At 63.2% G+C, this 56650-nt stretch carries 51 protein-coding genes and 2 tRNA genes (2 of these 53 cut by a window edge); 28 read left to right on the forward strand and 25 right to left on the reverse strand.

Annotated features, from left to right (window positions below; all coding sequences use genetic code 11):
• Positions 1-216: the end of a GNAT family N-acetyltransferase gene (locus BLS48_RS02560; protein WP_091575345.1), read on the forward strand. 282 nt of this gene lie to the left of the window's left edge; only the last 216 of its 498 coding nucleotides appear in the window; the start codon falls outside the window, past its left edge; its stop codon occupies positions 214-216.
• Between the two features lie 69 nt (positions 217-285).
• Positions 286-774 (forward strand): SRPBCC family protein, encoded by a 489-nt coding sequence (locus BLS48_RS02565; RefSeq protein ID WP_091575347.1) that lies wholly within the window; start codon positions 286-288, stop codon positions 772-774.
• 15 nt (positions 775-789) lie between these two features.
• Here BLS48_RS02565 and BLS48_RS02570 read toward each other — a convergent pair whose 3' ends face one another.
• The 4 genes from BLS48_RS02570 to BLS48_RS02585 form a co-directional block, all read right to left on the reverse strand.
• The gene (locus BLS48_RS02570; protein ID WP_091575349.1) at positions 790-1812 is read right to left on the reverse strand and encodes an acyltransferase family protein; all 1023 of its coding nucleotides are present in this window, start codon (positions 1810-1812) and stop codon (positions 790-792) included.
• 277 nt (positions 1813-2089) lie between these two features.
• Positions 2090-2887: an FAD binding domain-containing protein gene (locus BLS48_RS02575; protein WP_091575350.1), complete on the reverse strand. Its 798-nt coding sequence runs from the start codon at positions 2885-2887 to the stop codon at positions 2090-2092.
• Between the two features lie 12 nt (positions 2888-2899).
• Positions 2900-5251 carry a xanthine dehydrogenase family protein molybdopterin-binding subunit gene (locus tag BLS48_RS02580; protein ID WP_091575352.1) on the reverse strand — a complete coding sequence of 784 codons (2352 nt, stop codon included), beginning with the start codon at positions 5249-5251 and terminating at the stop codon, positions 2900-2902.
• Between the two features lie 135 nt (positions 5252-5386).
• Complete coding sequence (locus BLS48_RS02585) at positions 5387-5887, reverse strand: (2Fe-2S)-binding protein (protein ID WP_091575353.1); 501 nt, start codon at positions 5885-5887, stop codon at positions 5387-5389.
• Between the two features lie 246 nt (positions 5888-6133).
• Between BLS48_RS02585 and BLS48_RS02590 the strand changes: the two genes are divergently transcribed.
• On the forward strand, positions 6134-7318 hold the full coding sequence (locus tag BLS48_RS02590; RefSeq protein ID WP_091575355.1) for an FIST signal transduction protein: 1185 nt from the start codon (positions 6134-6136) through the stop codon (positions 7316-7318).
• 1 nt (position 7319) lies between these two features.
• Positions 7320-8660 carry a hybrid sensor histidine kinase/response regulator gene (locus tag BLS48_RS02595; RefSeq protein ID WP_091575356.1) on the forward strand — a complete coding sequence of 447 codons (1341 nt, stop codon included), beginning with the start codon at positions 7320-7322 and terminating at the stop codon, positions 8658-8660.
• A gap of 53 nt (positions 8661-8713) precedes the next feature.
• Here the strand turns inward: BLS48_RS02595 and BLS48_RS02600 are convergent, their stop codons facing one another.
• Positions 8714-9397 (reverse strand): response regulator, encoded by a 684-nt coding sequence (locus tag BLS48_RS02600; protein ID WP_167364913.1) that lies wholly within the window; start codon positions 9395-9397, stop codon positions 8714-8716.
• 175 nt (positions 9398-9572) lie between these two features.
• Between BLS48_RS02600 and BLS48_RS02605 the strand changes: the two genes are divergently transcribed.
• The 3 genes from BLS48_RS02605 to BLS48_RS02615 all read left to right on the forward strand — a co-directional run bounded on the left by BLS48_RS02605 (position 9573) and on the right by BLS48_RS02615 (position 12087).
• Positions 9573-10268 (forward strand): fumarylacetoacetate hydrolase family protein, encoded by a 696-nt coding sequence (locus BLS48_RS02605; protein ID WP_091575642.1) that lies wholly within the window; start codon positions 9573-9575, stop codon positions 10266-10268.
• Positions 10269-10272: 4 nt separating this feature from the next.
• Entirely contained in the window at positions 10273-10923 is a 651-nt protein-coding gene (gene maiA / locus BLS48_RS02610) for a maleylacetoacetate isomerase (protein WP_091575359.1), read from the forward strand.
• Between the two features lie 123 nt (positions 10924-11046).
• Entirely contained in the window at positions 11047-12087 is a 1041-nt protein-coding gene (locus BLS48_RS02615; protein ID WP_091575361.1) for a zinc-dependent alcohol dehydrogenase family protein, read from the forward strand.
• Positions 12088-12116: 29 nt separating this feature from the next.
• On the opposite strand, the gene BLS48_RS02620 is transcribed toward BLS48_RS02615, so the two are convergent.
• Positions 12117-12980, reverse strand: a complete 864-nt coding sequence (locus tag BLS48_RS02620) for a DMT family transporter (RefSeq protein WP_091575362.1) — start codon at positions 12978-12980, stop codon at positions 12117-12119.
• Between the two features lie 106 nt (positions 12981-13086).
• Here BLS48_RS02620 and BLS48_RS02625 point away from each other — a divergent pair, with 106 nt between their 5' ends.
• On the forward strand, positions 13087-14490 hold the full coding sequence (locus tag BLS48_RS02625) for an aminotransferase-like domain-containing protein (protein WP_091575364.1): 1404 nt from the start codon (positions 13087-13089) through the stop codon (positions 14488-14490).
• A gap of 17 nt (positions 14491-14507) precedes the next feature.
• On the opposite strand, the gene BLS48_RS02630 is transcribed toward BLS48_RS02625, so the two are convergent.
• On the reverse strand, positions 14508-15401 hold the full coding sequence (locus tag BLS48_RS02630; protein ID WP_091575643.1) for a LysR family transcriptional regulator: 894 nt from the start codon (positions 15399-15401) through the stop codon (positions 14508-14510).
• A gap of 140 nt (positions 15402-15541) precedes the next feature.
• Between BLS48_RS02630 and BLS48_RS02635 the strand changes: the two genes are divergently transcribed.
• Positions 15542-17002 carry an MFS transporter gene (locus BLS48_RS02635; protein ID WP_091575366.1) on the forward strand — a complete coding sequence of 487 codons (1461 nt, stop codon included), beginning with the start codon at positions 15542-15544 and terminating at the stop codon, positions 17000-17002.
• Positions 17003-17051: 49 nt separating this feature from the next.
• Here BLS48_RS02635 and BLS48_RS02640 read toward each other — a convergent pair whose 3' ends face one another.
• A complete protein-coding gene (locus BLS48_RS02640) occupies positions 17052-17549 on the reverse strand; it encodes a MaoC family dehydratase (RefSeq protein WP_091575367.1) in 498 nt (165 codons plus the stop codon).
• A gap of 192 nt (positions 17550-17741) precedes the next feature.
• Entirely contained in the window at positions 17742-18170 is a 429-nt protein-coding gene (locus BLS48_RS02645) for a phasin family protein (protein ID WP_091575369.1), read from the reverse strand.
• A 168-nt stretch (positions 18171-18338) separates the two neighbouring features.
• Between BLS48_RS02645 and BLS48_RS02650 the strand changes: the two genes are divergently transcribed.
• Positions 18339-18779 (forward strand): DUF4826 family protein, encoded by a 441-nt coding sequence (locus tag BLS48_RS02650; RefSeq protein ID WP_091575371.1) that lies wholly within the window; start codon positions 18339-18341, stop codon positions 18777-18779.
• Positions 18780-18838: 59 nt separating this feature from the next.
• On the opposite strand, the gene BLS48_RS02655 is transcribed toward BLS48_RS02650, so the two are convergent.
• Positions 18839-20134: a DUF445 domain-containing protein gene (locus BLS48_RS02655; RefSeq protein ID WP_091575372.1), complete on the reverse strand. Its 1296-nt coding sequence runs from the start codon at positions 20132-20134 to the stop codon at positions 18839-18841.
• A gap of 277 nt (positions 20135-20411) precedes the next feature.
• On the opposite strand from BLS48_RS02655, the gene rirA reads away from it, so the two are divergent.
• Positions 20412-20876, forward strand: coding sequence for an iron-responsive transcriptional regulator RirA (rirA, locus tag BLS48_RS02660; protein ID WP_091575374.1), 465 nt, complete (start codon positions 20412-20414; stop codon positions 20874-20876).
• A 33-nt stretch (positions 20877-20909) separates the two neighbouring features.
• On the opposite strand, the gene BLS48_RS02665 is transcribed toward rirA, so the two are convergent.
• Genes BLS48_RS02665 through hemP form a run of 5 tightly spaced genes read right to left on the reverse strand, consistent with a single transcriptional unit; the run spans position 20910 to position 25022 of the window.
• Entirely contained in the window at positions 20910-21698 is a 789-nt protein-coding gene (locus BLS48_RS02665; protein ID WP_091575376.1) for a heme ABC transporter ATP-binding protein, read from the reverse strand.
• Positions 21699-21714: 16 nt separating this feature from the next.
• On the reverse strand, positions 21715-22818 hold the full coding sequence (locus tag BLS48_RS02670) for a FecCD family ABC transporter permease (protein WP_091575377.1): 1104 nt from the start codon (positions 22816-22818) through the stop codon (positions 21715-21717).
• Positions 22819-22829: 11 nt separating this feature from the next.
• A complete protein-coding gene (locus BLS48_RS02675; RefSeq protein ID WP_167364914.1) occupies positions 22830-23720 on the reverse strand; it encodes a heme/hemin ABC transporter substrate-binding protein in 891 nt (296 codons plus the stop codon).
• 11 nt (positions 23721-23731) lie between these two features.
• Positions 23732-24793, reverse strand: a complete 1062-nt coding sequence (locus BLS48_RS02680; protein ID WP_091575381.1) for a hemin-degrading factor — start codon at positions 24791-24793, stop codon at positions 23732-23734.
• Between the two features lie 22 nt (positions 24794-24815).
• On the reverse strand, positions 24816-25022 hold the full coding sequence (gene hemP / locus BLS48_RS02685; protein WP_091575644.1) for a hemin uptake protein HemP: 207 nt from the start codon (positions 25020-25022) through the stop codon (positions 24816-24818).
• Positions 25023-25221: 199 nt separating this feature from the next.
• Here hemP and BLS48_RS02690 point away from each other — a divergent pair, with 199 nt between their 5' ends.
• The 4 genes from BLS48_RS02690 to hmuQ all read left to right on the forward strand — a co-directional run bounded on the left by BLS48_RS02690 (position 25222) and on the right by hmuQ (position 29374).
• Positions 25222-27441 (forward strand): TonB-dependent hemoglobin/transferrin/lactoferrin family receptor, encoded by a 2220-nt coding sequence (locus tag BLS48_RS02690; RefSeq protein ID WP_091575382.1) that lies wholly within the window; start codon positions 25222-25224, stop codon positions 27439-27441.
• 5 nt (positions 27442-27446) lie between these two features.
• Positions 27447-27890 carry a hypothetical protein gene (locus BLS48_RS02695; protein WP_091575384.1) on the forward strand — a complete coding sequence of 148 codons (444 nt, stop codon included), beginning with the start codon at positions 27447-27449 and terminating at the stop codon, positions 27888-27890.
• Positions 27891-28215: 325 nt separating this feature from the next.
• The gene (locus BLS48_RS02700) at positions 28216-28992 is read left to right on the forward strand and encodes an energy transducer TonB family protein (RefSeq protein ID WP_244529492.1); all 777 of its coding nucleotides are present in this window, start codon (positions 28216-28218) and stop codon (positions 28990-28992) included.
• Positions 28993-29059: 67 nt separating this feature from the next.
• Complete coding sequence (hmuQ, locus tag BLS48_RS02705) at positions 29060-29374, forward strand: heme-degrading protein HmuQ (RefSeq protein ID WP_091575385.1); 315 nt, start codon at positions 29060-29062, stop codon at positions 29372-29374.
• Positions 29375-29381: 7 nt separating this feature from the next.
• Here the strand turns inward: hmuQ and putA are convergent, their stop codons facing one another.
• On the reverse strand, positions 29382-32993 hold the full coding sequence (putA, locus tag BLS48_RS02710; protein WP_091575387.1) for a bifunctional proline dehydrogenase/L-glutamate gamma-semialdehyde dehydrogenase PutA: 3612 nt from the start codon (positions 32991-32993) through the stop codon (positions 29382-29384).
• A gap of 163 nt (positions 32994-33156) precedes the next feature.
• Between putA and BLS48_RS02715 the strand changes: the two genes are divergently transcribed.
• A complete protein-coding gene (locus BLS48_RS02715; protein ID WP_091575388.1) occupies positions 33157-33609 on the forward strand; it encodes an Lrp/AsnC family transcriptional regulator in 453 nt (150 codons plus the stop codon).
• A gap of 105 nt (positions 33610-33714) precedes the next feature.
• On the opposite strand, the gene BLS48_RS02720 is transcribed toward BLS48_RS02715, so the two are convergent.
• Positions 33715-34914 carry a cytochrome-c peroxidase gene (locus BLS48_RS02720; protein ID WP_091575390.1) on the reverse strand — a complete coding sequence of 400 codons (1200 nt, stop codon included), beginning with the start codon at positions 34912-34914 and terminating at the stop codon, positions 33715-33717.
• A gap of 7 nt (positions 34915-34921) precedes the next feature.
• On the reverse strand, positions 34922-35371 hold the full coding sequence (locus tag BLS48_RS02725; RefSeq protein WP_091575392.1) for a FixH family protein: 450 nt from the start codon (positions 35369-35371) through the stop codon (positions 34922-34924).
• A gap of 151 nt (positions 35372-35522) precedes the next feature.
• Here BLS48_RS02725 and BLS48_RS02730 point away from each other — a divergent pair, with 151 nt between their 5' ends.
• Positions 35523-36443, forward strand: coding sequence for a sugar kinase (locus tag BLS48_RS02730; RefSeq protein ID WP_091575646.1), 921 nt, complete (start codon positions 35523-35525; stop codon positions 36441-36443).
• Between the two features lie 2 nt (positions 36444-36445).
• Here the strand turns inward: BLS48_RS02730 and BLS48_RS02735 are convergent, their stop codons facing one another.
• The 3 genes from BLS48_RS02735 to BLS48_RS02745 all read right to left on the reverse strand — a co-directional run bounded on the left by BLS48_RS02735 (position 36446) and on the right by BLS48_RS02745 (position 40296).
• Positions 36446-37468: an aldose epimerase family protein gene (locus BLS48_RS02735; protein WP_091575393.1), complete on the reverse strand. Its 1023-nt coding sequence runs from the start codon at positions 37466-37468 to the stop codon at positions 36446-36448.
• A gap of 91 nt (positions 37469-37559) precedes the next feature.
• Positions 37560-39017 carry an NAD-dependent succinate-semialdehyde dehydrogenase gene (locus BLS48_RS02740; protein ID WP_091575395.1) on the reverse strand — a complete coding sequence of 486 codons (1458 nt, stop codon included), beginning with the start codon at positions 39015-39017 and terminating at the stop codon, positions 37560-37562.
• A gap of 328 nt (positions 39018-39345) precedes the next feature.
• Complete coding sequence (locus BLS48_RS02745) at positions 39346-40296, reverse strand: AEC family transporter (RefSeq protein WP_091575396.1); 951 nt, start codon at positions 40294-40296, stop codon at positions 39346-39348.
• Between the two features lie 146 nt (positions 40297-40442).
• Between BLS48_RS02745 and BLS48_RS02750 the strand changes: the two genes are divergently transcribed.
• From BLS48_RS02750 to BLS48_RS02805, 11 genes are all read left to right on the forward strand, one after another.
• Positions 40443-43463 (forward strand): caspase family protein, encoded by a 3021-nt coding sequence (locus BLS48_RS02750; protein WP_091575398.1) that lies wholly within the window; start codon positions 40443-40445, stop codon positions 43461-43463.
• 96 nt (positions 43464-43559) lie between these two features.
• Complete coding sequence (locus tag BLS48_RS02755; RefSeq protein WP_091575399.1) at positions 43560-44108, forward strand: histidine phosphatase family protein; 549 nt, start codon at positions 43560-43562, stop codon at positions 44106-44108.
• A 211-nt stretch (positions 44109-44319) separates the two neighbouring features.
• Positions 44320-44393, forward strand: a tRNA-Lys gene (locus BLS48_RS02760).
• 2 nt (positions 44394-44395) lie between these two features.
• Positions 44396-44463, forward strand: a tRNA-Asn gene (locus tag BLS48_RS02765).
• Between the two features lie 360 nt (positions 44464-44823).
• Entirely contained in the window at positions 44824-45966 is a 1143-nt protein-coding gene (locus tag BLS48_RS02770) for a slipin family protein (RefSeq protein ID WP_167364915.1), read from the forward strand.
• Positions 45967-46198: 232 nt separating this feature from the next.
• Positions 46199-46480 carry an acyl carrier protein gene (locus BLS48_RS02780; protein ID WP_006335407.1) on the forward strand — a complete coding sequence of 94 codons (282 nt, stop codon included), beginning with the start codon at positions 46199-46201 and terminating at the stop codon, positions 46478-46480.
• Positions 46481-46534: 54 nt separating this feature from the next.
• Positions 46535-47725, forward strand: coding sequence for a beta-ketoacyl-ACP synthase (locus BLS48_RS02785; RefSeq protein ID WP_091575402.1), 1191 nt, complete (start codon positions 46535-46537; stop codon positions 47723-47725).
• Positions 47726-47775: 50 nt separating this feature from the next.
• Complete coding sequence (locus BLS48_RS02790) at positions 47776-49053, forward strand: beta-ketoacyl-ACP synthase (RefSeq protein WP_091575404.1); 1278 nt, start codon at positions 47776-47778, stop codon at positions 49051-49053.
• A 36-nt stretch (positions 49054-49089) separates the two neighbouring features.
• Positions 49090-50118, forward strand: a complete 1029-nt coding sequence (locus tag BLS48_RS02795) for a zinc-binding dehydrogenase (RefSeq protein ID WP_091575405.1) — start codon at positions 49090-49092, stop codon at positions 50116-50118.
• Positions 50119-50131: 13 nt separating this feature from the next.
• Positions 50132-51118: a lipid A biosynthesis lauroyl acyltransferase gene (locus BLS48_RS02800; protein ID WP_167364929.1), complete on the forward strand. Its 987-nt coding sequence runs from the start codon at positions 50132-50134 to the stop codon at positions 51116-51118.
• Positions 51119-51273: 155 nt separating this feature from the next.
• Positions 51274-52107 (forward strand): class I SAM-dependent methyltransferase, encoded by an 834-nt coding sequence (locus BLS48_RS02805; RefSeq protein ID WP_244529493.1) that lies wholly within the window; start codon positions 51274-51276, stop codon positions 52105-52107.
• Here the strand turns inward: BLS48_RS02805 and BLS48_RS02810 are convergent.
• The 4 genes from BLS48_RS02810 to BLS48_RS02825 all read right to left on the reverse strand — a co-directional run.
• Entirely contained in the window at positions 52086-53309 is a 1224-nt protein-coding gene (locus tag BLS48_RS02810) for an NAD(P)-binding domain-containing protein (protein ID WP_091575408.1), read from the reverse strand. The genes BLS48_RS02805 and BLS48_RS02810 overlap by 22 nt on opposite strands.
• A gap of 160 nt (positions 53310-53469) precedes the next feature.
• A complete protein-coding gene (locus BLS48_RS02815; protein ID WP_244529494.1) occupies positions 53470-54843 on the reverse strand; it encodes a carboxylate--amine ligase in 1374 nt (457 codons plus the stop codon).
• A gap of 371 nt (positions 54844-55214) precedes the next feature.
• A complete protein-coding gene (locus BLS48_RS02820) occupies positions 55215-56054 on the reverse strand; it encodes a hypothetical protein (RefSeq protein WP_091575411.1) in 840 nt (279 codons plus the stop codon).
• A gap of 188 nt (positions 56055-56242) precedes the next feature.
• Positions 56243-56650: the 3' portion of a L,D-transpeptidase gene (locus BLS48_RS02825; protein ID WP_091575413.1), read on the reverse strand. Its footprint extends 21 nt past the window's final position; only the last 408 of its 429 coding nucleotides appear in the window; its start codon lies beyond the right edge, outside the window — the gene reads right to left on this strand; it ends in the stop codon at positions 56243-56245.

The following is a 56650-nucleotide window of genomic DNA, read 5'->3' on the forward strand; positions in this document are numbered from 1 at the left end:
CGCGGCCGTGGCCACGCCCGCCGGCTCTATCAGGATCTGTTTGACCATGTCGCAGCCGCCGGCCACACGCTGGTCACCTGCGAGGTCAATATCGATCCGCCCAACCCGGCTTCCGATGCCTTTCACGCCGCCCTCGGCTTCACCGAGGTCGGCGATGCCGTCATCCATGGCGGCAAGAAGGCGGTGCGCTACTATGTCAGGCAGATCCCCGCCTGATCCGCTGGCGCTGGCCACATAAAAAAGCCGCAGCTAATATGGGTGTTTCCGCCAACCGGAGGAACCCCGATGGCAAGCAATGTCTTCCGTTTCGACGAAAGCTGGCACATCCCCGAGGGCACGCCCCTGGAAGTGTGGGAGGTGCTCTCGGATGCCGAACTGCTGCCGCTCTGGTGGGGTGACGTCTACAAGGAAGTGGTGCCGCTGGACAGGAGAGGCAAGGCGTCCATCGGTTCGCGCGCAAGAGCACGGGCTCGCGGCGCCCTGCCCTATGAACTGAATTTCATCATCGAGGCAGCGGAACTTGAGCCCGGCCGGCTGGTGGTGGTGAAAACCCTTGGCGACTTCGACGGAGTGTGGCGGGCCGAATTGTCGCCGTCGGGCACCGGCACCCATGTCCAGCTGACCTGGCAGGTCACGGTGCTGAGACCAATCCTCAAATTCCTCGCACCGCTGCTGCGGCCGGCCTTCGCCTGGAACCACCGCTGGACGACGCCGCGCGGCGAAGCCGGCCTGCGGCGGTATCTTAAGGCGCGGAAAAACAGCGCCTCGGCCTGACGATGACGGCGGTATTCACCAATTGCGGTTGAGCCATTCGCGTGCCGGCCGCTCGATGACGTAGTAGCTGCAGAGCGCGCAGGCAAAGACCCCGGCCAGCATCAGCCATGGGTTGCTGCCATGCTCATAGACGAATTTGTAGAACGGCTGCTGCCACAGATACAGCGAATACGACCACAGCCCCAGCATCGTCATCGGCGATGAGGACAGCAATCCGGTCAGATAGCCGGTGTTGAAATCGAGCGCGTTGACGGCGAGCGCCAGCAGCGGCACCGCCAGGAGATAGTGGATCGGCGTCGGCACCGGATCGAGGAACAACACAATCGCGCCGACCGTTGCCGCCAGCGCCACGTGCGTGCCCCTGAACACCGCCGGCAGCCTGCCCTCGGCCTTGAGCAGGCAGATCGATGCCGACAGCAGGATCGACGCGATGTGCACGTCGGTGCGCCAGTAGGTGGTCTCGTAGTCCAGATCGAACACCCAGTACGAGATCGCGCCGTTCCCCATGGCAAACAGGGCCAGTGTCACCAGCAGTGGGATCACGCGGTTGCGGCTGAAGACGAGCGCGCTGATCAGCGCCAGGATGATATAGGCGTGCTCCTCGACGCAGAGCGACCAGATATGGTCCAGCGCCCCGGCCCGGGTAACGAGAATGCCGGCATAATTGTAGGTGAATGTCAGCGCCGTCAGCGCCGCCTTCCATTTGAAGGCGATGAATGTGCCGGAGAGCGCAATCATGGCAACGATGACGAACACCAGCAGAGCCGGATAGATGCGCGAGAAGCGGCGCTTGAAGAATTTCTTCAGCGGGTAGCGTTCGATGAAAAGGATCTCGGCCATCAGCCGGCCGCTGAGCACGAAGAAGAATTCGACACCCAGAACCCCGAGATTGATTCCGGGAACAGGGAAAAAATGGCCGATCAGCACCAGGGCTATCGACAGGCCGCGCCAGCCGTCGAGATAGGCCAATCTTGTCCTGGCCGATCTGTCGGTGGCGGTTAGGGACCGAACCATATGGGTTGCGGAAATGTCGGACATTCCGATCCTTTCGCATTGGTCATGCGAAAGGGTACGGCGGTACGCTGTCCAAACCCGGCTCGCATTCCCGCCCCAAATCATATTGCAGTGCAATATCAGTTTGTGCAAGTGCGAGATTGCTGCCGGGGCAGTTTCAGGGGCAGTAAGCGGCCGGAACTGCTTGAAGCAAAGGAGGCTGGCGCGGCAGCGATTCCTTCAGAAACTGGACGACTACAGCCCGCCACATATGAAAAAAGGGCCGTGAAGGCCCTTTTTCATTGCAGTGTTCTCGCACGTTTCAGGCGTTCGCGGCAGCCACCGCGCGCTTGGCCATCACCGCGATCAGATTTGCGCGGTAGTCGGCCGAGGCGTGGATGTCGGTCATCAAATTCTTCGCCGGCACCTTGACGCCGTCGAGCGCGGCGGCCGCGAAATTCTTGGCGAGCGCTGCCTCGATCTCTTTCGAGCGGAAGACGCCGTCGTCGCCGGCGCCGGTGACGGCAACGCTGACGCCGTCCTTGCCCTTGGCCACGAACACGCCGACGATCGCGTAGCGCGATGCCGGGTTGCGGAATTTTTCATAGGCAGCCTTGGCCGGCGCCGAGAAGGTGATGGCGGTGACGATTTCGCCATCCTTCAACGACGTCTCGAACAGGCCCTTGAAGAACTTGTCGGCCGCGATCTGGCGCTTGTTGGTGACGATGGTGGCGCCGAGCGCCAGCAGCGCCGCCGGATAGTCGGCCGCCGGATCGTTGTTGGCGATCGAGCCGCCGATTGTCCCCCGGTGGCGCACCGCCGGATCGCCGATCAGCGACGCGAGATGGGCAAGCGCCGGACAGGCCTTCTTCAGCTTCTCGTCCCGGGCGACGTCGTAATGCGTGGTGGCGGCGCCGATGGTGACGGTCTTGCCCGACACCTTGACGCCTTGCAGTTCCTTGATCCGCGACAGGTCGACAAGATCGGAAGGGGCTGCAAGCCGCGTCTTCATGGCCGGGATCAGCGTCATGCCGCCCGACAGCAGCTTGGCGTCGCCGGTCTTGACGAGTTTGGCGGCATCCGTGACCGAGGCGGCGCGGTGATAGTTGACCGAATACATGCTTCTTCCTCCTCAGTGTTTCGTCGTCGCGCGGATCGCTGCCCACACGGTGGACGGCGAAGCCGGCATGGCGAGATCGTTGCTGCCGATGGCGTCGGTGATGGCGTTGATCACCGCCGGCGGCGAGCCGATGGCGCCGGCCTCGCCACAGCCCTTGATGCCGAGCGGATTGCCCGGGCACGGCGTGTTCGAGGTCGAGACCTTGAACGACGGCAGGTCGCCGGCGCGCGGCATGGTGTAGTCCATGTAGCTCGCGGTCAAAAGCTGGCCACTATTGTCATAGTGGGCACCCTCGAGCAGAGCCTGGCCGATGCCTTGCGCCAGTCCGCCATGCACCTGGCCTTCGACGATCATAGGGTTGATGATGTTGCCGAAATCGTCGGCGGCGACGAACTGGATGATCTCGGTGGTGCCGGTTTCCGGGTCGACCTCGACCTCGCAAATGTAGCAGCCGGCCGGGAAGGTGAAGTTCGACGGATCGTAGAACGCCGTCTCCTTCAACCCGGGCTCCATGCCGCCCGGCAGATTGTGGGCGGTATAGGCGGCGAGCGCCATCTGGAACCACGGCACGTTCTTGTCGGTGCCGGCCACCTTCAGCGCGCCGTTCTCGATGACGATGTCGCCCTCGTCGGCCTCGAGCAGGTGGGCGGCAATCTTCTTGGCCTTGGCCTCGACCTTGTCGAGCGCCTTGACGATCGCCGACATGCCGACCGCGCCCGAGCGTGAACCATAGGTGCCCATGCCCATCTGCACCTTGTCGGTGTCGCCGTGAATGATCGAGACCGAATCGAGCGGCACGCCAAAGCGCTCGTTGACCAGTTGCGCGAAGGTCGTTTCATGGCCCTGGCCGTGGCTGTGCGAGCCGGTCAGAACCTCGATCGTGCCGACCGCGTTGACGCGAACCTCGGCACTTTCCCAAAGGCCGACACCGGCCCCGAGGCTGCCGACCGCCGCCGACGGCGCGATACCGCAGGCCTCGATGTAGCAGCTCATGCCGATACCGCGCAGCAGCCCCTTCTTGGCGGCGGCGGCCTTGCGCTTGGCAAAGCCGGCATAGTCCGACGCCTTCATCGCGGCATCGAGAGAGGCTGCGTAGTCGCCGGCGTCATAGCACATGATGACCGGCGTCTGGTGCGGGAACGAGGTGATGAAGTTCTTGCGCCGCAGCTCCGCCGGCGAGACGCCGAACTGGCGCGCCGCGGTCTCCATCATGCGTTCCATGACGAAGGTCGCTTCCGGCCGCCCCGCCCCGCGATAGGCGTCGACCGGCGCTGTGTTGGTGTAGATCGCCTTCACATTGGCGTGGATCGCCGGGATGTTGTACTGGCCCGACAGCAGCGTCGCGTAGAGATAGGTCGGCGTCGCCGACGAGAACAGCGACATGTAGGCGCCGAGATTGGCTTTGGTCTCGACCTTCAGGCCAAGAATCTTGTGGTCTTTGTCGAAAGCCATTTCAGCATGGGTGTGATGGTCGCGGCCATGCGCGTCGGTGAGGAAGCTCTCGGTGCGGTCGGCCACCCATTTGACCGGCACGCCGGTCTTCTTCGACGCCCAAAGGCAGACGATCTCTTCGGGATAGATGTAGATCTTCGAGCCGAAGCCGCCACCGACGTCCGGCGCTATGACGCGCAGCTTGTTTTCCGGCGCGACATTGTAGAAGGCGCTCATTACCAGCCGCGCGACATGCGGGTTCTGCGACGTCGTCCAGCAGGTGTAGTGGTCCTCCGCCTTGTCGTAATGACCAAGGGCGGCACGCGGCTCCATGGCATTGGGAACCAGGCGATTGTTGATGATGTCCATCTTGACGACATGGGCCGCCTTCTGGAAGGCCGCCGCCGTGTCGTCGGCGTTGCCGATGTCCCAATCAAAGATCAGATTGTTGTCGGCCTCGGGATGGATCTGCGGCGCGCCCTTGTCCATCGCCTTCGAGGCGTCAACGACGGCCTTCAGCTCCTTGTAGGTGATCTCGACCGCCTCGGCCGCGTCACGCGCCTGGCCCTTGGTTTCGGCGACCACGATGACGACGGCGTCGCCGACATAGCGCACCTTGTCGAAGGCCAGCGGCGACCACGCCCCCATCTTCATCGGCGAGCCATCCTTGGAGTGGATCATCCAGCCGCATATGAGATTGCCGATACCGTCGGCCTTGAGCTCCTTGCCGGTCAGCACGCCAATGACGCCGGGCATGGCTTGAGCCTTTTTGACGTCGATCTTCTTGATCTGCGCATGCGCGTGCGGGCTGCGCACAAAGGCAGCATGCTTCATGCCGGGAACCACCATGTCGTCGACATAGCGGCCGGCACCGGTGATGAACCTTTTGTCTTCCTTGCGCGCCACACGAGCGCCAACACCTTCAATACCCATCAGAAATTCCTCCCGAATTGCCGAAATAGCGAATAGTGAGTAGCGAATAGCAAGGGGCGGTTGGGATGGGTTGGCGCCTGGTCAGAGGAACTGACCGCGCTGATCCCTGTTCGCCATTCCCTATTCGCGTTTTCCCTAGGCAGCCTGCCTGGCTTTGCCCTTCGACGCCTTGGACATCGTCTTCGATGCGGCGAGGATCGCCTTCACGATGTTGTGGTAGCCGGTGCAGCGGCAGATGTTGCCTTCGAGTTCGGCGCGCACCGTCGCCTCGTCGAGGCCTTCGGGGTGGCGGTTGATCATGTCGGTCGCCGTCATGATCATTCCCGGCGTGCAGAAGCCGCACTGGAGCCCATGATGCTCCTTGAACGCGGCCTGCACCGGATGCAGATCGGCGCCATTGGCCAGGCCTTCGATCGTCACGATGGTCGAGCCGGAGGCCTGTACCGCGAGCATCGTGCAGGACTTGACCGCCTTGCCGTCGACATGCACGACGCAGGTCCCGCACTGCGAAGTGTCACAACCAACATGCGTGCCGGTAAGGCCGAGATTCTCCCGCAAGAAATGAACCAGCAGCGTTCGGTCCTCGGCAGTGCCATTGACCCGCTTTCCGTTCACCATCAACGAAACGTCCGACATGAATCCTCCCTGGGTATAACCTTGGTCATCACGCTGCCGACGCGGTGTTGGCGCTTCGGCCATGCGTTATTCGTACACCGCATAACGTACAAAAAACAGCACGTCGAAAACTCGGCTCATTGTACTTTCGATCATGGCCGGGCAAAACGTGCAATCCGGTCGCCCCATTGCCAAAACGCCGATTGAAGACAACAATGCCATGCGACGCCCGCGCGCCCGACGCGCATAAAAACAGCGTCGGAGGAAATGCGGAGGACGCCGCTGGCCAGTTCACGGACCCGCTATGCATGCGGTCTGTCGGTGCTCACCTCGGACGAGCCCGACCCGAATGCGTTTGCACGCGCGGTGGCCACTGAGGCTGCCGCCATCGATGCCGGCTTTGCCCTGCTGTTCTTTTCCCAGAGCCTGGTCGAGGCCAGCGCCCTTTCCAAGGCACTCAGGACCCATGCGCCGACGCTCCATCACGCCGGCTGCTCGACCGCCGGCGAGATCACGCCGCAAGGCCTCGAGGACGGCCACGTGCTCGCCATGCTGCTTCCGTCGGCGTCATTCACCGCGGTCAGCACGATGGTCGACGATCTGTCCTCCTCGGGCATGGACAGGATCACCGGCGAAGTCGAGGCGCTTAGGCGCTCGTTGCGTGGGCGCGTCGGCCACGAGCAGACCAGGAACACCTTCGCGCTTTGTTTCATCGATGGGCTCTCCTATGCCGAGGAGGCGGTGAGTTCGGCCATCCACTGGGGTCTCGACGACATACCGCTGCTCGGCGGCTCGGCTGGCGATGACCTGAAATTCGAGACGACACGGCTGATCTCGAATGGCAGGGTCACCTCCGACAGCGCCATCATCGTGCTGATCGCCACGGAAATTCCCTTCCATGTCTTCAAGACCGACAATTTCGTTCCCACCGACGAAAAGCTGGTGGTGACGTCATCCGATCCCGATCACCGCATCGTGCGCGAGTTCAACGCCACCAACGCGGCGGAGGAATACGCCGCCTCTGTCGGTATCCTCCCGCAGACATTGACGCCGCTGAGCTTTGCCTCGCATCCAGTGGTGGTGAAGGTGGGCGGCGAATACTATTGCCGCTCGATCCAGAAGATGCACCCTGACGGCTCGCTGTCGTTCTTCTGCGCCATCGACGACGGCGTCGTGCTGTCGATCGCCCAGCCGATGGACATGGTCGAATCGACGCGCGCCGCGCTGCGGGATGTCGAGGAGAGGCTTGGCGGCATCGACATGATCCTCGGCTTCGACTGCGTGCTGCGCAGGCTGGACGCGCGCAACCGTCAGGTCTTCCGAGACATTTCGGAGCTCTACCGGGTCAACAATGTCATCGGCTTCGGCACCTATGGCGAACAGTACCGGTCCATGCATTTGAACCAGACTTTCACCGGCATCGCCTTTGGCGAACGCCAGGCGGCGGAATAAGATGCCGCTCAGGGACATCAACGACCTCGAAAGGCTGAAGAAGATCAACGCGGCGCTGGTCAGCCGCGTCGAGCGATCGATGGACCAGCAGGGCAACGCCTTCTCACTGTTCCAGACCGCGATCTCGCTGGAAAATCGAGTGCGCACGCGCACCGAGGAATTGCACTCGACGCTGCGTAGGCTGGAACAATCCAACATCGATCTCAGCGCCGCCAAGGAAAACGCCGAACTGGCGAACCTGTCCAAGACCCGCTTCCTCGCCGCCGCCAGCCACGACGTGCTGCAGCCGCTGAACGCCGCCCACCTCTCCGTCTCGGCGCTTGCCGAAGTGCAGACCAGCGACGAGGGCAGGAAGCTGGTGCGGCAGGTCGAGCGCTCGCTGGAGACGATGGAGGACCTGCTGCGCACGCTTCTCGACATCTCCAAGCTCGATGCCGGCGTGGTGCAACCCGACATCGGCGACGTCAGCCTCGAGGCGCTGTTCTCGTCGCTGCGCTCGGATTTCCAGCCAGTGGCGGAACTGAAGGGGCTGTCGCTGAAGTTCCGGCCGGTCAATGCCGTGGTCCGCTCCGACCGGACGCTGCTGCGCCGCATCCTGCAGAACATTCTTTCCAATGCGCTGGGCTATACCCGCTCGGGAGGCGTGCTTGTCGGCACCAGGCATCGCGGCGACACCATCCGCATTGACGTCGCCGATACCGGTTGCGGCATTCCCGACGACCAGCGCGAGGCGGTGTTCGAGGAGTTCCACCGCGGCACCTCGTCGGCCAATGCCGAACTGGACGGCGGCGGTCTTGGGCTCGGGCTCGCCATCGTGCGCCGCATGGCCAGCGCACTCGGCCATCCCGTGACGTTTTCATCGAAGGTCGGGCGCGGCACCATCTTCCACATCGATGTTCCGGTCGGCATCGGCGCCCCCGCCGACGCCATCGCCAGCCTCGCCGACATGGAGCGGCCGCGCGGCTACGGCCTGTTCGGCACCAAGGTGCTGCTGGTCGAGAACGATGCCGAGGTGCTGCAGGCCATGACCTTCCTGCTCGAACGCTGGCAATGCCTGGTGCGGGCCGCGACCTCGACCGACGATGCCCTGGACCTGCTTGGCGACACCGACTGGGTGCCCGACATCGTCATTGCCGACCAGCATCTCGACGGCGGCGATCTCGGCACTGCCACCATCGCAGAGGTCCGCGACTATCTCGGCCGCGCCGTGCCGGCGCTGATCGTCACCGCCGACAGCTCCGAAGCCGTCGCCAAGGCAGCGCGTGCGGGTGGCATCGAACTGATGCGCAAGCCGGTGAAGCCGGCGCAACTGCGCGCGCTGCTGGCGCATCTGCTGGCTTAGACCCTCAACCCTTCCCCTGTTGGAGCGCGCGTAGCGTCGGGCAAGGTGAAAGATCAAAATCCCCCCTGGTCCCGAAACAGCTCCGCATTGTCCAGCTTCGAAACCTCGATGACAGCCTGCGTGCGGCTATAGACATTGAGCTTGCGCAGGATTTCGGAGACATGCGCCTTGACGGTGGTTTCCCCGACCTGCAGCTCATAGGCGATCTGCTTGTTGAGCAGGCCCTGGCGCAGCATCTGCAGCACGCGTAGCTGCTGCGGTGTCAGCGTGGACAGGCGCTGCACCATGTCGGCACGGTCGACGCTATCGGCGTCCGGTGTGCGGCCTTCATAGGTTTCCGGCACGTAGATCGCGCCTTCCATCACCGAGCGGATGGCGGCGGCCAGGTCGCTCTTGCGCGCCGATTTCGGAATGAAGCCGGCAGCACCATAAGACAGCGCCTCGGAAATGATCTTCGGCTCCTCATAGCCCGAGACGATGACAACGGGCAGGCGCGGATAGCGGGTCCTGAGCTGCAGCAGGCCATCGAAGCCGTGCACGTCGGGCATGCTGAGGTCGAGCAGCGCAAGATCGAACGGCTTGGCGCCGGCCAGAAGCTCGAGCGCCTCGGTGATCGAGCGCGCCTCCACCGTGTCGACTTCCGGATAGGCCATCTGCACCGCGCTGTGCAACGCCTCGCGAAACAGCGGGTGGTCGTCGATGATCAGGAACCGGGCGCGATCGTGGACTGCGGTCATGGGGTTCATTTCAGTTCAGAGGCGATTAGAATAATCTCGCCAGCATGGCCAGATTATTGCCAAATAGTATATCGCCATCTCTTGGAAAGAGCCCGGGCCGGCGTTTCCGATGACAATCGCCTTGCCCGGCCATCCAAATCGGTCGAATGTTCCGGCAACCAAGCAGAGACCTTACATGACAGAGTTCGTCCTTCCCCCGCCAGCAATCGCATCGGTGGCCGTTGCCGGGTCGCCAGAGCGTTTCGCGGTGCGGCGCATCTTCTGCGTCGGCCGCAATTATGCGGCGCATGCCCGCGAGTTCGGCAATGACGAGCGCGATCCGCCCTTCTTCTTCACCAAGCCGGCCGACGCCGTGGTCGATTCCGGCGCGACGATCCCCTACCCGCCCTTGACTGGCAATTTGCACCACGAGATCGAACTCGTTGCCGCGATCGGCAAGCCGGGCTTCCGCATCGCCCGCGAGCAGGCGCTGGATCATGTCTGGGGTTACGGCGTCGGCATCGACCTCACCCGCCGCGATCTGCAGGACGAAGCCAAGAAGATGGCGCGACCCTGGGACTGGTCGAAAGCCTTCGACCGTTCCGCTCCCTGCGGCCCGCTGATCCCCGCGGCAAAATCCGGCCACCCGCAAAAGGGCCGTATCTGGCTCGCCGTCGACGGCAAGGTCAGGCAGGACGCCGACCTCGCCGAGCTGATCTGGCCGATCGCCGATATCGTGTCGATCTGCAGCGAGGCGGTGGAACTGGAGCCCGGCGACCTGATCTTCACTGGCACGCCGGCCGGCGTCGGCGCGGTTCGTGCCGGCGACAAAATGACTGGTGGCGTCGACGGCATCGGCACGATCGAAATCACCATCGGCCAGCCGAAGTGAACGCATGAGCGATATCGTCCTGCACAACTACTATCGCTCCTCCACCTCCTATCGGGTGCGGATCGCTCTGGAGATGAAGGGGTTGACCTACGACTACATCCCGCATCATCTGCGCCATGGCGAGCATCTGGAGCCGGCCTATCTCGCGGTCAATCCGCAAGGTCTGGTGCCAGCGCTGATCTGGAACGACGGCACGCTGCTGACGCAATCGCTGGCGATCATCGAATTCCTCGAAGAGATCCGACCCGAACCACCGCTGTTGCCGAAGGACCCGCTTGGCCGGGCTCATGTCAGGATGCTGGCGCAGATGATCGCCTGCGACATCCATCCCGTGAACAATCTGCGCGTGCTGACCTCGCTGCGCACCCTGTTCGGCGCCGGCGACCAGGACATCACCAACTGGTTCCGTCACTGGGTCAACGAGGGCTTTCAGCCGCTGGAGACGATCCTGGCGTCCTCGCCCGAGACCGGAGAATTCTGCCATGGCGACACGCCGGGGTTGGCGGATATCTGCCTGGCCGCGCAAGTCACCAGCAATGCCCGCTTCGGCGTCGACATGACCCCCTACCCGACGATCGCGCGCATCAATGCCGCCTGCATGACGCTGCCGGCCTTCCAGAAGGCCGCCCCCCAGAACCAGATCGATGCCGAATAGGGCTTCATTGGTCCACGCGGCATCGGTATCCAGAGCAGCAGCCTGGCGGAATCGATTTCCGCTTGACCGGACAGGGAATCGGCTATCGTTTCCTGCAGGGCCGCGTGAAGGGTGGAGTAACCAATGAGAGCCGTCGTCTTCGAGAAATTCGGCGAAGCGCCGACGATCCAGACCGTCCCCGATCCAAAACCGGCGCCCGATGGCGTCGTCATCAAGGTCGAGGCGACCGGGCTGTGCCGCAGTGACTGGCATGGCTGGATGGGTCATGACGCCGATATCACGCTGCCGCATGTGCCGGGTCACGAACTGGCCGGTGTTGTGGTCGCCGCCGGCAAGCAGGTGACCCGCTGGAAGGCCGGCGAGCGTGTCACGGTGCCGTTCGCCGTCGGCTGCGGCCGCTGCTTCGAATGCACCTCGGGCAACCATCAGGTCTGCGAACACCAATCGCAGCCCGGCTTCAACGCCTGGGGCTCCTTCGCCGAATATGTCGCCATCGACCATGCCGACACCAATCTCGTGCGCTTGCCTGATGAAATGGAATTCGCCACCGCCGCCAGCCTCGGCTGCCGCTTCGTCACCTCGTTCCGCGCCATCGTCGACCAGGGCCGGGTGACGCCCGGCGAATGGGTGGCGGTACATGGCTGCGGCGGCGTCGGCCTGTCGGCGATCATGATTGCCAGCGCCATGGGCGCCAATGTCATCGCCATCGATCTCACCGACGAGAAGCTGGATTTCGCCAAGAAGATCGGTGCCGTGGCGACCATCAATGCGTCCACGACGCCGAATGTGGTCAAGGCCGTCAAGCAGATCACCAATGGAGGCGCCCATATGTCGATGGACGCGCTCGGCCACCCCACCACATCGTTCAACTCGATTGCGAACTTGCGCCGACGCGGTCGCCATGTGCAGGTCGGCCTGATGCTGGGTGAACACGCCCGCCCGCAGGTGCCGATGGACAAGGTGATCGCCTTCGAGCTCGAAATCCTCGGTAGCCACGGCATGCAGGCCTACCGCTACCAGGCGATGATGGACATGATCCGCCACGGCAAGCTCAAGCCCGAACTGCTGGTCGGCAAGAAGATCAGCCTCGACGAAGCACCCGCCGCGCTGATGGCGATGGGCGGCTTCGAGGGGATAGGGATTGGGGTGATAACGAAGTTCTAGTCGCGGGAGCCGCCCTTCCGCGAAGCCACTTATCTCGCAAATTTTTTCGCGCCGAACACGCACAGCACCACGCCGAGCGTGACGATGACCATCAACGGACTGACCTGCTCGTGCAGCAGCGTCGCCGCCAGCGCGAGACCGAAGAAGGGCTGCAGCAGCTGCAATTGGCCCACCGCGGCGATGCCGCCCTGTGCCAAGCCACGATACCAGAACACGAAGCCGATCAGCATGCTGAACAGAGAGACATAGGCCAGCCCGATCCAGGCGTTGGAACCGACGGCTGCGAAGGACGGTGGCAGCGTCGCAAAAGTCAGCAGCAGCATGACCGGCAGCGACAGCGTCAGCGCCCAGCAGATCACCTGCCAGCCGCCGAGCTTGCGTGACAGCGCCGCCCCCTCGGCATAGCCCAGACCGCAGGCGACGATGGCGGCCAGCATCAGACCATCGCCCACCGGCGAAGCGGTGACGCCCTGCGTCAGGGCAAAGCCCGCGACGAGCGCGCTGCCGACGCACGAAAACAGCCAGAACGCCGGGCGAGGACGATCGCCGCCACGCAGCACGCCGAAAATCGCGGTCGCCAGCGGCAGCAGACCGACGAAGATGATGGAATGGGCCGTGGTGACGTGCTTCAGCGCCAGGGCGGTCAACAAGGGAAAGCCGACAACCACGCCAAGGGCGACGATCGCCAGCGACAGCAGATCGCCGCGCTCCGGACGCTTCTGTCGGAACAAGAGCAGCATGGCCAGACCAAGCAATCCGGCAATTGCCGCCCGGGCCGATGTCAGGAATGTCGGATCGAAATCCACCACCGCCACACGCGTCGCCGGCAGCGAACCGCTGAAGATCAGCACGCCGATAAATCCGTTCACCCAACCGCTCGCGGTCTTGTCCATTGCGGGCTCCATTTCTTTCGCCCTCTATCGGGCCGGCGCATATGGTGTAGCCAGAGACAATGGGGTACAATTTCGCAAAACTGTGATGGCATATCGAGCAGTACGGATGACGGACTTCGCTTTGGAAACCGACGGCGTGCGAACCCTTGTCGAGGGTGTGATGGCGACTATCCGTCAGCGGATCGCCGCGCGCAGCCTGACGCCCGGAGCCCGATTGCCCTCGATCCGTGCCTTCGCCAAATCCATGCAGGTGTCCAAGTCCACCGTGGTCGAAGCCTACGAGCGGCTCGCCGCTGAGGGCGCGATCCGCTCCCGGCCGGGCTCGGGTTTTTATGCCGCCGGATCGCTGGCGCCGCTATCGCTGGCCGAGATCGGCCCCCGGCTCGACCGCGCCGTCGATCCGCTCTGGATCTCGCGACAGTCACTGGACGCCGGCGACGATATGTTGAAGCCCGGCTGCGGCTGGCTGCCGGGTTCCTGGATGCCGCAGACAGGACTCCGCCGGGCGCTGCGCACTGTGGCGCGTGCCAACGACGTCGCGCTTGCCGATTACGGTACGCCGCTCGGGCTGCCGCCGCTGCGCCAACTTCTGGCACGGCGCATGGCGCAGCATGGCATCGAAGCCTCGCCTGAACAGATCATGCTGACGGAATCGGGCACGCAGGCCATCGACCTCCTGTGCCGGTTCCTGATCGAACCCGGCGATACGGTGCTGGTCGACGACCCCTGCTATTTCAATTTCCACGCCCTCTTGCGCGCGCACCGGGCCAACGTCGTCAGCGTTCCCTATACGCCGTCGGGGCCGGATATCGAGCTGTTCGCGCAGGCGCTAGCCGAGCACCGGCCGCGCCTCTACATCACCAACTCGGCCATCCACAATCCGACCGGCGCGATCCTGTCACCGGTCACCGCGCATCGGCTGCTGAAACTCGCCGACCAATCGGACCTGACCATCATCGAGGACGACATCTTCGCCGACTTCGAACATGCGCCCGCCCCCAGGCTGGCGGCGTTCGATGGCCTGAGCCGCGTTGTTCACATCGGCAGCTTCTCCAAGACGTTGTCGGCTTCGGTTCGCTGCGGCTTCATCGCAGCACCGCGCGATTGGATCGAGCCCCTGACCGATCTCAAGATCGCCACGACCTTCGGCGGCGGTCGGCTTGCCGCCGAACTTGTACTGACTCTCTTGAAGGACGGCAGCTATCGCAAGCATATGGATTTGCTGCGCGCGAAGCTCTCACGCGCCATGGGCGAGACCAGCACGCGCCTGAAGGCGATCGGCATCACGCCCTGGATCGACCAGCCGGCCGGCCTGTTCCTGTGGTGCAGCCTGCCGGATGGCGTGGATGCGGCCGAAGTGGCCCGCCGCGCTCTCGCCGACAACATCGTGCTGGCGCCCGGCAACGCGTTCAGCCTGTCGCGGACGGCCAGCCGCTTCCTGCGCTTCAATGTTGCCCAATGCGGAGACGAGCGGATTTTCAAGGTGCTCGATACGGCAATGGCGCGTTGATTTCGCAAGGTCGTCAGTCAGCGAGACGCCGCACAGACCTCCCGCACGCAGTCGCGCAGCCAGCGTTGCGCCGGATCGGCATCGAGGCGTGGATGCCAGAGCATGGAGATGGTGACCTCGACCGTGGCGACCGGCAGCGGAAAGCTGTGCATGCCGGCGCGAGCGCCTTCGGTGTGCCGCTCGGGCACGCTGGCGATCAGGTCGGATGCGCGCGCCATGGCAAGCGTGGCAGAAAAGCCGGAAACCATGCACACGATTGTCCGCTGGAGCCCAAGCCGCTCCAAGGCTTCATCGATCGGCCCTTTCTCGCGGCCACGCCGCGAAACACTGATGTGGCGGCCGGCCGCGTAGCGCTCCGGCGTCACGACGCCCTCGCTCAGGGGATGGCCAGTTCGAACGGCGCCGATGAAGCGGTCGCGAAACAGCGCCTGAATGCGCATCTCGGGTCCGGTTTCACCGGCGACGCCGATTTCCAGGTCGATCGCCGCCTCGCGCAGCGACGTGACGTCCTTGTCGAACTTCGGCGCGAAACGCAGCCGCACGAGAGGCGCCTCGGTTTCGATGCGGGCGACAAGACGCGGCGCGAACTCCTCGACAAAGCTCTCATTGGTGCGCAGCGTGAAAGTCCTGTCGAGGCTTGCGAGATTGAGAAGCTTGGCAGGACGCAGGAGTGCTTCCGCATCCTGAACGACACGACCGGCCTGCTGCCGCAATTCCTGTGCGCGCGGTGTCGGAACAAGGCCGCGACCGGCGCGAACCAGCAGCGGATCGCCAGTCGTTTCACGCAGCCGTGCAAGCGTCCGGCTCATCGCCGAAGGGCTGAGGCGAAGGCGATTGGCGGCGCGCGCCACGCTGCCTTCCGTCAGCAGGACATCCAGGGCGACAAGCAGATTGAGATCAGGTGAAGACATGGCGGAATCATAGCATGGATCCCTCATAATGTGGCGTCTCATGCATGAATAAGATGCAAAGGCTGCGCCTTCCGCCATATCCGCCAAGGAACTAGATCTCCGACAGCTCCAGTTCCGGGGCCGATGGAAAGGAGATCGCCGTGGCAATCGCTGAGCAAAATCTGGACGGGCGCGTATCGGCGCCGCAGCAGACCCAATCCACCGTCTGGGCGCTGGCAAGCCTGTCGCTCGCCACGCTGCTGTCGTCGCTGGGAACCAGCATCGCCAGTGTCGGCCTTCCCTCGCTGATGCAGACGTTCGGGGCCTCGTTCCAGTCCGTGCAATGGGTTGTTCTCGCCTACCTGCTCGCCATCACCACGTTGATCGTCAGCGCCGGGCGGTTGGCCGATATGTTCGGGCGCCGGCCTTTGCTGCTTGGCGGCATCGCGCTGTTCACATCGGCATCGGTGCTCTGCGGCCTGGCGCCGACGCTGTGGTTGCTGATCGCCGCGCGCGCCGTGCAAGGGCTTGGCGCGGCGCTGATGATGGCGCTGACGCTGGCCTTTGTCGCCGAAACCGTGACCAAGGCCAAGACCGGCAGCGCCATGGGCCTGCTCGGCGCCATGTCGGCGATCGGCACGACGCTTGGCCCGTCGCTCGGCGGTCTTTTGATCGCCGGTCTCGGCTGGCGTGCGATTTTCCTCGTCAATGTCCCTTTGGGCGCGCTGACCTTCGCTCTCGCCTATCGCGCCTTGCCGGCCCGCGGCAAGACGGCACAGGCCGGCCGGGGCAAGTTCGATGCGACAGGCACCGCCCTGCTGGCCCTGACGCTGGCCGCCTATGCGCTGGCCATGACGCTTGGCAGAGGCAATTTCGGCCCCCTCAACATCGGCCTGCTGGTCGCGGCCGGCATCGGCGCCATTCTGTTCGCCAAGGTGCAGACGAAAGTGAAAACTCCGTTGATCCAGCTCGCCAGCTTCCGTGACCTCCAGCTGAGTGCCAGCCTGGCCATGAGCCTCATCGTCGCCACCGTGATGATGGCGACCCTGGTGGTTGCCCCGTTCTACCTGTCCCGCGGCCTCGGCCTGGATGCCGCGATGGTCGGACTCGTGCTTTCGACCGGCCCTCTGGTTTCGACCCTCTCGGCGCTGGCGGCCGGTCGCCTTGCCGATCGCTTCGGAGCCCACAGGATGATGGTCATCGGCCTGCTCGGCCTCGCCATTGGCACGCTCCTGCTGTCGCTCGCCATGACCAGACTCGGCATTGCCAGCTATGTCGTTCCGATCACCGTCACCTGCTTCGGCTACGCTCTGTTCCAGACGTCCAACAACGCGGCCGTCATGAGCGGTGTCGGCGCCGGCGAGCGTGGCGTCGTCTCCGGCCTGCTCAATCTTTCGCGCAATCTCGGCCTCATCACCGGCGCGTCATTGATGGGCGCCATATTCGCCATCGCATCGGCCGGCGGGCAGCCAGGCATTGGGCAGGATATCCTGAGTTCAGCGGCAGCCGCCCATGGGATGCAGGTCACCTTCCAGACGGCAACGGCCCTGGCGCTGGTCGCGCTGTTCCTCGCGCTGCTCTCGGCTCGCGCCGCGAGCATCTTGGAACCCGGAGTTTCGTGACGTGCGACCTGTCTGGCGGCAGGCCATCGAAGCGAATATTGTCGAACGCTCAGGCCCCTGCCCGCTTGCGGCGCTCATAGAGCATGACCAGCGTTTCAGCCATCAGTGCAGGCTTTTCCTCGCCTTCGATCTCGACCGTGTTGGCCGCCTTCATCAGATATTGGCCAGGGCCCCTGTCTTCCATGGAAAGCAGAGTGATGCGCAGCCTGATGCGCGCGCCGACCTTGACCGGAGCCAGGAACCGCACCTTGTCGAAGCCATAGTTGAAAGCGGCCTGGGTGTTCTCCGGCACGATCCCCATGCCGAGCGCCAGCGCGCCGATGATCGACAGAGTCAGGTAGCCATGCGCGATCGTCGTGCGGAATGGGCTTTGCCGCCGCGCCCTTTCAGGATCGACATGGATCCATTGATGGTCGCCGGTGCATTCGGCGAACTGGTCGATACGGTTCTGATCGACCGTCGTCCATTCCGATACGCCGAGCTCCTGCCCGGCCATCGTCCTCAACTGTTCGTAGGTCGGCGGCGTTTTAGGCCGTACTTCGGTCATTCCTGCTTTCCCGATCGCTTCCAACGCCTCCGGACCACGAACTGGCGGCCTCTGTCAATTCGTCCTGCATGAATCCGTTCCGCCGAATCCGGCCGCAACCGTCCCATGCCTCCCGGTGAAACGGCAGGTCAAATCGGGAATTCCTGGTTTTCAACACTGTCGCCGGCAACAACCAGTCTTGGCCAGAGAACGCTACTTCTTCTCGTAGCCGGCGCGGATTTCCTCCATCGCCTCCTTGATGCGCGTGCGCAGGATGTCGACCGATTCGGTGCCGGATTTCTTGACCAGTTCAGCCGCTTCGCCGGCGTTCTTCAACGCAGCCTCGAAGGATTTGCGGGCGAATTCCGTCTGTTTGGCCATCAGTTCCTGCGGATTGCCCGGCACTCTGTAGTCCTGCGCCATGTCGACGATCTCACGCAGCGTGTCCTGCAGCATTTCGCGTTGCCTGGAAAACAGCGAGGATGCGCCCGCGGCACTGGCTCGCGCGGATTTCTCCAGCGCTTCGAGGTTCCTGCGGTGATGGGCAAGAATCGCCTCGATATCGACATTGGGCACCTTCAGGTCGCGGCCGAACCTGCCGAACATGTCCATGAAGGAATCGGATTCCGGTTGTTTTGCCATGATGTCTTCTCCCCTGTCACCGCGGATGCGGGTACCCTCATTGGGAGAATAGCACTCGGGTGCCATGAGTCCATTCGGTCGGGACACGGGCGATTACTACAACGCTGGATACTACCAAGAACCCTCTCGAACATTGCTGTCCGACTTTTCCCATGAGACATTGGTGATATGGAAAAGCCAGATGAAGAAGCTGAAGAAGACCAGTGGTGCTTGAGTGAGCGCCATCGAGTAATCGACTATTTGCGGAATGAAGGTCTAGTGCATGGCCGTGTTGGAGAATGGCCCGCTTGGCACGTTCATCCGCATGTCGCCGTTTGGGCAATTGAGAGCGTTGCGCGCCCGAATTGGGTGGGATGGTGGGTAATTTCCGGCGACCTTCCCACCGACTATGTCCCTTGCGGAACCGATCGCACACCGCGTGGAGCCTTGAAAGACATAGGAACCCGCTGGCAAACGGTTGCAGCGGAATGGTCTCATGGCAGGGAGGTTGAAGGCTTGACTATTGGTACCGATCTTCGGCATCGACCCGCGTTAATTCCTCTCCTCGCTTCAAGGGCAGAAATACTCCTGGGTTGGGCCGACGATCCAAGCATCTGGGCTGATTTATGACTGCTTCCACCTGCTAGCGAATACCGCGACGGAACGGCGGGGCTATCATATACTGCTCGTCAGCCGGCGAGGAACAGCCGCTCGGCCACGTACAGCACGACGCCTGCAAGCCCGCCAATGATCATGCCGTTGAAGCGGATGTATTGCAGGTCCCTGCCGATGTTCATCTCGATCAGCCGCGTCAGTTGGGCAAGGTCCCAGCGCTTGACCTGGTCGGCGATGAACTTCGACACGCTGCTCTTCTGGCTCTCCACGAACGACGAGAGAGCCACCACGAACCCCTGGTTCATGTCGGCCCTGATCTGCGCATCGCCTGCGAGATGCCGCCCCACCTCGACGAACATGTTGGCAAGGTGCGCGCGGATCACCGAATTCGGCGCCTTGGCGTCCTGCTCGATGAACTGGTTGAGGCTTGCCCACATGTCATTGGCCAGCGCCCTGACTTCGGGTCTGGCGAGAAAATCGCGCTTCATATTCTCGGCACGCTTGGCGTATTGCTTGGACGTGCGCAGCCGCTCGACGAAGCTTTGCGCGAAGCGATCGAATTCGGCGCGCATCGGGTGGTCGGGATCGGCCCGCACCTCGTCGAGCAGCGAGCCGGCCGAGGCGACGATCTTCTTCAACAGATAGGCGTCGGCGCGAAACAGGTTGAACAGCGACGGCAGCTCCTCGCGGATCTTCTCGCGCATCGTCGCCAGGGCCTGTTCGTCGTTCAGGAACCGGCCGATCACCTTGATGAACTCATCGAAGAGTTTCTGGTGGCGGCGGTCATCGGTGAGTGCCGACAAGAGTTCAGCCGCCAACGGCGCCAAGGGCACCTTTTCGATCTGCTCGAGCATGCGGGTGGTGACGAAGCCACGCAGGCCGGATTGCTCGACGGCGGCAAGTGTCTGCGGCACCAGCCGCACGACGAAGCGCGACAGGCCGGCGGCGCGTTCGGCATCGGCCAGCCAGTCGGCGACGAGTGCTGCAAAATCGACCTCGGCAAGCTTCTCGCGCACCGGTTCCGGCGCCAGGAAATTGACCTCGATGAAGCGACCGAGATTGTCAGCGATGCGGTTCTGGTTCTCGGGGATGATTGCCGTGTGCGGGATCGGCAGTCCGAGCGGCCGCCTGAACAATGCCACCACCGCGTACCAGTCGGCGAGGCCACCGATGGTCGCCGCCTCGGCAAAGGCAGCGACGAACCCCAGCCACGGATAGGTGCTCTCGAACGACTTGGCGAGCGCAAACACCGCCACGCAAAGCGCCAGTGCGGCGGTGGCGGTGAATTTTGTCCACCGCAGCGCGGAAAGCTTGGCATCCGCGTCGGCATCGAAACGCGCGGGCGCCAGGGAAGAGGCCGATTGAGACATGGATGAGCCGCTCCTCGTCGATCTCAGGCCTATTTAGTGTTCCGCCTGACGAAATGCGCGTAACAGTGGACTTCGCCCGTATCTTGTCCGGCCGCGCACACAAAGTTGACGAGAATATTCATCTATTATGCCCTGCTAGTCTGGAATTGTTCCAAGGTATAGGCCATATTCCGCCCAGGCCAGCGTGGCGACTCCGAAAAATTTCGGATCAAAGCCGCGTCGGCAGGGTTTCGAAATCTGGCGTTGTTGCATCGCACCAGCGCCTTGTGAGGACAAGATGCGGCTTACCCGCCAGACCAACTATGCCATGCGCATCCTGATGTATTGTGCCGCCAACAATGACCGGTTGAGCCGCATTCCGGAGATCGCAGCCGCCTATTCGGTTTCGGAGCTTTTCCTGTTCAAGATCCTGCAGCCGCTGGTCGAGCACGGCTTGGTCGAGACTGTACGGGGCAGGAATGGCGGCGTCAGGCTGGGCCGCGCCGCCGAAGCGATCAGCCTGTTCGACGTCGTGCGCGTGACCGAGGAAAGCTTCGCCATGGCCGAGTGCTTCGAAAACGATGCCGCCGAATGCCCGCTGGTCGACAGTTGCGCGCTGAATTCGGCGCTGCGCGAGGCGCTGAACGCATTCTTCGCTGTGCTGTCGCGCCATACGATCGCCGACCTCGTTGCGGCACGGCCAAATGTGCGCAACCTGCTCGGCATCGACATGCTGGTGGAGCGCCGCGCCCCGGCCGCCTAACCCAGCCACATCATGGGTGGGCTGGGTCGAGACCTAAGCGGCGGATTGCGGCAATACGAACGGCACATTTCCGGCCGGCAGCACACCGACCTTGAGCCGGCAGTCGAACACTTTCTCGATCAGATCATCGCTCAGCACCTCTTGCGGCGACCCGGTGGCGGCCAGCCTGCCGCGATGCATGACGAAGATCCGGTCGGCAAACATGGCCGTCAGGTTGAGGTCGTGCAGGATGGCGACCACGCCGCCGCCCCTTCTGGCGAAGTCACGGGCGATGTTCATGATGATCAGCTGGTGCTTGATGTCGAGGCTGGAAACCGGCTCGTCGAGGAACAGATAGCGCGGCTGGCCGTCGAGCAGCGGCGCCCAGACCTGGCACAGCACGCGCGCAAGCTGGACGCGCTGTTGCTCGCCACCCGAAAGCTCCTGGTAGAAACGCCCGGCAAAACCGTCGAGATCGACACGAGCCAGCGCACGCTCCGGCAACCGTGCATCCTCGCCGGGCAAGACACCCGAGCGGCCGCCGACAAGGCCGAGCTTGACAACCTCGCGCACCGTGAACGGGAACGACAGCGTCGTCGCCTGTGGCAGCACTGCCCGCTGGACGGCGATCTCGACCGGCTTCATCGCCGAGAGATCGCGGCCGTTGAGGGCGACGCGCCCGGTATAGGCGAGTTCGCCGGACAACGCCTTGAGAAAGGTCGTCTTGCCAGAACCGTTGGGGCCGACGATTGCCGCCACTTCGCCTGGCCGCGCATCGAAATCGACACCGCTAACGATACGCTTGCCGGCGATATCAACCGAAACATCCCTTGCCTCGATCATCCAGGCCTCCCAAGTCTCACAAATCAACCACGCCACGCTTGCGCAGCAGGATCCACAGGAAGAACGGCGCGCCTGATATCGCGGTGACGATGCCGATCGGCAGTTCGGCCGGCGCCACGATGGTGCGGGCGACGGCATCGGCCAAGAGCAGCAGCGAGGCGCCGAGCAGCGCCGACGCCGGCAGCAAATAGCGATTGTCCGGACCGATCAGCAGGCGCAGCAGATGCGGCACCACGATGCCGACGAAGCCGATGCCGCCGCTGACGGCGACCGAGGCACCGACCGCCGCCGAAACGCCAATGATCGCGGTGTATTTCAGCCGCTGCACCGGAATGCCGAGATGGCCGGCGGTCGCCTCGCCCAGCGCCAGCGCGTTGAGCCCGCGCGCCAGGAATGGCATCGCCGCCAGCGCCAGCACGATGACCGGTCCGACCGAAGCGATCTTCGCCCAAGTCGCGCCACTGAGCGATCCGAGTTGCCAGAAGGTCAGGTCGCGCAACTGGCGGTCGTCCGCCAGGAAGATCAGGATGCCGGTCAGCGCCATGGCGAGCGCCGCCAGCGCAATGCCGGCAAGCAGCATGGTGGCAACCGAGGTGCGGCCGTGCCGCGTGGCAACCTGATAGAGCACCAATGTCGTGGCAAGGCCGCCGCAAAAAGCCGCCAGCGGCAGCGCAAGTGTTCCGAGCAAGGCCGTCAGCGGTGCCAGCATTGTCCCACCAAGCACGATTACGGCAACGGCGCCAAGGCTCGAGCCCGCTGACACGCCGACCAGGCCAGGGTCGGCGAGCGGATTGCGGAAAAGCCCCTGCATGACGGCGCCGGAAACCGCAAGCGCTGCCCCGACCAGCATACCGAGAATGACGCGCGGCAGGCGGATGTCGTAAACGATCAGGCTGTCGCGGGCACTCAACGCGGCATCACCCGGCATCGCGCCGAACAGCCCGTCCCTGATAACGTCGACGGCCGAAGCGTCCGACGCTCCAGACGTCAGCGACAGCAATACGGCAATGACGAGCCCCAGACACAAAAGCAGGATGACGATGCGGGCGCGCGCCGAGCGGTCGCCTTCGGATGGACTCGTCATCGCCTTCACCGGGCCGGCGATCGATTGATCGACCATGATCTGTCCGCTCAGTCCGTGACCTGCCCGCCATACAGCGAGACGGCCAGGTCGTGGATGGCATCCGCCGTGCGCGGCCCGAAGCCGAGCAGATAGCCGCCGTCCATGCGGATCAGCTTGCGTGCGGCACCCGCCGGCGTCGAGGCTATCGACGGATTGGCGAACAGTTCGTCGTCCGATACCGCGGGCCCGGCATTGTTCATCATCAGGATTACGTCCGGACCGGCGGTGATGATCGCCTCGTCGGAGATCTGCTTGTAGCCGGAAAAACCCTCGACGGCATTGACGCCACCCGCCAGCTTGATGATGCCATCGGCGGCGGTCTCCCTGCCGGCGGCCAGGATCTTGCCGCCCTGCATCGACAGCACGAACAGGATGCGTTTGCGCTCCTTGATCGAGGCCGTCTGCTGTTCGGCAGCGCTGAGCTTGGCATCAAGCGCCTTGGCCAGGACTTCTGCCTTGGCATCGACGCCGAGCGCCTTGCCGACGATGCGGACCTTCTCGAGGATGCCTTCGTGGCTATAGTGCTCGGGCACTTCGATGAACGGGATGCTCGTCTTATTCAGCACATCGACGGCTTCCCTGGGACCGCTTCCGTGCAGCGCCAGAATGCCGGTCGGGTTGACTGACAGGACACCCTCCGGCGACAGCTGGCGCATGTAGCCGACGTCCGGCAGGTCGAGCGCCGCTTTCGGATAATTGCTGGTGGAATCGCGAGCCACCAGATGTTTCTCCTCGCCGAGCGCATAGACGATCTCGGTGATCGAGCCGCCAATGGCCGCGATCCTCGACGGGTCCGCAAACACGGCCGTGCCTTCGCTGGCATTGGACGGCAGAAGCGCGGCAAAAGCCAGGGAAAGGCCGATCGCCGGCCCAACGATGATCCTGGAAAAGCAACGCATTATCATTCTCCTCAGGCCGCGGTCGGACTTGGGATGCGCGGCAGGTTCTCCGCCAGGAACCGCCAGTCGTCGCGCTCGCTTTCGCCTTCGTGACGCTTGCCGAAGAACTGGATGATCATCTTGCCGTCGGCGGCATAGGCTTCGAGCGAAGTGACATGACCGTCCTTGGTCGGCTTGCGCACCGCCCACACCTCGTGGATGTGGTCGGTTCGCAGATGCAGGTGGAAGGTCTCGTCCAGCACGTTGATCCAGGGCCCCATCGGCTTGATGGATTTGACCGGGCCGGAATGGATCTGGATGCAGCCGCGATTGCCGACAAAGCACATGATCGGCATTTCGCCCCCGGCGGCATGATGGAACATGGCCCTGATGGCGTCATTGTCGAGCAGCCAGGCATAGTCTTGGCCGACCATGCGCACTGCCTGGCGGCGACTGAGCTTCAGCGTCTTCAGCATGCCGAAGAACTGGTGCACGTCGGTCAACCGGCTCCAGCGGTCGCGCAGATCATTGAGACTGGCGGTCGTTTCGCCACCATGGATCTCGTCGTCGGAGGTTGGCCCTGAAATGTCGACCGTCGGCTCCTGGTTCGACGATTCAAGCGCCGCCACCAGTTTCTGATAGGCATAGAGGCTGGAAGCTGGCCGCAGATGCACCTTGTGCACGGCCTCGCCGGTCGCGTCAAAGAACTGCAGGCTGCGGCGGATCTCGTTGCCATCGCGCTTTTCCACGGCAAAACCGTGCGCCCAGACTTTCGGGAAGATGCGCAGGTCGATGTTCTCGCCAAGCACCATTGCATTGTGATTACCGGTGATGACCTTGTCATAGACGCCGATCTTCTCGTGCACCGCGCTTTCGTTGCGGGTCAGTGCCATGACCTCGCCGACGGCCTCGAGGCCGGTCAGCAGATCGTTGACACGCGGCTCGACACCGACGACGCGGTCGCCGCAATGCGCGGCGACCAGTTCGGCTTCCGAAATACAGAGTTGGGCGGCCAGCTCACGCTCGCGCGCCTTCGGATTCTCTGTCCGTGCCCGCCGGATTTCATGCGGGGCGGGTTTTACGCGCTGGTCCATGTCTCGTCCCTACTGCCTTGCCTTACTTGTTGAGAATGAGCTTGCCCTGGCGGGTGATCTTCAGCCGGTAGAGCGCGCCGTGATGTTCGATGCCGATCTCGTGCTCGCCCTGGAACAGGGTGTTGCTGGAGAGCGTTCGCACCGCCAGCGGAACCCGATCAAAGCGGGCGGAGGCATCGTCGGAACGGCGGACGCGATAGCGAAAGTCATTGGAATTGTGCGTGTTCATCTGGGTCGATCCCTTTCCTGTGCCGGGCATCTGGCTAGGCGCTGCATAAATTCCGATTCAATTCTTGACTCGAATAATCATGTTTACTAGTCAGTGCAATACCGGAGCAAACGAGTCAACATTTAAGACACCGGACACGATGAAAAATGCCAGCCAGCCCCGGGCCAGCCAGCATCGAACCTGGATTTTGGAGTTGGGCATGGGGTTGGTGAATTGGGAATGGCGCGGCCGGTCGGCGGCGAACGGTATAGTGGCTTTGTTGGCAAGCGTGGCGGCGATCGCCTTGTCGGCGCCATCAGCCCACGCCCAACAGGCGACGCAGCCGGCGGGCGAGCAGGCGGATCAATCGAAGAAGGCTGACCAGGAAAAAGCAGCGCCCGTGGGCGCCACCTTGCTCGACAAGATCCTGGTACTCAGCCGCACCGGCGAAACGGCGATCGAATCGCTGGCCTCGGCTAGCCATGTCGGCCAGGAACAACTCGACCGCCGCATGGCGACGACGCCCAATGAGATGCTGCTGGGCGTGCCCGGTGTCGCCGCGCAGGCCGACGCCAGGCGCGTCAGCACCAGCATCAACATCCGCGGCCTGCAGGATTTCGGTCGCGTCGCGGTCATCGTCGACGGCGCGCGCCAGGACTTCCAGCGCTCCGACCACGGCACGCAGTCGACCTTCTATATCGATCCCGAGCTCGTCAAATCGGTGGACGTGATCCGGGGTCCCGTCGCCAACACCTATGGTTCGGGCGCCATCGGCGGCGTCGTCTTCTTCGATACAAAGGACGCCGAGGACTTCCTCAAGCCGGAAGAAACATGGGGCGCTTCGGTAACGGGACGCTACGAAAGCAACGGCAAGGGCTGGACCACCAGCGCATCCGGCGCCTACCGCTTCAATGAGAACTGGGATGTCTTGGGCAACATCGTCTATCGCGACTATGACGACTACAAGGATGGCGGTGGCGACACCGTCAAGGGCACCGGCTTCGACGTGCTGAGCGGCCTGCTCAAGACCACCATCCGTCCGACCGACAACAGCGAGTTGAAGCTCGGCTGGGTTGGCTCAAGCGATGGCTGGAGCGAGATCAGCGGTGGTGTTCCGATCAATGATGCAGACCTGAAGTCGAACACCTTCACCGCCCGCTACAACATCACTGACGAAGACAAGAGCTGGCTCGATCTCCACATCAACACCTCCTACAACAAGACCAATCTGGGCCTGACCAGCCTCGTCCCGCTCAACCGGTTCGATCCGACCACCGGTGATTCCATAATCGTCCCGGCGGGTTCAACATCGACCTTCGACGTCGGTACGGCAGCGATCGATATCTGGAACACGTCGAGATTCGAAACTGGCGGCGTCGCACACGAACTGACCTATGGCGGCGACTGGGTGAATGATGACGTCAAGACTGGCGGCACCGCGGGCGGCGACAGTTTCTACACCCCTTCGGGCAAGCGCAACGTGTCCGGCGCCTATGTCCAGGACAAGCTCACCTGGGACTGGCTCGAAATCATCGCCGGGCTGCGTTATGACAGCTATAGCCTCAAGGACAGCACCCACGAGACATCAGGTGACCGGGTTTCGCCACGGATCACCGTCGGGGTCACACCTTTCGACACCCCAAGCCTGTCGGGACTGCAATTCTATGGCACCTATGCGGAAGGCTATCGCTCGCCTTCGCTGACGGAAACCCTGATCAGCGGCAACCATCCGGCCGGTGTCACTTTCCCGTTCTTGCCCAATCCCAACCTGAAGCCCGAGACCGGCAAGACAGTCGAATTCGGCGTCAACTACAAGCAGAACGACATCCTCGAAGCCGGCGACGCGCTCCGCATCAAGGCGGCGTATTTCAACAACGATGTGGACGACTACATCGAGGGTACATCCTTCGGAGCTTCGTTCAGCTATCCGACAAGCGCCTGCCCTGTCGATTGGGATCAACTGATGAACAACCCTGGATACATCCCGATCTGCTACCAATACCAGAACTTCGCCAAGGCCAAGATCAACGGCTTTGAACTGGAAGGGGTTTATGACGCCGGATGGGGCTATGCCGGCCTCTCGGCCTCGATCACCAATGGCCACACCATTTCCTACGAGGGCATTCGAGCAGACCTCGCCACCATCCCATCCTCGCAGGTTACCGCGCAGCTCGGACTGCGCTTCCTCGAAGACAAGCTGACCGTCGGCGGCGAGGTGCAGTACAATGGCAAGCCGAAGGGCAATGCGGTGGCCAGGGACTACACGCTGGTCAATGCCTTCGCCAGCTATCAGGCGACCGAAAATCTGAAGGTCGATTTCCGCGCCGACAATCTGTTCGATGTCAAATACGCCAACCCCTTGAACGGCAGCACGACAGTCGCGGTCTATGAACCGGGCATAACGTTGAAGCTGGCGGCGACCATGCGTTTTGGAGGCTGACGGCCATGACAGGCTTGACGGCATCGCTTCGTCTGCTGACCTCGACCCTGGCGATGTCGCTTGCGATGGTTCCGGCGCGGGCACGACAACCCGCGCTGGTCCCCGCGCTGGCCCTCGAACTCAATGGCGCGCAACCTTCCGAAAAGGGTTGCCGCCTGACCTTCGTGGTCAACAACAATCTCGGCGCCGACCTTTTCAAGGCCGCGTTCGAGATCGCACTTTTCAATGAAGCCGGCGGCGTCGACCGGCTGACCGTGCTCGACTTCAAGGACCTGCCTGTCGGCAAGACCAAGGTGACGCGCTTCGATCTGGCCGGCACCGACTGCGCCAAGGTCAGCCGCGTGCTGATCAACAGCGCCACCGAATGCGCCGGCACCGGCGTCGAACCGAACGCCTGCATGCGCAAGCTGAAGACGGATACCAGGACCGGTATCGCTTTCGGCGTCTGAGGTGGGCCTGCATCCAGCATTCGCGCAAGACACCGTGGCATGGCCACTGGCCGGCTCCCATGTGTTGTCGTTTGGACCAAGCGATCTTGATTTGACAATTCCGCACGGCTCGCTGCAGGTCTCGCCCCACGATATGCGTGCAATCAGTCCACTCCCCGCCAGCGCAGCGCTGGCGATAGCGCCAACCGAGCCGCTTGCGCAGGCACGGCCAGCGGCCTGGAACGGCAAGTGGGCGGCGGCGATCGTCATCTCCTGCCTGCTCCATGCCGCCGTGGCGGCGGCTTTTCTGATCTCGCCTCCGGGGACATTCGATTCCAGGGACACGATGCAGTCGGAAGGCACAGATCAGGCCGGCGCCAATGTGGTCGGCAGCGCGCTGGATAAGGACCCGGCGGCAATAAATGTTGCGCTGGTGCCGAACCCGCAACCAACCAAACCACAGCCAGCAAAGCCTGCCAGGCCGGCGCCGCCAACAGAACCTTCACAGCCCGTGCAGGAAGCAACGAAGCAGCCGCCCAAACCTTTGCCGAAACCCGCCAAACAGCCGACGGCCACGCCTGACATATTGGTGGCTGGCGCCCCACGTCCCGACAACCAGAGCGTGGCCCCCAAGACCGAGACACCGGTACAGCCGACTGTTCAGGCCGAAGACACCGAGGCGCCTGCCCCGGTTCCAGAACAACCGCCGATCCCCAGCGCCAGACCGAGTCCGGCGGCTCCCTCTTCAAAGACAGCGGATGCAAAGCGGGGCACGGCGGATGGCCAGGACCGGCTGGCGCAGGCAGCCAGCAAGGGCAAGAAACAGAAAGAGGCAGGCAGTGCCACGGAAGACAGCTACCGCGGCGACGTCATCAGAAAGCTGAGCCGTGTCAATCGTGCTGTGCCGCCTTCGGTGCAACTGATCGCCCGCAACAATGCCGTTGTGACATTCGTCATCGGCAGCCGTAGCGGCATCGATGATCTGCGAATCCTGCAAAGCTCCGGATCGGAAAACTTCGATCAAGTCGTGCTCGGCATCATCCGCAAGGCAGCGCCCTTCCCGCCCATTCCGCCGAAAGTCGGCAACAGTTTGGTCTTCACCGGGGCAATCGGTCCGTTTTGAGAGCCTCCGCCTCGCCGTCTCGACCATCCACCAATCGTTGCAATCCACCAATGTTGAAAGGGACCCAATGTACATCGCCATGAACCGCTTCAAGGTGCAGAACGGCTCGGAAGCCGATTTCGAGACCGTATGGAAGAACCGTGATTCCAGCCTTTCGGAGATGAAGGGGTTCCGGGAATTCCATCTGCTGCGCGGTCCGGTCAACGAAGCCGAAGGCTACACGCTGTTTGCTTCGCACACTGTGTGGGCGAGCCAAGACGATTTTATCGCCTGGACCAGGTCGGAGAATTTCCGCGCCGCCCACAGAAATGTCGGCACGACAAAGGTCCACTATCTCGGCCACCCGCAGTTCGAGGGTTTTTCCGTCGTCGAGGGCGCTTAGACCAAGGTCAAGCGCTCGCCAGCAGGCTCGCATTGCCGCCGGCTGCCGTGGTGTCGACGCAAACGGCGCGTTCATGCGCATAGGCGGCGGGATTGAGCACCTCGCTGACCAGCGGCACGATCGGTCCCGCGCGATCGGCAATCACCTTGCGCACGATGCGTGCGGCCTCGGGCGTGCCCGAGAAAGCAACAACATCGACACGCAGCGAGCGTGCTTCGACCGGATCCGGGCGGCCGTCGATGGCGGCCAGGGGCAGGCCCTTGCCGGTCAATGCGGAGAGTGCCGCCGGTGCGCCTGGCGCCACCGCAAGCACCGCATTGCCGGCGGCGAGCGCCTGGATGGTCTGCGCCAGCAGCGTGTCGGCATCGGGACCGAGACACAGCACCCGTCCGCGCGGCGACAGCGACAACGTGTTGGCCTCGCCGGTTGGCCCGGGCAGGTCGACCTGGCCGAAATCGATGCCGGCGGCGGCACCGATGGCCGCCGCGCCCTTGCCACGCAGATGCTTCCTTAGGATGGCGACCCGGTCGGGCCGCGTCGACCAGCCGCCAAGCGTTGGATCCGGCAAATTGTCGGCGAGTTCCGTCGCCGTCACCTTGTGGCCTTCGGCAAGATGCGTGCCGGCCTCCGGCCCTTTTCGGAACCGGCGGAGATAGTGCGGACCGCCGGCTTTCGGCCCGGTGCCGGACAGCCCCTCGCCGCCAAACGGCTGCGAACCGACGACGGCGCCGATCTGGTTGCGGTTGACATAGATGTTGCCGGCATGGATGCCGTCGACGAAATGCTGCACGCGGCCCTCGATGCGGGTGTGCAGGCCGAAGGTCAGGCCATAGCCCTTGCGGTTGATGGCGGCGATCACCGCGTCGATCTGGTCGGCATCGAACGTCGCGACATGCAGCACCGGCCCGAACACCTCGCGCTCCATCTCCTCGATGCCCTTGACCCGGAAGACATGCGGCGCGACGAAGCGCCCATCCTTCGGTGCCTCCAGCTTGGCGATCAGCCGGCCCTGCAGCCCCATTTTGGTGCAGTAGTCGCGGATCGAGCTTTGCGCCTCGTCATCGATGACCGGGCCGACATCGGTTGAAATATGCCAGGGATCACCGACGCTGAGCGCTTCCATGGCGCCCTTCAGCATCTCCAGCATCTTCTTCTCGACGTCCTTCTGCACGTAGAGCACGCGCAACGCCGAGCAGCGCTGGCCGGCGCTCTGGAAGGCCGAGGCGAGGATGTCGCGCACCGCTTGCTCGGGCAGCGCGGTGGAATCGACGATCATCGCATTCAATCCACCGGTCTCGGCGATCAGCATGGCATCCGGTGCGGCGGTCTCGGCCAGCTGCTTTTCGATCAGCTTGGCGACCTCGGTCGAGCCGGTGAAGCAGACGCCGGCGATGCGCGGATCGGCGGTCAGCGGCGCACCGACCGACGGGCCATCGCCGGGCAGAAGCTGGATGACGTCTTCCGGCACACCGGCCTCGCGCAGCAGTTCGACGGCGCGGAAGGCAATCAGCGGCGTCTGCTCGGCCGGCTTGGCGATGACCGAATTGCCGGTGACGAGCGCCGCCGCGATCTGGCCGGTGAAGATGGCGAGCGGGAAATTCCACGGCGAAATGCACACGATGGCGCCGCGCGCTTGCGTGCCCGTCTCGGCATTGGCCGCCTCGGCGGCGTAGTAGCGCAGGAAGTCCACCGCCTCGCGCACCTCGGCGACGCCGTCGGCCAGCGATTTGCCGGCCTCGCGGGTGGCGAGCGCGAAAAACTCGACGGCATTCGCCTCATAGAGATCGGCGGCGCGGTTGAGGATGGCGGCGCGCTCGGAAACCGGGCGTTTTGCCCAGGCCGGCTGTGCTTCCACGGCGAAGCGCACGGCGGTCGCTACCTGCTTGGCGGCGGCCTCGCTGATCGTGCCGACCACTTCGTCAGGCTTTGCAGGATTGACGATCGGGCGCTGCTTGCCGTAGCCGGCCGCCCGCGTGATCGGCTTGGCATGCCAGCGATCAGGGCCAGCGAACGCCGCCTTGGCCTTGTCGATCACCGCCAGCGTCACCGTGTCAGTGATATCAAAACCCTTCGAATTGCGGCGGCCGGTGCCAAATATCTGGCAAGGCCGGGCAATCGCCGGATTGGCGGCCGGACCCTGGCTCTCGACCGTCTCGAGCGGATCGCGGGCGATATCCTCCGGCTCGACGTCCTCGTCGGTCAGCTGATGCACGAAGGAGGAATTGGCGCCGTTCTCGAGCAGCCGGCGCACCAGATAGGCAAGCAGGTCGGAATGCGCGCCGACCGGGGCATAGATGCGGCAGCGCGTGCCTTCGGCCTGCCGCACCGTCTCGTGCAGCGCCTCGCCCATGCCATGCAGGCGCTGGAACTCGAAGGAGTCTCGATTCCCGGCCATCGACAGGATGGCGGCGACCGTGTGGGCGTTGTGGGTAGCGAATTGCGGATAGATGCGGTCGGTCATCGACAGCAGCTTCTTCGCGCAGGCTATGTAGGAAACGTCGGTGTTGGCCTTGCGGGTGAAGACGGGGTAGCCGGTGAGCCCAAGCGTCTGCGCGCGCTTGATCTCGGTATCCCAATAGGCGCCCTTGACCAGCCGCACCATGATGTTGCGGTCATACTTCTTGGCCAGCGCGTAGAGCCAGTCGATGGCAAAGGCCGCGCGCGGCCCATAGGCCTGGACGACGACGCCAAAACCATTCCAGCCGGCCAGTTCCGGCTCGGCCAGCACCCGCTCGATGACGTCGAGGGACAGATCAAGGCGGTCGGCCTCCTCGGCGTCGATGTTGAGGCCCATGCGCGAATGCCTCGCGGCGAGAGCCAGCGACAGCAGCCGCTCGGCCATGACCGGCAGCATCTCCTCCTTCTGCGCCACCTCGTAGCGCGGATGCAGCGCCGAAAGCTTGACCGAGATGCCGTGGTTCTGACGGATGTCCGGGCCGTTGGAACCGGCATCAAGCGAGGAAATGGCGTCGGCATAGGCCTTGTGATAGCGAAGCGCGTCGGCCTCGGTGCGGGCCGCCTCGCCCAGCATGTCGAAGGAATAGAGATAGCCCTTCTGCGTCATCGGCCGGCCGCGCTTGACGGCTTCCGCGATGGTGCGGCCGAGCACGAACTGTTCGCCCATCTCGCGCATGGCGGCGGCCACCGCCTTGCGGATGACCGGCTCGCCCAGCCGCCGCACCATCGAACGCAGCGTGCCTTCGATGCCGCCCTCGCCTTCATCCAGGACACGCCCGGTCAGCATCAGCGCCCAGGTCGAGGCGTTGACGAAGATCGAGCTCGAACCGCCCGAATGCGCCGACCAGTCGTGCGGCGCGATCTTGTCGGCGATGAGATCGTCCATCGTCTCGGTATCGGGCACGCGCAACAGTGCCTCGGCCAGGCACATCAGCGCCACGCCTTCCTTGGTGGAAAGGCCGTAGGCGGAAAGGAACACTTCCATCAACCGAGGATCAGAAGAGCCGCGCACCGCACGCACCAGATCCGCGGCACGGGCCGAGATCGCCTTGCGGTCCTTCGCCGAGAGCTCTGTGGCCTCGGCCAGCCGCTTCACGGCCTCGTCTTCGTCGGGCAAATAGTTGGCGCGGATCTGCTGGCGGATGGCATCGAGCGCTGGCATGGCGGTCCCGTGGATCGAGCAAAGGGGATTGGGCCGGCGGTCACCGGACCGAATGGCGCAAGCTAGCACAGCTCCAAAATTTCAGCCGGTCCAAAGAAATCGACATGGCAGGTCATTCTATCTATCATGACGTCTCCAATTCGGAGAACGGACTGCGATTTCGATGATGGAAGACCAATTGGACCGCATCGACCGGAACATCCTGTCTGCATTGGCAAGCGATGGCCGGCTTTCGATGTCCGAACTGTCGGCAAAGGTCGGCCTGTCGAAGACGCCGGTACAGGCGCGGGTGAAGCGGCTGGAGAAGGACGGCTTCATCAGGGGCTACCAGGCGATCATCGACCGTGAGCGCATGGGCGAAGGCCATGTCGCCTTCGTCCAGGTGAAATTGTCCGACACCCGCTCCGCCGCGCTCGACGCCTTCAATCGGTCCGTGCAGGCCGTGCCGGAGATCGAGCAGTGCCATATGATGGCATCGAGTTTCGACTACCTGCTGAAAGTCCGCACCAGGGACATCGCCGCCTATCGGCGTGTGCTGGGCGAGCGCATCTCGGCCCTGCCCCACGTGGCCCAGACCTCGACTTTCGTGGCGATGGAGACGGTCAAGGACCGATGACCATGATCCCGAAAAGTGAAAGCCGGTTTTCGGAATAGATCATGGTCAAACAAAAAGAAAAATAGAGCCCCATCCCGACACTATCGGGATGGGTCAGGCTCTAGATCACTCGGACAACGTCTTCAGGAAGGCCACCAGCGCAGCGCGTTCGCGGTCCGAAAGCTCCAGCGGATGGACCTCCGACACGCCTTCGACACTCGGGGCAGCCTTGGCGTAATGCGCCACCACCTCGTCGAGCGACGAAAACTGCCCGGCATGCATGTAGGGCGGCCGCGTTGCGGCGCCGCGCAACGAGGGCGTCTTGTAAGCACGGATGAGCTCCGGTGCGGACTTGACCAAGAAGCGCAGCTCTCCGCAGGCACTGACGTCGCCGTCACGGAAGGCGCCGAAGCAGTTGAACGGGTCGGCCTCGACTTGGCGTACCGCATCGATGCGTCCGCGATCCGGCGGCAGGCCCGCGACGGGGGGCACGCCGGTGTTGTGAAAGCCGTTGTCGGTGAAGCGTGGGCCGTTGTGACAGGTCACGCAATTGGCCTTGCCGACGAACAGTTTCAGCCCAAGGACTTCATCCTTGGAAAAGACGGCATCGCCTTTCGGTTCGGCGCCGGTGCTAAGGTCCAGCGCAAAGCGATCGAAGCGTGTCGGCGTGGGTTCGATCGATCGTTCGAAGGCAGCGATCGCCTTGCCTATATTGGCATAGACGCCGTTGATCGCGTCGCGCTGTGCGCCGCTCATAGCGTTCCAGGCAGCCTTCTCGGCATCGGTTCCAAGCGGGCTGGCATTCAATGGCGTGCCGGAAAGATCCGGCAGCGGCCCGAATATGCGCTCATAGCGCTCGCCGAAGCGCGCCTTGATGTAATGCGCGTAGGCGGCCCGGTTTCCGGCCTGCTCCAGCGGGTTTTCGAGCGGCGTCAGCGCTTGCGCCCACAGGCTGTCGCGGCGGCCATCCCAGAAGAACCACGGATCGCGCGCCACGCCGGCCAGCGGCATGGTGCGCCGGTTGGTGTGGCCGACGCCCACCGCTTGCGGCAGGTCGTCCTGGAACTGGCGGTCGATCTTGTGGCAGGTCGAGCACGACACGGTGCCGTCGCGGCTCATCCCCAGGTCGAAGAACAGCGTCGAGCCAAGTGCCGCCGCTGCCGGCACGTCGGCGAAACGGTTGGTGGTGTCGGGTTTGAGCGGCGGCAGCCTCGACAGCGCCAGCGAGGCGATGGTCTGCTTCTCGGCGTCGGAAAAATCTGGCTTGCCGCAACCGGCAAGGACAACGGCCACCATCAGCGCCAGAACACATGAAAGGTGCTTCATTGGTCGCTCACAGCACCACGTTGAACAGCACCGTGTCGGAACCGGCGGTGGCCGAAATGGCGAAATGCAACTGCCACCAGCCGCTCATCGTGAATTTCAGCCCCTCTATCCGATAGCGCCCGTCGCCAAGATAGTCGGTCGCCTGCGGGCTGGTCGGCAGGCCGTGATTGTGCTGCGGCATGCCGCCGGAGATCGCGATCGCCGCGCCTTCCACCGGCGCTCCAGCCTTTGTCTTCAGGGTGAGCAGCCAGGATTCCAGTTCGCCCAGTCGCACAACGCCCCGCTCCGGCGCGAAGCTTGCCACGAACAGCCCGTTGTCGGTCGGCTTCGTCCGCGAGACATCGGGACCGGCAGGCCGCGACGATCGCGGCGCCGTCAGATAGACCACGGCCAGAATGCCAGCCAGCAAAGCGGCCAGACCCAGACCTGCCAGAAGATAACGCCATAACGATGCCAAACCGGTTCCTCTTCTGCAGACAACGTTCTGCCAGGCGGATCACATCCCGCCAGCCTGTGGGAAAACGCTGTGGCGGAAAAAAGCCCGCTTGCCAAGCATGGCGCTGCCGGTGGCAAAAAGCTACAGCACCGGAGTCACTGGAGGACTGTGCATGGCGGGAAACGGCGTTGCCTCGATCGGCGAATGCATGCTCGAACTGTCGGGTCAGACGGGCCCGAACTGGCGCATGGGCTTTGCCGGCGACACGTTCAACACGCTGTGGGCGCTGCATGCGTTGAGTGGCGATCGGCCGGCAACCTATGTCTCGGCCTTCGGCGACGATCCCTTCTCGCAAGGCCAGATCGCCTTCTTCGCCGAAAACGGAATCGGCATCGGCTCCAGTCCGGTCATACCGGGGGCACGGCCCGGCCTCTACGCGATCACGCTGAACGGCGCCGAGCGCTCCTTTACCTACTGGCGCGGCGATGCCGCCGCCCGGCAGCTCGCCTCGGATCCGGCAGCACTATCGAAAAACCTTGAGAATCAATCGCTTGTGTACTTTTCCGGAATCACCTTGGCAATTCTCGACGATGCCGCGCGCGCCGCATTGCTGGCGGCCGTGGCCAAGGCGCGGGCGGCGGGCTCGACTGTCGCCTTCGATCCAAACTACCGGCCACGGCTCTGGCGCGGGCGCGAGGATGCGCAAGCGGCGATCGTCGAAGCACTTGCCGTCACCGACATCGCATTGCCGACCTTCCCCGACGAGCAAATGCTGTTTGATGATAAAGCGCCGCAGGCGACCGCTGATCGGATCGGGAAACTGGTCCGTGAAGTCGTCGTCAAGAACGGCGAAGCGCCGGCACTGATTGCCGCAAACGGGACGCGGCGCGAAGTCGCGGCAATCCATGTCGCCGCTCCCGTCGATACGACGGGCGCCGGCGATTCCTTCAATGGCGGCTATCTTGCGGCTCGTCTTGCCGGCCATCACCCGTTGGAAGCCGCACGCCGCGCCCATCGCGTCGCCGCCGCCGTGGTACAGGTTCGCGGCGCGCTGGCGCCGTTCGAGACGCTGCGGGCGGCGTTCGAGGGCTAAGGTCAAGGCAGACGGAAGCGGTATTCCGTCACGTGATGATAGGCTTCGCCTGGCCACAGCGTCGCCTGCGGAAAATACGGCCGGTTCGGCGCGTCCGGCCAAATCTGCGGCTCCAGGCAGAAGCCACAGAAGGCCTTGTAGTTTCGCCCTTCCAATCCCGTGCGCGGCGTCACGTACTGACCGGTATAGAGCTGGATGCCGGGCTCCGTGGTCCAGACCTCCATCTCGACACCGGAACTCGCCGCTTGCACCCACGCGGCCTGCCGAAGTGGTCCGCGCGTCGAGGCAAGGCAGAAATTCTGGTCGTAAGGCAACTGCTCGCCCTCGGTCTCCATGCGCAGCGGCCGAGCCTGGCGGAAATCGAAGGGCGTGCCGTCAACCGGCTTGACCACTCCGGTCGGGATCATGTCGCCGTCAACCGGCAGATAGGCACCGGCATTCAGCATCATCCTGTGGTCGAGAATGTTGCCGGCACCACCATCATCGAGGTTGAAATAGGAATGCTGGGTGAGATTGCACAGCGTCGGCTCCTCGCAGGTGGCGGTGAGTTCAACGCTCAGCGTGCCGGGGATCTTCAGCCGGTAGGTGCAGGTGACGTCGAGCGCTGCCGGGAAGCCCATCGTACCGTCGGGATCGTGCAGGGTCAGCGTGACGAAATCCCTGCCATGCAGCGAAACTGTCCACGGCCGGTGGGAATAGCCCTGCGAGCCGCCGTGCAGCGTGTGCTTGTCGAGGAAATTTCGTTCGGTCTGGTAACGCTTGCCGGCGATGGTGAAGCGGCCGTCGCGGATGCGGTTGGCATAGCGGCCGACGACCGCTCCGAAGAAGGCCGTATCCGTCTCGTACGCCTCCAGACGGTCATAGCCGAGCACGAGCGGTGCATCGTGCCCGGTCAGGCGCAGATCCTGGATGATCGCGCCGAGTCCGATGATGTTGGCGGTGAGACCGCCGCCCCTGATCGTGAAGCGGCGCACCGGCTCGCCTGCCTGCGTCGTGCCGAAAACCTCGCCGTCCTTCATCGCCATGCCCGCAAACGTCAGTTGATCCGAGGATTTCGGCTGGTTTTCACATCCGGAGCAGGCAGGTCACAGGCCTGCCCACCCCAGGGATAGTCTGTCAGAGGCCGAGGCCGCCGATGCAGACATATTTGGTGTCGAGGTAGTCCTCGATGCCCTGATGTCCGCCTTCCTTGCCGAGGCCGGATTCCTTGACGCCGCCGAATGGCGCTTCCGGCGTGGTGATGAGGCCTTCATTGACACCGACCATGCCGTATTTCAGCCCTTCCATGACGCGGAAGGCGCGGCCGAGATCGCCTGTGTAGAAATAGCAGGCAAGGCCGAATTCGGTATCGTTGGCGAGCGTGATGGCTTCCTCTTCCGTCTCGAACTTGAACACCGGCGCGACCGGGCCAAAGATCTCTTCCTTCATGAAGCGCATCTTGGGCGTCGCGTTGGCGATGACCGTCGGCTGGAAGAACGAGCCGCCGAGCGCGTGGCGCTTGCCGCCGGCGACGACCTTGCCGCCCTTGGCGGTGGCGTCGGCGATCAGTTCCTCGACCTTCTCGACCGCCTTCTCGTCGATCAGCGGCCCCTGCTGCACGCCATCCTCGAGGCCGGAACCGACCTTCAACCCGTTGCTGGCCGCTGCAAGCCCTTCGACAAATTTGTCATAGACGCCGGCCTGAACCAGGAAGCGGTTGGTGCAGACGCAGGTCTGGCCTGAGTTGCGGTACTTGGCGGTGATCGCACCAGCGATGGCGCGCTCGAGGTCGGCGTCGTCGAAGACGATGAACGGCGCGTTGCCGCCGAGTTCCATCGAGACCTTCTTGACGGTGACGGAAGACTTCTGGATCAGGATCTTGCCGACCTCGGTCGACCCGGTGAAGGTGATCTTCTTGACCAGCGGGTTGGCGCAGATCTCGTCGCCGATCTCGCTGGCGGCACCGGTCAGGATGTTGATGACACCCTTGGGGAAGCCGACTTCCTCGGCGAGCGCGCCCCAGGCGAGACCCGAGTACGGCGTCTGCGAGGCCGGTTTGACCACGGCGGTGCAGCCGGCGGCCAGCGCCGGCCCGAGCTTGCGGGCCAGCATCGAGGACGGGAAGTTCCACGGCGTGATGGCGGCGATGACGCCGACCGGCTCCTTGGTCACCAGGATGCGGCGGTCCGCCCATGGCGAGGGCACGACGTCACCGTAGGTGCGGCGCCCTTCCTCGGCGAACCACAGGATGTAGGCCGCGGCCGAGCCGATCTCGCCCTTCGATTCGAACAGCGATTTGCCCTGCTCGATGGTCAAGAGTTCGGCCAGCACGTCCTGATTGTCCATCATCGCGTCATGCAGCTTGCGCAGCAGCTTTGAGCGCTCGAGCGCGGTCGTCTTGCGCCACGACTTGAAGGCGGCTTCGGCCGCCTCGATGGCGCGGCGGGTCTCGGCCATGCCCGACTTCGGCACGGTACCGATCTTGAGCCCGGTGGCCGGGTTGTTGACGTCGACCGTCTGGCCGCTGTCGGCCTGCACCCATTCGCCGTTGATGAGATTGGCCTGCCGCATGAAATGGCTGGTTTTCTGAAGCATGGTCTATCCTCCGTTCGGCGCTGAAGGGCCGGTCTGTGAATTCTGCGCTGGGCGTGCGCTATGCCATGGAAGCCGGCACGCTGGAGCCACTGCTCTTTACCTAGGGCAAGGCCCGCAAGCAATCGCAAGATGGCATATAGGGGTTAGGCCAGCGTGTGACGAGGCCAGGCAGCCTACTTCGCTCAAGGGTATGTTGAGATTCAGGTCAGGCCGAACCGAGAATGGTGGGGCCGAGAACTGGAACGGGCGTACGTTTGGGTACGTGAGTACCGGAAGCGCAGGCGCCCGCCTTTCGCAGGCCGGCATCACCTGAATATCAATATACCCTCTATCCGAAGACGTGCACGCCCACCGTCAACCAGAAGGCAGTGGTGACGACGGCGCAGGCCGTAGCGATGGTCATCTGGTTCGACGCCAGCGCCTGCCCGGTGTTGAACTGGACGGCGATGAGATAGGAATTGACGCCCGACGGCAGTGCTGCAACCACCACGGCCACCTTGGCCGTCAACGGCGGCAGGCCGAGCAACCAGACAAGCGCGAGAACCAGCGCCGGCATCAGGAACAGCTTCAGCGCCGAAAGTGCCAGTGCCGGCCGGACATTGCCGGAAATGCCGAAACGACGCAGGCTGAGCCCCATGGCGAACAGCGCCACCGGCCCGGCAGTATCGGCCAACGCATTGACGAGCCGCACGACGAGGTCCGGCAGCGGCGCGCCGCCGAGGCGCCATGCGAGCCCCGCCAGAATGCCGATGATCAGCGGATTGATGAACAACCGCCTCAGGAAACTCCGGATAATGCGCAGCGGGTGCACTGGTTCGCCGCCGCTCCGGCCGAACATCTCGAACAGAACGATCGAGGCCATCATCATGATCGGCAAGTGCACGGAGACCAGCAGCGACAGCACTTCGAAGCCGCTCGGGCCGAATATGCCAAGAATGAAGGGAGCGCCCAGCAGGACGACATTGGAATAGGCCGACGACACGCCACCGACGACGCCGGCGCGTGCATCCCGTCCGAATATCCTCGTGGTGACGAAATGGCCGGCGGCCCAGGTGATTGCCACTGCCGTGAAATACGCACCCCACAGGGGCCACGGCGCCACGCCGTGGAAATCGGACGTCACCATCGTCTGGAACAACAGCAGCGGCATCGCCACGCTGACCGCGAAATCGGCTATCCCCTCGCCGCTCGCCGGCTTCAGGTAGCCGGTAAACCCGGCGAGATAGCCGAGCGCCACAAGGCTGAAGACAAAGAGGACGGTTTCGGTGAGCGGAGACATTTTTCAGGGATAGGCGAGCCACGGTCGCGGCGCAATCGCGCCCGAATTGGATCATGCCCGAATTTGATCATGCCCGAATTTGATCATGGTAGACTGGCAGCGTTATAGAGGGCTTGCGATCTTTCAGGGCGGACACGAAACGACAAATGAAGTTTGTCGAAACCTCTAGACAGCATCTTTTCCAGCAGGCGTGGCTGACAGTTTTCGTCGCCGTGCTGTTTTGCCTTGCCGCGACGACGCTTCAGGCCGCCGAGACGAAGAACCTCAAGGGCGTGGCGCTGATCATCGGCCAGTCGAAATACGAACACATCGCCGCGCTTCCCAACCCGGCCAACGACGCCCGCGACATGGCCAAGATGCTGACCGATCTCGGCTTCGACGCCCGCAGCGTCACCGATCGTGATGCCGCGAAGCTGAAGCGCGACCTGGAGCGTTTCACGGAGGATGCCGAAGGCGCCGATGTCGCCTTCATCTATTATTCCGGCCACGGCATCGAGGCCGGCGGCGAGAACTATCTGGTGCCGGTCGATGCCGACGTCTCATCGCTGAAGGACGCCGACCAGGCGCTGGTGCCGATTTCCATCGTCATGGACGCGTTGAAAAAGACCGTGCCGGTGACGATCATGCTGCTCGATGCCTGCCGCACCAATCCGTTTCCGCCGGATGCCCAGGTACGGCGCGCGCCGACCGCTTCGGCTTCGCCCATTGGTGCTGGCGGTCTGGAGCCGGTGCGCGGCGCCGAGGCCCTCGGCAACACGCCTGCGACTGACGAAAGCCTCGGCACCGTGGTCGGCTTTGCCGCCGAGCCGGGCCGCCCGGCGCTCGATGGCGCCGCCGGAAAGAACAGCCCCTACGCGGCGGCGCTGCTGCGCCATCTCGCGGCGATGAAAGGCACGGAATTCGGCTCGGTCATGCGCATGGTGACCGAGGAAGTCTATCTCGACACCAAGGCAAAGCAGCGTCCTTGGGTCAATGAGAGCCTGCGCCGCCTGCTCTATTTCGGCATCGCGCCACCCGAACCCACCGGCGACGATGGGCTGATCACCGGCGAAAGGCGGCAGCTGCTGTTGACCATCTCCGACCTGCCCGGCCCGAAACGGGCGCAGGTGGAACTGGCCTCGCTGCAGGACGGCGTGCCGCTCGACGCACTCTATGGCGTGATCAAGGCGCTGGGCACTGAAAAGATGCCGGAGGATCCGACCGATCTGCAAAAGCTGCTGGACGCCCAGGCCGAGCGCCTGAAGAAGATGATGTCCGAGCGTGCCGCGCTGCGCACCGATGATCCGGAGATCAGGCGCCTTGTTGCCTCCGCCGACAAGGCCATCGGCCAGGGCGCGATCGTGACGGCGCGCAAGTTCCTCGATGAGGCCGTCGGTCGGGTCGAGCAGACCGGCAACGCGGTCGACGAGGCCGAGGAGCTGGTCAAGCAGAAGCGCCTTGCCGATGCCGCGATCTACGCCAGGCGGGCCGATGCCTCGGCGCTGGCCTTCGACTACAAAGCCGCCGCAAATGACTACGCCAAGGCGTTTTCACTGGTCGAGAAGTGGGATGACAAGCTGCGCTGGAACTACAAGAACCAGGAAGCCGAGGCGCTGAACGCCTACGGCTATGCGACCGGCGACCTGGATGCGCTGCAGCGTTCCATCGACGCCTACCGCATCATCCTGAACTTCATCCCCAATGGCGAACAGAACCGCGACTGGGCGATCACCCGCAACAACATGGCGGTGGTGCTGCAGACGATCGGCGAACGCGAGACCGAAACGGCGCACCTCGAAGAAGCGGCTCGGATCTTTCGCGATTCGCTTGTAGTCTTCGAGCGCGAGAAGGACGACCTCAACTGGGCCGCCGCACAGAACAATCTGGCCAATGTGCTGTTGAAGCTCGGCGAACGGCAGAGCGACCCGAAGCGATTGAATGAAGCGGTGACGGCAATGCGCGCCACGCTGGAGAAGCGGCCACGCGACAAGGTGCCACTCGACTGGGCGGCCTCGCAGATGAATCTCGGTATCGCGCTGTACGCGCTTTCCGAGCGTGAGCCCGCCGGCGAGCATCTGACACAAGCGGAAGCGGCCTACCGGCTGGCGCTCGAGGAATACACGCGCGAAAAGGCGCCGGTGGAGTGGGCGATGGTCGAGAACAATCTCGGCAACACGCTTGTGTCACTCGGCATTCAGCTCAACGACAAGGCGAAGATCAACGAGGCGGCCGACGCCTTCCGCGCCGCGCTTCAGGTGCGAACCAGGGAAACCTTCCCGGTATCGTGGGCGACCAGCCGGCTCAACCTCGGCAATGCGCTCAGCGGTGTCGCCCGCTTCGACATGGGCACCGGAGCGATCGAGGAGGCAGCGGCGGCCTACGGCGACGCATTGACGGTGTTCACCCGGCAGCGTTTTCCGATGGACTGGGCGTCGGCCCAGAACAATCTCGGTTCGATCTACCAGACGCTGGGCCAGCGCACCCGCGACCCGGCCAGGCTCGAAGAGTCGGCCGCCGCATTTCAGGCGGCCCGCCGAGTTTACACCAGAAGGGCATTTCCCCTCGACTGGGCAATGAGCCACTACAATCTCGGCAACACGCTGCAGCTTCTTGGCGGCCTGACGGACAAGCCGGAACGTTACAGCGATGCGGTCAACGCCTATCGCGATGCGTTGCGCGAATACAAGCGAGAGACGAACCCGCGGCAATGGGCGCTGAGCGAGGCCGGCCTCGGCTCGGCGCTGCACTGGCTGAGCATGAGCAATGCCGATCCCAAGACCCTGGCCGATTCCGTCGCGGCGCGTCGGGCGGCGCTTGAAGTGCTGACCCTCGAGGCTGCGCCCATCGACTGGGCCAATGCCCAGAACGGCATCGGCATGAGCCTGCTCAATCTTGGCAACCTCGAACGGACCGACAAATATCTAGGCGATGCCGAGGCCGCCTTCACGGCGGCACTGAAGGTTTTCACGCGCGAAAGCCAGCCCATGCAGTGGGCCTTCGAACAGAACAATCTCGGCGACATCCACTGGAACCGGGCCAGCTATGGCGGCGGCAAGGCCGAATATCAAAAGGCGATCGACTTCTTCGAGAGCGCCAAGCAGGGTTTCACCGAAGCCGGTTACACGATCCCCATCCCGCTCACCGACCAGAAGATCGATCTGGTGAAGAAGCAGATGGCCAAGAAGTAGGGCTCTCGCCGACCGCGCCTTGTCTTTCGTCCGGCTTTACCGTCCCTATATGTCCTGTCACCGGAACCCATTGCCGGAACCGCAGAAGGATAGCCGATGATTCGTTTTGTGCTGGCTTTGCTTCTGCTCGCCGTGCCCACGGCAGCCAGCGCGACGGATGCCGGCTGGGCGCTGCTGCGTGACGGCGGCCATGTGGTGCTGCTTCGCCACGCAATGGTCACCGGCACCACCGACCCGGCCAATTTCGACATCGACAGTTGTGCCACCCAGGTCAACCTGTCGGCACGCGGCAAGCAGCAGGCGAGCAAGATCGGTGCCTTGTTTGCCGCCCGTGCCGCGCCCATCGATCGCGTGTTGTCCAGTCGCTATTGCCGGTGCCTCGACACTGCCCGCATCGCCTTCGAGGCCGAACCGAAGCCCTTCGCGCCGCTTGATCTCCTGAAAACCGACGAGAAGGAGAAAGCCGCCCAGATCGCGGCCATCATGACGGAGATCCGCGGCTATTCCGGCTCCGACAATCTGGTCATGGTCACTCATCTCGAAAATATCGTGGCGCTGACCGGGGTGGCGCCGCGCGAGGGCGAAGCGGTGGTCGTCGAGCCGCAAGGTGATGGCCTGCGCGTGCTCGGCCGCGTGACGTTCTGAAGGCCGGCAGCGCCAGTGTTGCCGAATTGCCACCACTGAAAGAAGCCGAGATTTGGCCACGACAATGCCGCTTGCGACAACCCGTCGCAGGGGCTATAGGCGCGCTCCCGGTCACGAGAACCGAAGTGAGCACAACGGCTGGAGCTTTCGTCTCCGCCCGTGCAGGCGGCATTGCTGCCCTGTATACGGCGCCGCTTTGGGGATTGGGATCGCGGATGTAGCTCAACTGGGAGAGCACCGGATTTTATCCGGAGGTTGTGGGTTCGAGTCCCGTCGTCTGCACCACGGATAGCTCAGTTGGGAGAGCATCAGATTGTTAATCTGACTGTCGAAGGTTCGAGTCCTTCTCCATTGGCCTGATAAGCCAGCACCCTGCCAGGTGTTACCTGAAAACGGTCCGGGGACTGGAATGCGAAAGACCTGACGGACGGCCCAAGCCCTCGGGCGCGGACAGTCCTGAAAGTCTGACGCCATCGGCTCGCGGCCAGGCTCGCGGTGACGATCAAGGCGCAGCGTCGCCGGCAAGGGAGGCCAAGGCCCTTCGGCGCCCGCTTCGCTGCCTCGTGATCCGCCCCCGAAGGTCCGCCACGGATTGATGCCACCAGTCCCCGGATCATTCGTGCCCGGACTGTGACGACATGAACGAGAAACGAAAGGGAAGATCGACGCATGACTTGACGCCTCGCATGGGGCCATGCCCGACAGGAGTAAGACAATGACTGTTCTCGATAAGGTTCTTGGACGCGAGCGCGTCCTCGTAAGGGAAAACGAACGTGCCCTCACCCTCTACAAGGGTGAGATCAAGGCCGTCCTGATGCCGGGCGAACATTGGCTCGCCAACCGGCGCGGAAGCCTTGAAGTGTCCCGGCACGATCTGAAGAACCCGGAATTCGTTTCGGCGTACGAGAAGGCGTTGTTCGACAAGCTCCCCGATGTGGCCGCGCGTCATTTCACCGTCGTTCGCACCGGGCGCACGGACGTCGCCGTCATCGAGCGGGACGGCAACCTGCATGCCGTGCTGGCGCCGGACCGCAAGCTCATGCTGTGGACGGATGCCGGGCCTTGGAAGGTGGCGATGATCGACACGTCGGCCGATCTCGCCATCGATCCAGCGGTCATGCGCCGGCTCGGCCAGGCCCGGAAGACGGAGTTGATGTCCGTCCATCCGGTCGTCGACGGTCAGGCCGGGCTGCTCTTCATCGACGGTGTCCTCGTGCGGACGCTTGCCGAGGGCGTGCATGGTTTCTGGAACGTCGGACGCATGGTGCAGGTCAAGGTCGTCGACCTCAAGCGCCAGTCGCTCGACGTCGCCGGGCAGGAAGTGCTGACCAAGGATCGCGTCACGATCCGCGTCAACATTGCCGCCGAATACCGGGTCGTCGACCCGGTCAAGGCGGTGAGCGCGGTGAAGGACTTCTCCGAAGCCCTTTACCGCGCCCTCCAGTACGCCTTTCGCAAGACGCTGGGCGCGCTGACGCTCGACCAGATCCTTGAAAAGAAGGTGACGATCGACGAGGAGGCCGCCGGCAAGGTCCGCGCCGATATGGCCGAGATCGGGGTCGAGGTCAGCGATATCGCGCTCAAGGATGTCATCCTGCCGGGCGAGATGCGCGAGATCCTCAACCAGGTGGTGTCAGCCGAAAAGCAGGCCGAGGCCAACATCATCCGCCGCCGCGAGGAGACGAACGCCACGCGTTCCCTGCTCAACACGGCCAGGGTGATGGCGGAGAACCCGGTGATGCTGCGCCTGAAGGAGCTCGAGGCTCTGGAGACCATCGCCGGCAAGGTCGAGCGGCTGACCGTCCACAATGGAACGGGCGGACTGCTGAACGACCTCGTCAAGCTCCGCGACAGCTGATGGATGTCGCCCAAAAGTGGTTCCGGTTTTGGGAAAACGACATGATCAAAATAAAGACTGACGCAACGTCAATCGAAAGGGCCGCCGGATCAGCCGGCGGCCCTTCTTGCCTTGGCAGAGCAGGCTTCCCATCTGCGCCCGGCGCATCAGGCCTTTTCCTGCCGGGAAAAACCGATTAGACAGCGCCCAAACAAGATGCGGACAGATTCCGCCCGCAAAGAAGGAAAAGCCCTTGTCCACCACGTTCGACAAAGTCGCCAAGATCATTGCCGACACCAGCGAGATCGATATCGACACCATCACCCCCGAGAGCCACACGATCGACGATCTCGGTATCGATAGCCTCGATTTCCTCGATATCGTCTTCGCGATCGACAAGGAATTCGGCATCAAGGTGCCGCTGGAAAAGTGGACGCAGGAGGTCAATGACGGCAAGGCTTCGACCGACGACTACTTCGTCATGAAGAACCTGTGCGCCAAGATCGACGCGCTGGTCGCCGCCAAGAACGCCTGACGTCAGTCGAGCGCGATCTTGACGCGCTCCATCGCCTGACCCACAAAGCCGCCCATGAGCAGCCCCCACGACGTCGTCATATCAGGCATTGGCCTTGTCTCCTCGCTGGGAGAGGGCTCGGATGCGCACTGGCACAAGCTCGCGCAACCGGGCCTGGAGCCGGTGCTCGAAACCGCGCGGTTCGCGCCCTACACCGTCCATCCGCTGCCCGACATCGACTGGAACCTGCAGATCGCCAAGCGCGGCGACCAGCGCCAGATGGAAACATGGCAGAGGCTCGGCACCTATGCAGCAGGACTTGCGCTGGATGACGCCGGCATCAAGGGCAATGACGAGCTCTGCGCGACCATGGACATGGTGGTGGCCGCCGGCGGCGGCGAGCGCGACGAGGCGGTCGATGCCGCCATTCTCGCCGCTTCGGAAAGCCGCAACGACCGCGACGTGCTGCTCAACGAGAAGCTGACCACCGAACTGCGGCCGACGCTGTTCCTGGCCCAGCTCTCCAACCTGCTCGCCGGCAACATCTCGATCGTCCACAAGGTGACGGGGTCGTCGCGGACCTTCATGGGCGAGGAAGGTGCGGGTGTCGCCGCCGTCGAGACGGCCGCCGCGCGCATCCGCTCCGGCCAGTCGACGCACATCCTGGTCGGCGGCGCCTTCCAGACCGAACATTCCGACATGCTGCTCGGCTACGAGCTCGCCGGCTACCTGCATCGGGGCCCCTGGAAACCCGTCTGGCAAAGACAGGGTGCTGAGGGTGGCGGCGTCGTCACCGGATCGGGCGGTGCCTTCCTGGTGCTCGAACAGCGCGAACACGCGACAAGCCGGGGCCGCAAGATCTATGCCGAACTCGGGCCGATCGTCTCCGGCCGCGCTAGGCGGCGGCAGGGAGAACTCGACGCCGAGATCGCCACGTTGCTCAAGCAGGTGGCATTGCCGAACGGCAAACTGCTTGCCATCTCGGGCGCGTCGGGCGCCCATGCGGCAACCACCGCGGAGAAGGCAGTGCTCGATGCCAATTCGGCGATCGCCGCGCGCGGCTTCTCGACGCTGACCGGACACATGAAGGAAGCGCAGTTTCCTTTCGCCGTGGCGCTGGCTGCACTGGCTGTCGACCACAAGGCCGCTTACCCTGTTTTTGATGCCACTGCCGAGAACCCGTTCGAAGGCGTTCCCGCGACCGTCCTTGCAACGGCGATCGGCTATCACCAATTCGAGGGCATGGCGCTGGTCACCGCCGCCTAAGACGGCGCTCCACGCTCCATGCTGCAACGATAACGCTCGAGGGCTACCGGATGGCCAATCTGAACGATCACATGGGCAGGCCGATCGTTGCCGTCACCGGCATCGGTGTGGTGACCTCCCTTGGTGTCGGCAAAACCGACAATTGGGCGGCGCTGACGTCGGGCAAGTCGGGCATTCACCCGATCACCCGCTTTCCCATCGATCAACTGAACACCCGCATCTCCGGCATGGTCGATTTCCTGGCGTCGAGTTCGAAAGGTGCCAGCCCACTCACCTACGAGTTGGCCGAGCTCGCGGGCCTCGAAGCGGTGGCCGAGGCCGGTCTTGACTCCAGCGATTTCGGCGGACCGCTCTTCCTCGCATCGCCGCCGGTCGAACTCGACTGGGCCGAGCGCTTCTCGCTCTACAATTCCGATAAGGACAAGGATGACACCGCCGCCGAAAGACTGCTTCGGGTGGCGCGCAGCCTGAAAGAGCTGGATATTTTCGAGACCACCCAGTTCGGTTCGATCGCCGACCGCCTTGCCGACCGCCTCGGCACACGCGGTCTGCCGATCACGCTGTCGACGGCTTGCGCTTCGGGTGCCACCGCGATCCAGCTCGGTGTCGAGGCGATCCGACGCGGCGAATGCGACCGTGCGCTGTCGATCGGCGCCGACGGTTCTGCGACCGCCGAGGCATTGATCCGTTTCTCATTGCTTTCGGCGCTGTCCACGCATAACGACATCCCCGAAAAGGCATCGAAGCCTTTCTCCAGGGATCGCGACGGCTTCGTGTTGGCCGAGGGATCCGGGGCGCTGGTGTTGGAATCGCTCGAGGCTGCATTGGCTCGCGGCGCGACTGTCCTCGGCATCCTGGGCGGTTGCGGCGAGAAGGCCGACGACTTCCACCGCACCCGCTCGAAGCCGGACGCTTCGCCGGCCATCGCCGCGGTTCGCGCCGCCCTCGCCGATGCCGGCCTGGGTGAAGACGAGATCGACTATGTCAACGCCCACGGCACGTCGACACCGGAGAACGACAAGATGGAACATCTGGCGCTGTCGACCGTGTTCGGCGAGCGCATCAGCTCGATGCCGGTTTCGTCGAACAAGTCGATGATCGGCCACACGCTGTCGGCGGCCGGAGCTGTCGAGGCGGCGTTCTCGCTGATGACCATGCGCGAAAGCGTCATTCCACCGACCATCAACTACGACAATCCGGACCCGGCGATCGTGCTCGACGTGGTGCCGAACAAGAAGCGCAACGCCGAGGTTCGCACTGTCCTGTCGAACTCCTTCGGCTTTGGCGGCCAGAACACTTGCCTTGTCATGGCGCGGGAACCGGTCTAAGCGAGCGCTTTCCGCTCAACAGAACCGACGGGCTCCATGCGCGCACTGCAACTCATCGAGGACCGCCGCCTTGAAACGGTGGACCTGCCGCCCCCGCCGCCGCCCGCACTCGGCGAAGTCACGCTGCGCATCAAGGCGGTGGCGCTGAATCACATCGATGTCTGGGGCTGGCGCGGCATGGCCTTCGCCAAGCGCAAGCTACCGCTGGTCGTCGGCGCCGAGGCCTCTGGTGAGGTCGAGGCGGTCGGTCCCGGCGTTTCCGGCCTCCTGCCCGGGCAATTGGTGTCGATCTATGGCGCCCGCACCTGCGGCCTTTGCCGGGCCTGTCGCGAAGGCCGCGACAATCTGTGCGAACATGTTTCGGGCGTTCACGGCTTCCATCTCGACGGCTTCGCACAGGAAAAGATCAACCTACCGGCGCGCCTGCTGGTCCCCGCGCCGCCCGGCGTGACCGATATCGGCGCCGCGGTGGCGCCCGTCACCTTCGGCACGGTCGAGCACATGCTGTTCGACAATGCCAGGCTTCAGCCCGGCGAGACGATCCTTGTCCATGCCGGCGGATCCGGCATCGGCTCGGCGGCCATCCAGCTGGCGAAGCGGATGGGCTGCACGATCATCACCACTGTCGGCTCGAACGACAAGATCGACAAGGCCAAGGCGCTCGGCGCCGACCATGTGATCAACTATCGGGACGACCGTTTCGAAGGCGTCGTGCGCAAGCTGACCAAGAAGAAGGGTGTCGATGTCGTCTTCGAGCATGTCGGTGCCGACACCTTTGCCGGCTCGATGCTGTGCCTGAAGCGCGGCGGCCGCCTGGTTACCTGCGGCTCGACCTCGGGCGTGTCGACGCAGATCAACCTGATGCAGCTCTTCCAGCAGCAATTGAAGCTGCTCGGATCCTTCGGCTGCCGCATGGAGAACATGGCAAACGCCATGCAGAAGATGGCGGCGGGACAGGTCGCACCGGTCATCGACACCGAAGTCGGCTTCGACGACATCGATGCCGCGCTGAAGCGCATGGAAGGCCGCGACGTGTTCGGCAAGATCATCCTGCGCGTCGGCTAAAGCCTTGACCTCTGTGTTCAAGAAGCTTCGCCGGGATTTGAGGTATCGCTACGGTCGGCAGCTGCGCCAGTTGAACTACTGGGTGGTTGCGCGCGCGGCGATGATGATCATCTCGATACTGCGCCTGCTGCCGGCCGACAGTGCGCTGAATTTCGCCGATCGCGTGGCGCGCCTTATCGGTCCCAGGGTGGGGCGTCATCAGGTCGCCGTCGACAATCTGCGCAAGGCTTATCCGGAAAAGAGCGAAGAAGAGATCCAGGCCATCGCCTCCGACATGTGGGGCAACATGGCCCGGCTCGCCGCCGAGTATATCTTCCTCGATGCCCTGTTCGACTATGACCCAGCCGCCACCAAGCCCGGCCGCGTCGAGGTCAAGGGAGTAGAGCACTTCACCGAGATCGCGGCCGAAAAGCAGCCGCATATCGTCTTCACCGGCCATCTCGGCAATTTCGAACTGCTGCCGGTAGCGGCGGCGACCTTCGGCATGAACATCACGGCACTGTTTCGCCCGCCCAACAACCCCTACCTTGCCGACTATATCCTGTCGACGCGCCGCTCGACCATGGGAGCGCTGCTACCGTCGATGGCCGGCGCTTCGTTTGCGTTGGCGGGGGTGCTGGAAAACGGCGGCAATATCGGCGTCCTTGTCGACCAGAAATTCTCCAATGGCCTGGACACGACATTCTTCGGCCGTCCCTGCCAGAGCAACCGGGTGCTGGGCACCCTCGCCCGTCACTACGACTGCGACGTCTATCCGGCACGCTGCGTCAGGCTGCCGGGCAACCGCTTCCGGCTCGAGATCGAGGACAAACTGGCATTGCCGCGCACCGCCGACGGCAGCGTCGACGTCCACGCCACCACCCAGCTTCTCAACGACGTGGTCGAACGCTGGGTGCGCGAAGACCCAGGTCAGTGGATGTGGTTCCACAAGAGGTGGGAGATCAGCGGCAGGCGCGGAAAGCGTCCCCCGCAGGCAAAAGCGCCGGTCGCGAATGCCTGAGATCGATCATCAGGGGTGCCAGCCATGCACCACCCGCGATCCATGAGCCCGATGATCCGGTACTGACATTCGTAGCTTCACTGGTCAGGGAATCTTAAAGGACCACGGTGCAAGTATCCCGAACGATGTTCATCGGCTGGGATGGAGCCCGTTGCATGGCAAATCTCGAGACGCGTCGCCTGGATCGGGATGGCCTCGAAGATCGTTCGTATGGCCGTTTCGGCAGGGCATGGTCCTATATCCGTCAGCGGGGCTTGCTGGAGCCGGTCAGGCTCGTCCGCCGACATGGACTCGGCGCAAGCGTTGGCTTCGTGCTGCGAAATCTCCGTTATATCCTCGCCGACCTTCTCGCGCGAAAATGGGATCGCCAGCACGACGTCGACACCGCCGGCTCGATCCAGCTCGGCGGGCTGGATGTCGTCGGCCCGCATCGCGGCAAGGGCAACGAAGCCGTCTGCACGTCGCCCAGGACCTTTGACTTCATCATGCGGTCGCTGCCCCGCGATCTCCAGGACTACACATTCATCGACATCGGCTCTGGAAAGTCGCGAACACTGCTGCTGGCGTCGCGATATCCATTCGCGAGCATCATCGGCGTCGAGTTCGCGCGCGAGCTCGTGGAGATCGCAGAGAGCAACATTACGCGCTTCAGGGATCCGTCGCAGAAATGCCGGGCGCTCAGTGTCGTCCAGGCGGATGCGGCGGCATATGAATTTCCCGAAGCACCCCTGGTGGTCTATTTCTACAATCCTTTTTCAAAGGATGTTTTCGACATCGTGCTGGAAAATCTCGTGTCGTCGCTCGAACGGCGGCCGCGGGACTGTTTCATCGTCTACGGAAGCTCAAGCCACCGCGCCATCGATTGGGCGAGGCCCGCAATCCGCGAGGCCGGCATTTTCACGGAACTTCCCGTGCCGCCAATGCCTCACTTCCTCGATGCGATCCGAACCGTCGACTATGCAGTCTTTCAATTTCGGCCCGTGGCATAGCCCCTGCCACCGGCCTTCCGGACGAAACGCGTGACGTTTCGGGCCGCGTATGGCGTGCCGGCGGTGAAACGCATCAACGGGCCGAAACTACCGACCGCGCTCGCGCCGACGAAATGCAGGCCTGGAATGCTCGACTCGAACCCCGCCGAGAGCACGGGAGCCCCTTCCCGGCGCGCAATCGCGGCAAGCATATCGGGCGCGAACAAACCGAGCCTGGCAATATCGATCTGGTAGCCGGTACCGAGCAGGACGTGATCGAAGGTGGCGGCATCCTTTTCGAACCGCAATTCAATGGCGTGGCCCTTGGCGGCGGCGCCAGCAATCCTGCTGCCGGCATTGACCCTTATTCCGTCGAAGTCCGGCTTCAGCCAGCCTGACGCGCCGGCACCAAGACTGCGCTTGTTGAGCCCAGCCCGGGCTGCCTCCGGAAACCGGTGCACAAAGCCTGGAACTTCGACCAGCCAGGACAGTGGGAACGGGCCGACCCTAGAGGGAGACGCAAGACGCTCCGAAGCGAAGTCACGCAAACTCCACCCTTGCTTTCCCGACAGCGCTCGATAGCCCAGCCAATGGATGTCGCCGTGGCAGACAAGTTCGACATCCGCCCCGCTTCGCTTGAGCAGCACAGCGGATTCGCAGGCACTCTGCCCGCGCCCGACGACGGCAACGCGCTTGCCGCGAAACGCCTCGTAGCCGGCATGCTCGCTGGCATGGCTGACCAGTTCGCCGGGCAACCCATTGAAGACGGCGGGTATCATCTGCTGGTTCATCAGACCGGTGGCAATGACGACGCGGCGCACATGGACGGCATCTCCATCGGCCAGGGCAAGACGAAATCCTCCGTTCGCCGCCTCGACGCGACTTACCATCCGCGTATCGAGGTCCGGAACCGTCTTGGCCTGAATCCACAGTCCATAATCGACGAAATTCTCGAGCAAAAGCGGCTCGCGCGGCGAGATACCAAGGATTCCGGCATAGGAGTCGAGCGAGAGCGGACCGTTCGTGTGGCCGATATAGGTCGCGTGCCAGGGCGAGCGCAGCCTCATGCCCCTTGGCATATGGTCGCGCCAGAAGGACATTGCGCCGCCAAGTGCAAGCGTTTCGACGCGCGCAGCCTTGAGGGCGGCGGCAACGGACAGCCCAAAGGGTCCAGCGCCGATCACAGCCACCTCGCAATCAGTCCTGGGCATGGAAGCGGTCATGTCGGTTGGTCTCGCGGATCTGTTTTCTGGCGGCCTGATCTCAACCGGGAGTTCACTCAGGCATATCACCGTCGTAAACATCCCCAGGTTAAGAATGCGGAAATAGAACGGGTCCCGCCGCAGGGCCGGCAGATTAACTGGCACTATCAGTTAATTGTTTTCACAGCCTGCGAAGTATCCGCCTCGTCAGCACTCTCCAGACAGTCAATGGTATGTCGATAAGGCCCGGCATGGGATCGCTTGCCGCGAATGTCGCCCATGCTCGCACAGATGCGAATGAGCGCAAATAAGCTCGCTTTGTCAGCCGGCCACGTGAGATCAACTTGGCGGCCGCGACCATGTCCCGGACCAGATACATCCAGGAGGTATTTGGCCGCGCCGAGGCTGTCTCGACCTCGTGGCCCGACCTGATCGCCCAAAGCATGGCGCCGAGATCGACGCCCGCGGCAGCGGCGAGCCCGAACCATGTCCAGGGCCGCGGATTGACGTCGAGTACCTTCATCGAACCATCGCGGGGGTCGCGTTGGAATTCGACCTCCACCAATCCGTGATGCGCGATCGAGCCAAGCAGCCGGCGCGCGGCGTCGATCAGTTGCGGTTCGTCAACGACCTCCACGAACGTGCTGGTGTAGCCGAAGTCGACCGGATATTGCCGTGTCCGGCGGGCGGTAAATTCCGCCACCGGCGCTCCCCGGTTCCAGAGCGCCGCGTAGGAAAACTGACTTTCTCCTCCCCCCGGTATCATTTCCTGAACGACGACATTCTCAATGCCGATCTCTTCGACCGCCCTTCCGTAGGCTGTCAAAAACGACGCCTGGTCGTTGGCGAGAACGGCTTTCGCGCGAGCAAAGCGGCTGCTCCCGCCCATGTTCGGCTTCAGGACGACAGGAAAGCGAAGCTCGGCGGCCGTTGCCTGCTCAAGCGAACCGAACTCGTGCGTCAACGGAATAGCGATTGCCAGTTCCTGGGCCCGGCGATACAGAAGCGGTTTTTCACAAACCCATTTCAGCTGCTCCCATGGTGGCAGCATCACGTCGAAGACATCAGACAATTCGTCGATGGATTGCGACACCAGCCGCACTTCAGGATCACCGCCAGGGATCAGGAGAAAGCCGTCCAGTCCCTGGGTCGCAGCCAGATCGAGCAAGAAGGCAACCGCGCCGCCATCATCGGGGCCTGGCCACGTCATCTGTCGATGAGCATAACGCGAGAAACGCGGCAAAGGTGTATCGGCGCTCACCAGCCAGACAGGCACTTTCTGTGCGCCAAGGCTTCTGGCCAGCGCCAGCGTCCCATGCGCCCCACCGAGAATGACCACCCCGGCGGGTCGACTTGAAACACGATCGTCCATCTCTGGGTGGGAAAGCATTGTTTCAATTCCGGCAATCGGACACGCAATGGCAAGGTTTCTAGCTTGCCGGTTGAGAGGCCTCACAATGTAAGCAACCCCTAATAAATCGAACCGTCCGTCCCAGTGGATCTTTGTCCGTCCATGCGTTGGCATGGAAAGCACCCCCAGAAGCACCGGCGACATCCAGACAAATAAAATCCTCGCCGACTGCTACCGCTGCCAGCAGATAGTCCCATACTAATGCTTGCAGCATGGTAACGAAAATTCGCGCTGCTTCAGAGTGGCCTCGGCACTTGGCGTTGGCTCCCGGCCGGAGAGCGCACCTGCTCCGCCGGCCTACGGAATAGGCGGCTAAATAACTCTGGGAATCGCGAGTTAGAACAGCCCGAAGCGAGACGCCCAAGGCCACGCGGCCACCGCTCTAGCACAACATCGCTTCAAGGCAACTGACTGGCCTGTCCACCGCCAAGGGAACAAACATGCACAAAAGAAAAGCCACGAGGTTTGCTTTCCGTGGCCTTTTCTCATTCATATTCTTCTGCCCGCTGAAACCTTCACCCACCGAATGGCAGAATGATGTTTGGCCGATAGGTGTCCATCGTGGCGCCGTTGCGATCTTCATCCAGCAACGTGTCCGAACCGAAGCTTGCCCGCAGGCCAACCACGTACTTGTGGATGTTCTCGCTTTGCCCAGCCACAGAAAGATGGTCGATCTGATAGCGTCCGAACATCGAGAAGGGCGTGCCAGAAAACCGATACATGGCTTGCAGCGCCCCACTGACGGTATTGAGGTGTTCGCCACCCAAAGAGATGGTGGAATAGCCAAGTTCGCCGTCAAAGCGAAGATTGTCTTGGGCGAAATAGCGCACAACTGCGCGACCTCCCCAGTTGTCCAGATGCTCCGACTCTCCGCTGGCCCGCAATTGGCCGTAATAGACCTGACCATACAGGGTCACATTGCCCATATAAACCTGCGCTTCGGGGCCGACCGTGAAGTTGTATATCTTCGGGCCGCCAAAGTCGCCGCCATATCCATTGAGCGTAGCGAACCCGCCCAGTGCGTAGGCGCTGGGGTCGCGCCAGTAGCCATGAACGGCGCCGCCATAGCCGTAGAGGTTGTCACCCTGAACCCAAAGAGAATCGACGATCGCGTCGGCCTGGATATTCCACCGTGAATCGATCGGGAAATTGACACGGCCGGCGCCACCGGCAGTCGTCGCATTTTCGTGCCCGAAATCGGATGAAAGATACAGCCCGCCGAGATAGGCTTCGACATAGCCGGAAATATGCGGCCGGGCGAGTTCCTGATCCATGACGATCGGCGCCACCGCATCGGCGGCGAAAGCCGAAGTGGCTGTTGCGGCAATCGCCGCCCCAAGAAGAAATCTGTACATCGAAGCCCCTCGCAACTTATCTGCCCGACATCTAACACAACCGCGATTTTCCAAGAAAACATTTGCGCGGGGGAAGTGACGCAGCGGCACCATTTCCGTGCAAATGCGCTATTCCTGCAACATTTTCCGGGCAAGGCGCCCGATTCCACCGCGAGAGATCACGATGGGATCAACAGCCGGTCAAAGCCTTAATTGGTGACGACAATCCGCGTGTTGCCGAAACCCACTTCCCGCACCATCGAATAGAAGGTCGCGGCATTGGCTGTGTGCAGCCGCACGCAACCATGCGACGCCGGCCGGCCAAGCTGCCTGACTGCGCCGGTTCCATGGATGGCATAGCCGCCATGGAAGAAAACCGAATAGGGCATTGGCGACATATGATATTTGCGCGAATACCAAATCCGGGCCGTGCGCTGCGGCCGATAGGTGCCGCGCGGTGTGAAATAGCCTGGACGCGCGGTGGACACGCTCCACCGGTAAACCGACAGGCCATATCTTACCGTCATCGTCTGCGACGACACGTCTATGTTCGCAACGAGACTGGCTGCCCAGCCCTGCCCCGAAGCACCGAACAGCATCGCGACAAACACTGCTGC

The organism is Mesorhizobium qingshengii (assembly GCF_900103325.1).
In the GTDB taxonomy this organism is placed as follows: domain Bacteria; phylum Pseudomonadota; class Alphaproteobacteria; order Rhizobiales; family Rhizobiaceae; genus Mesorhizobium; species Mesorhizobium qingshengii.

Excerpts from the sequence above, each read along its gene's own strand:
- BLS48_RS02590 (WP_091575355.1), top strand. The coding sequence starts at position 6,134 with ATGCGGAGGACGCCGCTGGCCAGTTCACGGACCCGCTATGCATGCGGT.
- BLS48_RS02690 (WP_091575382.1), top strand. The coding sequence starts at position 25,222 with ATGGGGTTGGTGAATTGGGAATGGCGCGGCCGGTCGGCGGCGAACGGT.
- BLS48_RS02745 (WP_091575396.1), bottom strand. The coding sequence starts at position 40,296 with ATGTCTCCGCTCACCGAAACCGTCCTCTTTGTCTTCAGCCTTGTGGCG.
- BLS48_RS02715 (WP_091575388.1), top strand. The coding sequence starts at position 33,157 with ATGATGGAAGACCAATTGGACCGCATCGACCGGAACATCCTGTCTGCA.
- BLS48_RS02695 (WP_091575384.1), top strand. The coding sequence starts at position 27,447 with ATGACAGGCTTGACGGCATCGCTTCGTCTGCTGACCTCGACCCTGGCG.
- BLS48_RS02570 (WP_091575349.1), bottom strand. The coding sequence starts at position 1,812 with ATGTCCGACATTTCCGCAACCCATATGGTTCGGTCCCTAACCGCCACC.
- BLS48_RS02700 (WP_244529492.1), top strand. The coding sequence starts at position 28,216 with ATGCAGTCGGAAGGCACAGATCAGGCCGGCGCCAATGTGGTCGGCAGC.
- rirA (WP_091575374.1), top strand. The coding sequence starts at position 20,412 with ATGCGGCTTACCCGCCAGACCAACTATGCCATGCGCATCCTGATGTAT.
- BLS48_RS02750 (WP_091575398.1), top strand. The coding sequence starts at position 40,443 with ATGAAGTTTGTCGAAACCTCTAGACAGCATCTTTTCCAGCAGGCGTGG.
- putA (WP_091575387.1), bottom strand. The coding sequence starts at position 32,993 with ATGCCAGCGCTCGATGCCATCCGCCAGCAGATCCGCGCCAACTATTTG.
- BLS48_RS02720 (WP_091575390.1), bottom strand. The coding sequence starts at position 34,914 with ATGAAGCACCTTTCATGTGTTCTGGCGCTGATGGTGGCCGTTGTCCTT.
- BLS48_RS02670 (WP_091575377.1), bottom strand. The coding sequence starts at position 22,818 with ATGGTCGATCAATCGATCGCCGGCCCGGTGAAGGCGATGACGAGTCCA.
- maiA (WP_091575359.1), top strand. The coding sequence starts at position 10,273 with ATGAGCGATATCGTCCTGCACAACTACTATCGCTCCTCCACCTCCTAT.
- BLS48_RS02675 (WP_167364914.1), bottom strand. The coding sequence starts at position 23,720 with ATGCGTTGCTTTTCCAGGATCATCGTTGGGCCGGCGATCGGCCTTTCC.
- BLS48_RS02630 (WP_091575643.1), bottom strand. The coding sequence starts at position 15,401 with ATGTCTTCACCTGATCTCAATCTGCTTGTCGCCCTGGATGTCCTGCTG.
- hemP (WP_091575644.1), bottom strand. The coding sequence starts at position 25,022 with ATGAACACGCACAATTCCAATGACTTTCGCTATCGCGTCCGCCGTTCC.
- BLS48_RS02620 (WP_091575362.1), bottom strand. The coding sequence starts at position 12,980 with ATGGACAAGACCGCGAGCGGTTGGGTGAACGGATTTATCGGCGTGCTG.
- BLS48_RS02595 (WP_091575356.1), top strand. The coding sequence starts at position 7,320 with ATGCCGCTCAGGGACATCAACGACCTCGAAAGGCTGAAGAAGATCAAC.
- BLS48_RS02795 (WP_091575405.1), top strand. The coding sequence starts at position 49,090 with ATGCGCGCACTGCAACTCATCGAGGACCGCCGCCTTGAAACGGTGGAC.
- BLS48_RS02730 (WP_091575646.1), top strand. The coding sequence starts at position 35,523 with ATGGCGGGAAACGGCGTTGCCTCGATCGGCGAATGCATGCTCGAACTG.
- BLS48_RS02625 (WP_091575364.1), top strand. The coding sequence starts at position 13,087 with ATGACGGACTTCGCTTTGGAAACCGACGGCGTGCGAACCCTTGTCGAG.
- BLS48_RS02820 (WP_091575411.1), bottom strand. The coding sequence starts at position 56,054 with ATGTACAGATTTCTTCTTGGGGCGGCGATTGCCGCAACAGCCACTTCG.
- hmuQ (WP_091575385.1), top strand. The coding sequence starts at position 29,060 with ATGTACATCGCCATGAACCGCTTCAAGGTGCAGAACGGCTCGGAAGCC.
- BLS48_RS02790 (WP_091575404.1), top strand. The coding sequence starts at position 47,776 with ATGGCCAATCTGAACGATCACATGGGCAGGCCGATCGTTGCCGTCACC.
- BLS48_RS02640 (WP_091575367.1), bottom strand. The coding sequence starts at position 17,549 with ATGACCGAAGTACGGCCTAAAACGCCGCCGACCTACGAACAGTTGAGG.
- BLS48_RS02600 (WP_167364913.1), bottom strand. The coding sequence starts at position 9,397 with ATGACCGCAGTCCACGATCGCGCCCGGTTCCTGATCATCGACGACCAC.
- BLS48_RS02605 (WP_091575642.1), top strand. The coding sequence starts at position 9,573 with ATGACAGAGTTCGTCCTTCCCCCGCCAGCAATCGCATCGGTGGCCGTT.
- BLS48_RS02585 (WP_091575353.1), bottom strand. The coding sequence starts at position 5,887 with ATGTCGGACGTTTCGTTGATGGTGAACGGAAAGCGGGTCAATGGCACT.
- BLS48_RS02580 (WP_091575352.1), bottom strand. The coding sequence starts at position 5,251 with ATGGGTATTGAAGGTGTTGGCGCTCGTGTGGCGCGCAAGGAAGACAAA.
- BLS48_RS02815 (WP_244529494.1), bottom strand. The coding sequence starts at position 54,843 with ATGTCGCCGGTGCTTCTGGGGGTGCTTTCCATGCCAACGCATGGACGG.
- BLS48_RS02740 (WP_091575395.1), bottom strand. The coding sequence starts at position 39,017 with ATGCTTCAGAAAACCAGCCATTTCATGCGGCAGGCCAATCTCATCAAC.
- BLS48_RS02735 (WP_091575393.1), bottom strand. The coding sequence starts at position 37,468 with ATGGCGATGAAGGACGGCGAGGTTTTCGGCACGACGCAGGCAGGCGAG.
- BLS48_RS02575 (WP_091575350.1), bottom strand. The coding sequence starts at position 2,887 with ATGTATTCGGTCAACTATCACCGCGCCGCCTCGGTCACGGATGCCGCC.
- BLS48_RS02755 (WP_091575399.1), top strand. The coding sequence starts at position 43,560 with ATGATTCGTTTTGTGCTGGCTTTGCTTCTGCTCGCCGTGCCCACGGCA.
- BLS48_RS02770 (WP_167364915.1), top strand. The coding sequence starts at position 44,824 with ATGACTGTTCTCGATAAGGTTCTTGGACGCGAGCGCGTCCTCGTAAGG.
- BLS48_RS02615 (WP_091575361.1), top strand. The coding sequence starts at position 11,047 with ATGAGAGCCGTCGTCTTCGAGAAATTCGGCGAAGCGCCGACGATCCAG.
- BLS48_RS02645 (WP_091575369.1), bottom strand. The coding sequence starts at position 18,170 with ATGGCAAAACAACCGGAATCCGATTCCTTCATGGACATGTTCGGCAGG.
- BLS48_RS02785 (WP_091575402.1), top strand. The coding sequence starts at position 46,535 with ATGAGCAGCCCCCACGACGTCGTCATATCAGGCATTGGCCTTGTCTCC.
- BLS48_RS02680 (WP_091575381.1), bottom strand. The coding sequence starts at position 24,793 with ATGGACCAGCGCGTAAAACCCGCCCCGCATGAAATCCGGCGGGCACGG.
- BLS48_RS02565 (WP_091575347.1), top strand. The coding sequence starts at position 286 with ATGGCAAGCAATGTCTTCCGTTTCGACGAAAGCTGGCACATCCCCGAG.
- BLS48_RS02665 (WP_091575376.1), bottom strand. The coding sequence starts at position 21,698 with ATGATCGAGGCAAGGGATGTTTCGGTTGATATCGCCGGCAAGCGTATC.
- BLS48_RS02810 (WP_091575408.1), bottom strand. The coding sequence starts at position 53,309 with ATGACCGCTTCCATGCCCAGGACTGATTGCGAGGTGGCTGTGATCGGC.
- BLS48_RS02655 (WP_091575372.1), bottom strand. The coding sequence starts at position 20,134 with ATGTCTCAATCGGCCTCTTCCCTGGCGCCCGCGCGTTTCGATGCCGAC.
- BLS48_RS02650 (WP_091575371.1), top strand. The coding sequence starts at position 18,339 with ATGGAAAAGCCAGATGAAGAAGCTGAAGAAGACCAGTGGTGCTTGAGT.
- BLS48_RS02805 (WP_244529493.1), top strand. The coding sequence starts at position 51,274 with ATGGCAAATCTCGAGACGCGTCGCCTGGATCGGGATGGCCTCGAAGAT.